The organism is Pseudomonas sp. MF08875, assembly GCF_059862525.1.
The window spans coordinates 1-52,870 of the sequence record NZ_JCBCUW010000036.1; the positions used below are offsets into that span (position 1 = coordinate 1).

Sequence of the window (52,870 nt, forward strand, 5' to 3'; positions counted from 1 at the left end):
TAAGCGCTTCGACTTCAAGTGTCCGATCGAGGTTATGGACGAGGTGATGCAGGAAGCTATGGCTATGCGGCATGATGCTCCAGCTTCAATTCAATAACCGTGTTGCACTCAGCTCCTGTAACCGCCCACTTTAATGTCAGGAAGCTTAAGCTCTGTTAGTGTTTTGGCTATTCTCTCTCCTCTTGGAAGACTGGTTGAAAGAGCCAGGAATATTTCCAATAACCCATTAAGTCAATCCCTCTACACTGGGCGCACCGATGAGTTTGGCCAAATAGAGTTTGCTTTACGAATGATGCAAGCTGAAACAGGCGCCATAGTAGGTCGCATAGGTGATGCATCAAATCGGCTTAGCGAACACACCCGAGGCCTACTAAAGGATATTGAGTCAAGCAATGTACTTACAGTTGAGCAGCAGGCAGAGACAGATCAAATAGCAACGGCAGTAAACCAAATGGCGGCAAGCATTCAAGAGGTTGCGAGCAATGCACAGCATGCTGCAGATGCGGCCGGAAGAGCAGACACTGAGACGGCATCTGGCCAGCGTCTGGTAGCCCACACAAGCCAGTCAATCACTGCCCTTGAAGGTGAAATTAGGCAAGCCGCTCAGGTTATTCATGAGCTTGAAGGTAAAAGTAACGAGATATCAAAAGTTCTTGACGTTATACGAGGGATCGCCGAGCAAACGAATTTGTTGGCACTCAACGCAGCAATTGAGGCCGCGCGTGCTGGTGAGCAGGGGCGTGGTTTTGCTGTTGTCGCCGATGAGGTTCGCAGTCTTGCTGCTCGCACACAGCAATCGACAACGGATATTCAAAGCATGATCAGCGCTCTACAAGAGCGAGCGCAATCCGCTGTTACAGTCATGGAGCAAAGTAGTCGGCAAGCGCACACGAGTGTAGCTCACGCAGAGGAAGCAGCTACAGCTCTTGATGGAATTGGCCAACGCGTTAACGAAATTACCGACATGAACGCGCAAATAGCGACTGCGGTCGAGCAGCAGGGAGCAGTAAGTGAAGACATAAACCGCAGTATTATCAATATACGCGATGCTGCTGATACCAATGTACAGACCGGGCAGAATAATTTGCAAAGTGCGAAATCTGTCGCTCAGTTAACTAGCGCTCTGAGCGAACTGGCAAAACAGTTTTGGGAAAAACGAGGATAACGCTTTTCAGTATCTCGACAGGGATAACTTACTTTACCATCGGTTATCCCTTTTAGCCGCACAAATTTTAGCCATGGCTTTTCAGGAAGTCAGGGCTATCAGAATGGCCTTAGAAAGCCTAGTCAAAGAGCTGTCACGAGAACACCGTTAGCTTAGCGTACGATTTTTTCCGAATTCTGCGGTTCCCCCGAGATGGGCCTGGACACGGGTGATAGATGCTGAATTAAGCCGTGTGACGGCAGGCTGTGCTGGGCTGCACGTCGGCATGGGCGTGCGTGGTCAGGACGCAAAAACACACTTGCCCGCAATGGCGGGCAAGTGTGTTTGCAGAGGGGGAGTGCGTTGTTGCTTATTGTTTGTTGCGACCGGCAATCACCACCAGGATCAGCGACGCCAGGATCAGGATCGAACTGATAGCGGCAATGGTCGGATCGATCTCGTCGCGCAGCGCCGTGAACATGCGCTTGGTCAGAGTCTGGTTGTCGCCGCCGGAGATGAACAGCGCCACCACAGTTTCATCCAGCGAGGTGATGAAGGCGAACAGTGTCGCCGAGACCACACTGGGCTTGATCTGCGGCAGGGTCACGGCCATGAAGGCGCGAAAGCGGTTCATGCCCAGGCTGCGCGCCACCATTTCCTGGGACATGTCGAAGTTACGCAGACCGGCCAGCAGCGCGATGATCACGTAGGGCAAGGCGAGCATGATGTGCGCCAGCACCAGGCCGGTCAGCGTGCTGATCAGGCCGACCCGGGCGTAAACGAAGAACACGCCGGCGGCGATCAGGATGATGGGCACCATCATCGGCAGCAGCAGGATGATCTGCAGCGTACGCACCACCTTCAGGCTGGAGTTGTTGATGGCGTAGGCGGCCGCCATACCAATCGGCAGGCTGATGGCCATGGTGAAAAATGCCGTGATCAGACTGACCCGCGCCGCCGACATCCACTCCACGCTGTTGAAGAACGCCTCGTACCAGTGGAAGGACCATTGCTTGGGAGGGAATTGCAGGAAGCGCGCCTCGGAGAACGACATGGGTACCACGATCAGCACCGGGATGATCAGGTACAGCAGGATCGCCGCGACCAGCACCGTGAACAGCACGTGGGACAGGCGAAGGTGACGCAGGTTGGCAAGCAGGTTCATTTAGCGCGCTCCCAGGATGCGTTCGATGGGGATGAAGCGATTGATGCCCCAGAAGATCAGGAACACCACAAACAGCAGCACCAGGCCGACTGCGCTGGCTGCGCCCCAGGCGTGATAGAGCTCGACGTTGCGTTGCACCAGCATCGACACCAGGATCGTGCGGCCACCGCCGAGCAGTTCCGGGGTGATGAAGAAGCCTAGGCAGATGACGAACACCAGGATGGAACCGGCCATGACCCCCGGCGCTGCCATCGGCAGGAAGACCCGGCGGAAGGTGTAGAAGGGTTTGGCGCCAAGGCTCTCGGACGCTTGCATGAGGTCCTGGGGGATTTTTTTCATCACCGAATACAGCGGCAGGACCATAAAGGGCAGCATGACGTGCAGGGTGCCGATTACCGTGCCAGTGGTGTTGTGCATCAGCGTCAGGGGTTGGTCGATGATGCCAAGGTCCATCAGCGTCTGATTGACCAGTCCGCGGCGTTGCAGGAGCACCAGCCAGGCATAGGCCCGCACCAGCACGCTGGTCCAGAACGGCAGGATCACGCAGATCAGAATCAGGTTGGCCCAGAAACCCTGCAGGCGCGAAGCGGCGTAGGCAATGGGGAAGCCCATGACGATCGACAGGATCGTCACCAGGAAACTGATCTTGAAGGTCAGGGCGAAGGTGTCCCAGTAAATGCTTTCCTGGAAAATCCGGATGTAGTTGGCCAGGGAAAACCCTTCCTCGGTCTGGACCGACTGAAAGGCCAGCCAGCACAGCGGCATGATCAACAGCACCACGACCATGACCAGCGCCGGGGTGAGCAGCAACAGCATGGAGGTGTGCTCCTTGCGTTCTTCACGGGCCAGGGCGTCTTCGCTGGTCATGGGCGGCTGGTGCTGCTGGTCGCTGGAGTCGGGCATGGATTTGGCGAGATAGGCGTTGGACATGATGACCTCTCGTCACTGCGCAGTGCTGGAGGGTATCCAGCACTGACGGGTAGCGCTGGCGGTGGCAGTCGTCCTGGCGGACAGCAGGGTGCGGTGCTCGGGTAATGTCATGTGAAGAACTCCCAATGGTGGGCAGGTACTTGAGGCGAGCGCGAGTTGTCTGCACAGGTCACTCTGCGGGACCCTCAGGCCTAATGTACCGGGATGCCAACGAATGAAGTGGACGCAATTGACCGGTGCGCAAGCGCTTTATGTCGAAATCGCGGGGGCAGACGGCATGTCCTGCGCCGAGGCCTCTGGCCTGCGGCGCAGCAACGGCCGATGGCTATTTTTTCTGGACGAAGGACAACCAGCGTTCTTCGGCCTTGACCCCGGCTTCGGAGGCCCACCATTGCGCCGAGAGCAGGGCCTGGCGCGAGATGTTGCCGGGTGCGGAAGGCAGCTTGGCCTCGCGCTCGGCCGGGATTACCCCGGTCTTGAAGGCTTCGGGGTTGAGCGGGCCGTAGTCGATGATCATCGGCAACGCCGCTTGCAGTTTGGCATCGATGGCCTCGTTGACGAATTTCATGGCGGCCACCTTGTGCGGCGAGCCTTTGAGGACGCACAACGAGTTGGTTTCCAGCACACCCTGGTTGTAGTCGAATGCCACGGGTGCGCCGGCGGCCTGTACGGCGGTGATACGGCCGTTCCAGGCCTGGATCATGTCCACTTCGCCGTCGCTGATCAGCTGCGCCGACTGCCCGCCGGACGTCCACCAGGTGGCGATGTCGGGCTTGATCTGCTCAAGCTTGCGGAAGGCGCGATCGACGTCCAGCGGATAGAGCTTGTCCATCGGCACGCCATCGGCCAGCAGCGCGATTTCCAGGGTTGGACGTGGCAGGTTACGTAGGGAGCGCTGGCCCGGGTATTTTTTGGTGTCCCAGAAGTCGGCCCAGGTCTTGGGTACGTCCGCGCCTTTGAACGCGTCCGTGCGATACGCCAGCACCGTGGAGTAGCTGATGTAGCCGACGCTGTATTCGTCCTTGAGGCTGTCGGGTATTTGCGCGGCATTGGGAATCAGCGCAAGGTCGAGCTTCTCGAACAGCCCTTCGGCTTCGCCACGGATGCAGTCGCCAGTGGGCAGGTCCACCACGTCCCAGGTGACCTTGCCGCTCTCGACCTGGGTCTTGATGATCGGGTAGGCCTTGGGCGAGCTGTCCTGTTTGAGCGTCAGACCGAGCTTTTTCGCCGCAGGCTCCAGGATCGCCTTGCTCTGGGCTTCCTGATAAGCACCGCCCTGGGATACGAACGTGATGTCCTCGGCCATGGCCTGGGTGGCGCTACCGATGAACAGGGCCAGACTCGCGAGTTGGAAAGCTGTAGTGCGCAATGTGCTCATGGAAAGACTCCGAATGGTTGGCAGATTTTCTTGGGCGAGCTGTAGGTTTTGTTGTCGGTCGCTCTGCGGGACCATGGAGGTCTAATGTACCGGCTTGTCCGTGAACGAAGCGGCTACAAATGCGCGGATGAAAAGTGGTTTATTGCGAAAATGCGAACGGGCACAGTATTTCGTGCGTCGGGTGCGGGCTTGCGCGCCTGTCGCGAGCAGCCCCGAAGCCCCCGGTAGGAGCGAGCATGCTCGCGATGGCGGTGTGTTGGGTGAGTCATAGCCAAGTCATTCAGCCCACCGTCATCCGCCTCACCACGCGCCGAATCATCGGCGCCGCCAGCACCACCACCGGCAACATCGATACCCACGACAGCGCCCACGCGTTCAACCAGCGGCCGGCAAAGGCCAGGTCGAGCGCATGGGGTGTGGTGGCGATGGCGGCCGCGACCGCGCAGGTCAGGCCGGATTGAACGACGCCGAAAACGAAATGCTCATAACGGGCGGGGATTTTCATCGGGGGTTCTCGAGAAAGAGCGGGGGGGCGCGATGCCCGGCCGCTCGGGCACGATCAAGCCGGTTGCAGTTGCGCGATAGTCTCTTCGGTGGTCCACAGCCCGTGGGCGAGGAAGCGGTAATTGATGATGGCCGCCAGGTAGCCGTCGCCATCCGGCAGGCGCGGGCCGGCGGTGGCGTCGCGTACCACGACTATTTCAAAGCCCTGTTCGAGCAGTTCGCGCAGGTGTGATTCCACGCAAAGGTTGGCCGCCATGCCGGCGAGGATGATCTGCGACACGCCTTTCTTGCGCAATTGCAGCGCCAGGTCGTTGGTTTCCGGGCCGTAGACCTTGTGCGGCGAGGCGATGATGGTCTCGCCGTCGAGAATGTACGGCTTGTAGATCTCGAGGAAATCGGCGCCGGAGCCTTCGAAGTTTTCCAGGGTGTTCGGTCCCTTGCGATCGAACATGCAGATGCTGTGCATGACCTTTTCCAGCGGACCGCCAAAATGCCAGTCGTGGTCGTGCGGGTAGTAATAGTGTGGCGACACGGCCACGGGCAGGTCGTGAGCCTTGAAGGCCTTGAACAGTTTTTCCAGGTTTTCGACGGTGTTGTTCTCGACGATGCTCTCACCGAACACCGCCCAACTGGCGCCGGCAGGGCTGAGGAAGTCGTTCTGTGGGTCGATGACCACCAGGGCGGCTTTGCTCAGGTCGAGCTTGAAACCAGTGGCAGGCAGTGCGGGTTCGGCGGGGTCGGCGTACAGATGGCTCATGACGATTTACCTCTTGGGTGCTTGCGTGGATGAGACGTGAATGTTGCTTTATATAAATGACCAGTCGTCTTATTAATGAGGAAAAAAAACTCACTCCAATAGCCGAGGCAAGACCATCGATACGAAACGCTGCAGAGGTGCACCGTCGCGCAGGACCTTGCCGCGCATGACCGCACCTTCCCAGCCTTCGACGATGACACTGGCCAGCGCTTCGGCGTCGTGAGTTTCAGAGAGTTCGCGGCGCTGCTGCGCTTCACGCAGGCAGCTCGCGAGCAAACCTTCCCAGCGCGCCAGCACATCGGCCAGACGCTTGCGGGTTTGTTCGCTGCCATTGGACATTTCCAGGGACAGGTTGCCAATCAGGCAACCCAGGCTGTATTCATGCTCGCCGTGCTCGAGCACCAGGGCCTGGAAGAACTGGCCGATGCGCTCCAGCGGCTTGACCCGGGCGTCGTAGAAGATCGGCCCGTGGCGGGTTTCGATCGAGGTCCAGTATTCCTCGAGGATCTCTGCCGCGAAGTCTTCCTTGCTGGCGAAGTAGTTGTAGAAAGAGCCCTTGGGAATCTCGGCAGCGGCGGTGATGTCCTGGACGCCGCAGCCGTTGAAGCCACGGTTGTGAACCACCTGGCGGCCAATCGACAGCAAACGGGATCTGACTTCGAGGTTGACCGGGCGAGCCATGACAGAGACATCCAGTGATGAGAAAGTTTTAATAAACTAACTGGTCATCTATGTTTCGTCAACAGTCGAATTGACTGCCAATCAGTCCGCCTGCGCCATCTCGATGTACTCGCGCATCTTCTCGTTGCCATCGAGAATGTCACGGCAGATGGCCGCCCGTGCCGCCGCGCCATCGCGGCGCTTGAGTGCGTCGAGCACTTCCCAGTGATGGTCGATGGCCATGCGCTCGTTGAAGTTGCCATAGGCACGGGCGATCAGTGGGCCGGTGCGCATCCACAGGCTATCGAGCAAACCCGCCAGCACCGGCATGCGCGCGATGGTGGTCAGCGCGTAGTGAAATTGCTGATTGCACTTGAGAGCGGCTTGCAAGTCCTGGGCGTTGATCGCGGCGATGTTGTTTTCGATGCAGGCTTGCAGGTCTGCGAGTTCGCTGTCGGTCACCAGCGCGGCGGCCGTCTCCGCAGCCAGGCCTTCAAGCGCCAGGCGGATGCTGCGGATCTCGCCGTATTGCGCGGCGGTGAGGATGGGTACGCGGATGTCACGCGGGGTCTTGAGGATCAGCGCCTGTTCCTTGGCCAGTTGCAGGATCGCGTCGCGCACCGGTGTGACGCTGGTGCCCAGTTGTTCGGCCAGGTCGCGGATGCGCAGGCGGTCATCGGGCTGGAAACGCCCGGTGATCAGTGCCTCGCGCAGCAACTCGTAGATGCCACTGCCCAGGTAAGAGTGATTGAGGGTTTGAATAGGGTAGGGGTTGCTCATTGATCGCTCATCTGCGGCGGATGCCCGGCCCGAATGATGGAAGTTTCCGGCCGGGATTTCCAGATTATTTCAGACGTGCTGACCACCGTTGACATGAATCTCCGAACCGTTGATGTACGACGCGCCTCGGGTGCAGAGGAAATGCACCAGGGATGCGACTTCTTCCGGCTTGCCCAAGCGGTGCATGGGGATCTGCTGATCGACGATCAGTTCGGTCCCGGCAGACAGGATCGACGTCTCGATCTCACCCGGTGCAATCGCATTGACCCGCACACCGTGTGGCCCGAAATCATGGGCCATTTCCCGCGTCAGTGCGGCCAGTGCAGCTTTCGAGCAGGCGTAGGCGACCCCGGCAAACGGGTGCACCCTGGAACCTGCAATCGAGGTGACGTTGATCACCGAGCCTTGCGCCGCCTTGAGCTCATCGAACAGCCCTTGGGCCAGTAACGCCGTGGAAAACAGGTTGACGTTGAACACGCTGAGCCAGGTGGCGTAATCGGATTCCAGCACGCCCAATCGTGCGCCGGCTTCGCCTTTGGGTGAAATGCCGGCGTTGTTCACCAGGGCATCGAGGCGTCCGCCGAGTTTCTCCCGGATCAATGGCAGGCTGCGGCGCACTTCGTCGATGTCTTCCAGGTCCAGGTGGATGTGGTTCAACTCGCCTTCAGCCCAGGGGCAGCCTTCGGTCCAGTTCTGTCGCGAGGCCGTAAACACGCGCCAGCCCGCAGCGTTGAAGTGCTTCACCGTGGCATGGCCGATGCCACGGCTCGCACCGGTGAGGAGGAGGGTTCGTTGCTCGGTCATGCAGGCGCTCCTGAGGAAGGGGTGGAGTGGTGAGACTATACCAGTAAAAATTATGATGCATCATATTCTAAATATGTTACTAATGAGCTGCGCCTCGGAATCATCGCCGTGCGCCGGCCACCAGGTGCAAGACACCCGGCGCTGACCGAAATATTGCTGCCAAAAACAAAAAAACCACCTGCCATCCCTTAGCTGCCGCTCACGCACGTAGCGAATTCGGAGAGACGCATGAACAGCAAAATCGCAACTGTACTGATGCTTGGAATGCTTGCCGGCCCTTTGAGCGCCGCTGAAAAACTGACCGTGGTGTCCTTCGGCGGCAACAACCGCCAGGCCCAGGAAAAAGCCTTCTACAAACCCTTCACCTCGGAAAAGAAAGTGGCGATCACGGCCGATGACTACAACGGCGAAATGGCCAAGATCCGGGTCATGGCCGACACCGGGAAAACCAGCTGGGACGTGGTCGAGGTCGAATCCCCCGAGCTGTTGCGCGGTTGTAGCGAAGGCCTGTTCGAGCCATTGGACTGGTCGCGCATCGGCAAGAAAGAAGATTTCATCCCGGCCGCCGTCAGCGATTGCGGGGTGGGTATCTTCATCTGGTCTACCGTTCTGACATACGACCCGAAAAAACTCGCCAGCGCGCCACAGGGCTGGGCGGATTTCTGGGACGTGAAGAAATACCCCGGCAAGCGCGGCCTGCGCCGTGGCGCCAAGTTCACCCTGGAGTTCGCCCTGTTGGCCGATGGCGTGGCCAAGGAAGATGTCTACACCTTGCTCGGCACCGAGGAGGGCGTGCAGCGGGCCTTCCGCAAACTGGATCAGATCAAGCCCGACATCCAGTGGTGGGAATCCGGCGCGCAGCCGTTGCAATGGCTGGCGGCAGGCGACGTGGTGATGACTTCGGCCTATAACGGGCGTGTCACCTCGGCGCAGGCGGAGGGACAATCGTTTGAAATGCAGTGGAATGGCAGCCTGTACGACCTGGATCACTGGGCCATCGTCAAAGGCTCGCCGAAGAAGGCCCTGGCGGAAAACTTCATCGCGTTTGCCAGTGCACCGGTTCAGCAGAAGCACTTTGTCGAGGCCATTCCTTATGGGCCAAGCAACACCAAAACCGTGGCACTGGTCGATGAGGCGGTGGGCAGCAAACTGCCGACTTCACCGGATAACCTGAAGAACGCCCGGGCCACGGATGCCGAGTTCTGGATCGACCACGGCGAAGACCTGGAAGAGCGTTTCATCGCTTGGGCCAACAAGTAATGCAAGGGGCCTGCGCGAGCAGGCCACATCACCGAAGCGAGGAGTCATGAACAATGCCGCTTGAGAAAGTATCGGCGCAACCCTGTCTGCTGGAGGCGGCCCCTGCCCGTGTCAGTGACGGGCAGGTCCTTGGGGTCCTTGCGCAGCACTACGCGATCAGCGGAAAACTCGAGCAACTGGGCGGCGAGCGCGACCTCAATTTCCGGGTCATGCTCGCGGACGGTACGTCGCGTCTGTTCAAGTTGTCGCATCCATTGGAAAACCCGCAGGTCGTGGACTTCCATAACCAGGCCATGCTCCAGATCGAGCGTAACGATCCGGCGTTGCCGGTGCAGCGTGTCTTTGCATCACTCGGCGGGCGATTCGTGGAGCCGGTCGAAATCGAAGGCCAGCGCATGTTGGTCCGTCTCCTGTCCTTCGTTGACGGCTTGCCGCTGCACCGCGTCGCCCACACATCGGTGAATTTCAGGCAGAACCTGGGCCAAGCGCTCGCCCGGTTCGACCTGGCCCTGGACGGCTTCAGCCATCCCGCTGCCGGGCACGTCCTGCTGTGGGACATGCAACACGCCCAGCGCCTCAGGCCCCGGCTGAAACACATCGAGCCGGGCGTTCGTCGCGACCGGATCGAACACAGCCTGGACCGCTTCGAATCCCAGGTACTGGGCAAGTGCGCCACGCTGCGCCACCAGGTGATCCATAACGACATGAACCCGCACAACATCATCGTCGATCCGGATCAGCCCGATGTGTTGCGCAACATCCTGGATTTTGGCGACATGGTCCACGCGCCGTTGGTCAACGAGGTCGCGGTCGCGGCATCGTACCAATTGGGGGTGGCGGGCGACGTCCTGGCCCCGGCGCTGGACATGATCCGCGCCTATCACCAGGTCAATCCCCTCACCGGCGAAGAATTGCAACTGCTGCCGGTGCTGATCTCCACACGCCTGGCGTTGTCGTTGTGCATCAATTATTGGCGGGCCGACCTGCACCCGGACAATCGCGAGTACATCCTGCGCAACTCATACCGCGCCCAGGATGCCCTGGCGGGATTGTCCGCAATGGCACCCGCCGAGATCCACGACAGAATCCTTGCCGCTTGCACCCAGGAGGTTGGCGCATGAGCATGATCAACGGTTTCACTTCTGAAGATGCCGATCGCCTGTCAGACAAGGAAAAACGCCTTGTCGAACGCCGGGCACGGTTGCTCGGCCCGGCCTATCGACTGTTCTACGAACACCCCTTGCACACGGTGCGCGGCGAGGGCGTGTGGCTGTACGACGAACAAGGCCGGCGGTATCTGGATGCCTACAATAACGTGGCGTCGGTGGGGCATTGTCATCCCCGGGTGGTCGAGGCGATCAGCCGGCAGGCCGGGCAACTCAACACCCACACTCGCTACTTGCAGGAGGGCATGCTCGATTACGCCGAGCAACTGCTGGGCACCTTTCCCGAGTACCTCGAGCGGGTCATGTTTACGTGCACCGGCAGCGAGGCCAACGATCTGGCGTTGCGCATCGCCAAACAGTTTACCGGCGGCACCGGCGTGATCATCACCCGCTTCGCGTATCATGGCGTCACGGGTGATATCGCCGAGCTTTCTCCGTCGCTCGGCCCGAGCATGGTTCTGCCACCCCACGTGCGCACCGTTCGCGCCCCCGATGCTTATCGGCTGGGTGCGGATCAAGTGGCCTCGACCTTCGTGGCTGACGTCCGTGCGGCCATCGATGACCTGCGCAAACACGGCATTCGTCCGGCGGCGATCCTGCTCGACGGCATTTTCGCCAGCGATGGCGTCTTTGCGGGCCCAACCGGCTGCATCGCCGAAGGGATCGCATTGGCCCAGGCCGAAGGCCTGTTGTACATCGCCGATGAAGTCCAGTCCGGCTTCGCCCGCACTGGCCTGAACATGTGGGGTTTCCAGCGGCACGACGTGCGCCCCGACCTCCTGACCCTGGGCAAGCCGATGGGCAACGGCCACCCCATCGCCGGCCTGGTCGGTCGAGCGCAAGTGGTCGATCACTTTGGCCAGAACATGCGCTACTTCAACACCTTTGGCGGCAACCCGGTGTCCTGCGCAGCGGGGCAGGCCGTGCTGGACGTCATCCGTGACGAACAGTTGCAGCAGCGCTCGCACACCCTGGGTGAATGTCTGTTGACGGGGTTGCGGGAGCTGGCCGAGCGTTACCCGATCATCGGCGATGTGCGCGGTGCCGGGATGTTCCTGGGGGTCGAGCTGGTGACCGATCGCGCCACAAAAGCGCCTGCCGCCACGCAGACCCGTCAGGTGGTCAACGCGATGCGCGAGCAGGGCGTATTGATCAGTGCTGCCGGGCCGCTGGAAAACGTGCTGAAGATTCGCCCGCTGCTGGCCTTCGAACAGGAGCATGCGCACTTGCTACTGGAAGCGGTCGGCACGGCGCTGGAAGGGCTGCAGCCGTAGCGGTTCAGACGATATCGTCGATCAGGATATGGTGCTGCCCACGGCTGCAGCGTTCGATGCGCGCCTCGACCTTGTACACCGCGCGCAGCATCTGCTCGTTGATCACTTCATGGCTCGGGCCGCTGCCCTGAGCGGTGCCATCGGCGATGACCAGCACCTGATCGGCGAAGCGCAAGGCCTGGTTCAGGTCATGGATGGCGATGAACACGATGACTTCGCGCTTTCGCGCCAGGTCGCGCATGAAGTTCAGCACCTGGACCTGGCGGTGCATGTCGAGGGCGCTGGTGGGCTCGTCCATCAGCAGGATCTGCGGTTCGCGCACCAGCGTCTGGGCGATTGAGACCAGTTGTTGCTGGCCGCCGCTGAGTTCACCCAGGTTGCGGAATGACAGCGGCGTAATGCCCAGGGCGTCGAGGATCTCATCGACCAGTTTCAGTTCGTCATCGTGGACCACCCAACCCGGTGTCAGTTGCTTGCGCGCCAGCAGCACCGATTCGTACACGGTCAAACGGGCGCTGGCGTTGAGGCCCTGGGGCATGTAGCTGATGCCTTTCATGCCTTTTTCCGCGCCTTGCAGCTTTACCTCGCCGGGCCCGTCGATCAGCCCTGCCATGCGTTTGAACAGGGTCGATTTACCTGCGGCATTGGGCCCGACCACGGCGACCACCTGGCCGCCGACAAACTCGGTGGTGGTCACACCGCTGATGATCGTGCGCTGGCCATAGCTGGCGCCGAGGTCTTGCAGCTGGATCGTTACCATGAGTTTTTCTTTGCGCCGAGAATCAGAGAGATAAAGAACGGTACGCCGATCAGGGACGTGACCACGCCGATGGGGAAAATCGCGCCGGGGATCAGGGTTTTGCTGACCACCGAACTCGCCGACAGGATCAGTGCGCCGGTGAGCAACGAGGCCGGCAGGAAGAAACGTTGGTCTTCGCCAATCAGCATCCGCGCGATGTGCGGGCCGACCAGCCCGATAAAGCCGATGGTGCCGACGAAGGCCACGGGAAACGCAGCGAGCAGGCTGACCATGATCAGCGTCTGGAAACGCAGGCTGCGCACGTTGATACCGAAGCTGGCCGCCTTGTCATCCCCCAGCCGCAGGGCGGTGAGCGCCCAGGTGCGCCTGGCGAAAATCGGCAGGGTGATCAGGATCACCACACAGATCACGCCCAGCTTGGGCCAGGTCGCCTTGGTCAGGCTGCCCATGGTCCAGAACACGACGGCGGCCACGGCTTGCTCGGTGGCAAAAAACTGCACGAGTGCGAGCAACGCGTTGAACGTGAACACCAGGGCAATGCCGAGCAGCACGATGGTTTCGGCGGTGACGCCACGGCGCAGGCTCAAGAAGTGGATCAGCAGGGCGCAGAGCATGGCCATGATGAACGCGTTGGCCGGCACCATGTACTGCGCTGCCAGCGGAAACAGCGCCACACCGAACGCCAGCCCCATGGCGGCGCCGAAACTGGCTGCCGCGGAAATGCCCAGGGTGAACGGGCTGGCCAACGGGTTGTTGAGGATGGTCTGCATCTGCGCCCCGGCCAGCGATAACGCCGCGCCCACGGCGACCGCCATCAGTGCCACGGGCAGGCGAATATCCCACATCACCACCCGCACCTGCGGCGCGGCGCTGTCCGGTGAAAGCAGCGCACCGAGCACTTCGCCCAGGCTGTAGCTGGCCGGGCCCAGGGCCAGGTCAAGCAACACACTGCCCAACAACAGCAGCGTCAGGGCGCCGAGGATCAGGCGTTTGCGCACCACCAGGCGGCGGTAGGTGTCGCGCTGGACCATCGTATCGTTGATCGCATTCATGGCTTGATCTCGGGTTCGCCCAGGCTGACGAAATAGCCAGGCTCGTAGGGCACCGGCAGGAAGCGCTCATGCAACTCGCGAAACGCGGCTTGCGGATCGAGGTCTGCAAACAGCGTCGGATGAAACCATTTGGCCAGTTGCTGGATGGCCACGAACTGATAGGGGCTGTTGTAGAACTGGTGCCAGATGGCGTGGAAGGCCTGGCTGTCCTGCGCCTTGATTCCGGCATAGGCCGGGCGACCGGTGTACCAGGCCAGTTTGCGTCGGGCCTCGGCCATGTCCGCGCCCGGACCCACACCCACCCAATGCCCGCCCGGGGCGAAGGCTTCCCAGTTGGCGCTGGTCACGACAATCTGGTCAGGGTTGGCGACGATCACCTGCTCGGCGTTCAACTGGCCGAAGGTCGTGGGGATGATGTCCCTGGCGATGTTGTCGCCGCCGGCCATTTCGACGAAGCGGCCAAAGTTCTCGTTGCCAAAGCTCAGGCAGCAATCGTCGGTGTAGCCGCCGATGCGCTCGATGAACACCTTGGGGCGCGCAGGTTGGTGCGCGGCAATCACGTCGGTGACCCGGCGAATCTGCTGGTTGCGGAACGCGATGAACGCTTCGGCGCGTTGCTCCTTGCCGAACAATTGGCCGAACAGGCGCATGGTCGGCTCGGTGTTCTGCATCGGGTAGTTGCGAAAGTCGACGTACACCACGGGAATGCCCAGGGCGTCGAGCTTCTCGATGTAGCGCGCATCTTCGGTCGCGTGCTGGGCCTCGATATTGAGGACAATCACATCGGGGCGCTGCGAGATCGCTTGCTCGATGTCGAAGGTGCCGTCTTCAAACCCGCCGAAGGTGGGGATGTCGGCAATGCCCGGAAACTTGCGCAGGTAGGCGTTGTAGGTGTCGGGATCGGACTGGATGAGGTCCTTGCGCCAGCCGACGATACGCTCGATGGGGTTTTGCGTGTCCAGCGCCGCCACCAGGTACAACTGGCGGCCTTCGCCGAGAATCACCCGTTTGACTGGCAGGTTTACCTTGACCTTGCGCCCGAGCAAATCGGTCACGGTGCTGCGTGTGTCAACCGCTTCGTTGGCCAATGACGCCAGTGAAACCCCCAGCAATCCAGCAAACAGCAGCGCGGCCAGGGCGTGGCTGCGTCGAACAATGGTGAGCATGGGGTCGTCTCAGAAAACGGAAAATAAAGCACGCTAAGCGTGCGTGGAGGCTGGCACCCAGCGGTACAGCGTCGGAATGGACACGCCGAGGTTCTTGGCCACGTCCTTGGGCGGCACCCCGCTGGCCAGCAGCTTCTTGGCCGACTCGATCTTGCTGTCGGTCATCTTCGGCTTGCGGCCGCCTTTGCGGCCGAGCTGCTTGGCGACTTCCAGCCCGGCGCGGGTGCGCTCGACGGTCAGCTCGCGCTCCATTTCGGCAAGGCTCGCCATGACGTGGAAGAAGAACCGCCCGGATGGTGTGCCGGTGTCGATGGAGTCGGTGAGGCTCCTGAACTGGACACCGTGCTTGTGCAGATCGCCGACCAGATCGACCAGTTGCTTGACCGACCGGCCCAGCCGGTCGAGCTTCCAGACGACCAAAGTATCGCCTTCGCGCAGCATTTCGAGCGTCTTGGCCAAGCCAGGCCGGTCTGCCCGCGTGCCACTCACCTTGTCCTCGAAGACCTTTTTACATCCGGCCTTGCTCAAGGCTTCGCGTTGCAGCTCCAGGTTCTGATCCTGCGTCGAGACGCGCGCATAGCCAATCAACATGGCTTGTCTCGCGCCCGGTCGATGCGTTCCTGCATCGCCTGCATCACTTCTTCGTGGGTGTACGATCTGGCGTTGGCGTCGGTGGCTTGCCGCAGGGCTTCCTCAACCTCGCGCGTCATCCGCTCGTAATCCTCCGGCCACAGCGCTTGCTCCATGCGCAGCGACGCCTGACCCAGCAGGTGCAGCAGGCTGAACAGCCGCATGTCGTTGGTGGCGACGATGCGCTCCCGAATCTGCTCCTGAATAGCTTCGCTAGCCCGATGCGCTTGTGGTGTGGCAGTCCCCTCGTAGTCAGCGGGGAATTCCGCTTCCTCGGCAATCCTTGCCCAGGCGCTGGCCAGCGCCTCGATGGTTGACGTGCTCATTTCCGCCGCTCCTGTGCTCTTTGGCGAATCAACCGGCCAAGGGGCCTCGACGCGAAAACCAGCAGCATCACGCCTATCGGATACCAGGTCGAGAAGACCACCAAGGCATCGAAGGCTGGCCGTCCGGTGTTGGTAGGCAGTACGGCGGTCACAGCCATCAACCCGCCGACCGTCCAGATGATGCGCCACACGTAGGGCATCACGCGGGGCACGTAGCCGTCATCGAAAGCGGTCTGGTAGTAGCGGCGCAGGCCGCGCTCGGCAAGCGCCTGGCGCTGCCGCTCCGACAGCGCATCCGTCCGGCCATACCAGCGCCGGAATGGTGGACAGCGCAGCAGCAAAGGGGTGAAGAGGATCATCACCGCCACGATCGCGACACCCCACGCCATGACGGCGCCGGCATCGGGCCGCTTGGCGTTCTCGATCACGGGCGCGAAGACGCCCGGAGCACCGATCATCCAGAACAGCGCAATGTGCTGATGGAAGGAGAGCTTCATTTGCTCATCCACTTGCGCAGCAGGCGCTTTTTCAGGGAGGCGCGTTCTTGCGGGTTGCGTCCCTTGTGATTGGCGATGCGATCCGCCGTGGCGGCCTGGCGCTTGACGGGCCAGTAGGAGCGGCCATCCTTGCCCATCGACCAGACGCTGCTGGCCTGGTTTTCCAGCAGGGGCAGATGGGCGCTCAGGGCTTCGGGCGACGCGCTGGTCAGCGCCGTGCGCTCACGGGTGCGCCAGCGCTGATGCCAGAGCTTCTTGTCCTCGCGCTCGCTGCCGCAGGTCGTGTGCCCGACGATGGGTGTTTTGCGGCGGCTGCGGCTCATAACGTAGTGGTCTCCAAGAACATTCAGGACTGATCCCAGGCGTCGATGGTCAAGACCTGATCGGCAGGACAGGCGGCTACGCGGTCGGGAACTGGATGGTGTTCAGTCTCATGCCGACCCCATTCGATTGATCGCGTCGCTTGCGGCACGCTGCGACGCAAGGAGGTTTGCGACCTGGTTTAGCAGCCGTGTCCGCTGCATGTCTGTTACCTATCTCCCCGACCGCTCATTGGACCAACTCCAGAGATTGGGCTCTATCGCTCAGCCAATACGAAACCGGCATTGGCTGATGCCACAACCGAGACGAACACAAATGGCTCGGTACCTGTATTTCGCGCCCCGTGCACTTGGCCCGGTCTTGCCACGGCTATCTCACCTTCCCTGAGGGCACGAACAATCCCATTGCCCTGAAAGTAATCAGCCATTCCCGACAAAACAGTCCACGTGTCTTGGCCGTGAGGATGAATGTGAGCCGCAATTTCCTGCCCGGGATGGACATGCCAAACCACGATAATTGAGTCTCGGGTTTCAAGCACAACGGAACGAATAGGCTCGCCTTCGGACGGCTGAACATACTCGGCTACAGAAAATATTCTCGATTCAACAGTCATCGGAGATCCCTCTTTCACAGTGCCCCCAGACAGGCTGGATATGAGTTCTAACTCGAATTTGAACGGGAGGCTGGTCGTGCGGTCGTGCAGTTGCCGATGAGCGTGTCGGCTGCTGCCTCCTTGCCCACCAGCGAACTCACGTCCGTTGCGGCCATCCAGAAGGTCTTGCCCGAGCGCGGCTCATAGGTCGCGGGATCGAACACGCCAGAGGGGCCGAACATCGGCGGCTTGATTGGTCATGGCTCCATGCCTTTGTCGTTACGGTCTTCATCGTCGGCATCCTGACGCACGGCGGGCAATTGCTGGAGCAACGCCGGCAGCCATTCCTGTACCGTCTCCCACACCACATCGAGGTTGATGTCGAAATAGCCGTGAGCCATGCGATTACGCATATTGCGCATGCTGCGCCACGGCACGTCGGCATGCGCCTGGGTGAACTCGACGTAGCCATCCATCACCTTTGTGGCCGCCTCGCCGATGACGATCAGGCTCATGATGACGGCCTGCTGGGTGCGCTTGTCGGCCAAGAAGTCGTCCTTGGCCATCCCTTCCACGAAGCTGCGCGCATCGGTTGCGGCCTGCTGAATGTGGTCGAGGTAATCGGGCAGGCGGTTCTCGCTCATATCGGTTGCGCCTCCGCGAGCACCTTGGCCCGGAACTTCGGCGGCAGGTCGCCGGGAGTCAGCAGATCGACGTCAACGCCGAGCAGCGATTTCAGTTCTTCTTCCAAATCGCCCAAGTCCAACAACGTGGCACCGGGCAGCGCATCGACCAACAGGTCGAGGTCGCTGCCATCCCGGTCGGTGCCATGCAGCACCGAGCCGAAGACGCGCGGGTTCGCGGCGCGAAAGCGGCCTACCGCTTCACGCACTGCGCTTCGCTTCATGTCAAGCACAACAGACGGTCGCATGGGCATCCTTTCTTATCGAAACTCGTTGAGATGATATGCAATCAAGAATAGAATTTCAAGAACTATTTTCGAGAATCGCAATGCCTTGATTCCCGTGCCGCTGTCACTTTCAGAAGGCGACAGCACGAAATATCAAAAGTCGACCGCACGGTCTTTTCTGACGTTGGAGTCGCCTCAGAAAACGGAAAATAAAGCACGCTAAGGCGTAGTTCCCTCGGGCTACACCGCGTCCGCACTGCGCGGTTCTTTCTTCCCTTGCAGTGACGCAATCAGCGGGCAGGAAACGTTCCCCTTCCGCGCATGGCAGGCGCACACCAAATCAGACAGCACGGCCTCCATGCGCGCCAGGTCAGCCATCCTCTCGCGCACGTCCTTGAGCTTGTGCTCGGCCAGGCTGCTGGCTTCCTCGCAATGGGTGCCATCCTCCAGCCGCAGCAGCTCGGCGATCTCATCCAGGCTGAAGCCCAACCGCTGGGCTGATTTCACGAAGCGCACCCGCGTTACATCCGTCTCGCCATAGCGGCGAATGCTGCCGTAAGGCTTGTCCGGTTCCGGGAGCAAGCCCTTGCGCTGATAGAACCGGATGGTCTCCACATTGACCCCGGCCGTCCTGGCGAAAACGCCAATGGTCAGGTTCTCCAAATTGTTTTCCATATCGCTTGACTCCGTACATAACTACGGAAGTAAGCTTAAGCTATCCAATTCAGATTCGAAAGGACAAACGTATGTCTGAACCTCAAAACGGGCGCGGCGCGCTCTTCACTGGCGGGCTGGCCGCCATCCTGGGGTTTGGGGAGCAATGGAACAGAAAGTGCACTTAAGCCCTACCAGCGCCGTTCAGAGCCTTCTTCCCAGGCATCGGCTTCGATAAAGCAGTTGCGCATGTCGGCTTCCTGGCTGATCTCGGTCAGCAAGTCATGCACGGTCTTGTCCAGCTCATCGTCGCTCCGATACGGAATGGCCAGTTCGTAGTTGCCCGACTCCAGCCGTTTCATACTGTAGGGCTCCAAGCAGTAGCGCTCGATATTTTCCTTGGCCCGTTTCCGGCCGCGAACGAACTTGCTGTTGTTCACCACCGCCAGGCGCAGCGTGACGGTGGCCACCTGCTCGGCGGCGGGCTCTGCCGGCGACGCGACATTGCGTTGCTGACCTCGCGGCTGGGCGCTCTTCTGGTGTGCGCCGATCTCAACACCACGATGGCGCAGGTAGCTGTACAGCGTGCTCTTGGAGATGTGTAACTTCTCGCCGATGGCGCTGACGCTCAGGCGGCCCTCGCGGTACAGCGTCTCGGCCGCCATGGAGGTGGCCTCGGCCTTGGCTGGGAGGCCCTTGGGACGGCCACCGATCCGGCCCCGCGCCCGCGCGGCCGACAAACCCGCCTGAGTCCGCTCGCGGATCAGCTCGCGCTCGAACTCGGCCAGCGAGGCAAACAGGTTGAACACCAAGCGACCTTGGGCGTGGGTGGTGTCGATTGGGTCATTCAGGCTCTGCAAGCCGACCTTGCGCTCTGCCAGCTCGCCGACCAGCTCGACCAGGTGTTTGAGGGAGCGCCCGAGGCGATCCAGCTTCCAGATCACCACGGTGTCGCCCGCTCGAACATGGGCTAGCAACTTGTCCAACTCCGGCCGGGCGCTTTTCGCGCCGCTGGCGATGTCTTGATAGATGCGTTCGCACCCGGCCTGTTTCAGGGCATCGACCTGGAGGTCGGCGTTCTGATCCCGAGTGCTCACCCGCGCATAACCGATCTTCATCAAAAGTACCGTTTACTCGACTACGTTAGTAATAGTTGAACTTTGATTAAGCGTACCAGTTATTTGAACCGTAGCGCAGGTAGGTTAACCAGCCGATTCCTGTCCACTTAAAGTTCGGCAAAACGAAGGTTTTTTTGAACCATTGCATAGCCCTTTGTGATTGGCGTATAAACACACAAACACCTACTAGCGGGGAACGCCATGAATACGATTCGCTGGAATGTCGCCGTCTCGGCCGACACCGACCAGTCGCTTCGGATGTTTCTGGCCAGCCAGGGCGGTGGCCGGAAAGGCGACCTGTCGCGCTTCATTGAAGAGGCGGTGCGGGCCCACATCCTGGAACTGACGGCCGAACAGGCCAAGGCCGCTAATGCCCATCTGAGCGAGGCAGAGCTGACCGAAGCGGTTGACGAAGCGCTCGACTGGGCACGTAAGCGCTGATGCGGGTCGTGTTGGATACCAACATCCTGTTCAGCGCACTGATCTCGCCGCATGGCGCGCCCGATGCGATCTACCGTGCCTGGCGGGCGGCGCGTTTCGAGGTAGTGACCTCGCGGATGCAGCTCGATGAAATCCGCCGAGCCAGCCGCTACCCCAAGCTCCAGGCCATCCTTCAGCCCGCCAAAGTGGGAGCCATGATCAATAACCTGCAACGGGCTGTGGTACTGGAGCGTCTGACCATCGAGGTCGAAGCCGATGATCCGGATGACTCGTTTCTGCTGGCCATGGCCCTGGCAGGCGATGCGGACTACCTGGTGACCGGTGATCGCCGCGCCGGCCTGCTGCAACGCGGGCACATCGAACGCACGCGGATTGTCACGCCCGCCGTGTTCTGCGCCGAGGTGCTGTGATCGATGCCGGTCGGTTTTCTGACCCAGGAGCAACGCGACGGTTTTGGCCGCTATGTCGATGCCCCCAGTCGTGAGGAGCTGGAACGCTACTTCCACCTGAGCGACGACGACCACAAAATCCTCCTACCGCTGCGCGGCGAGCACAACCGCCTTGGCTACGCCACCCAACTGACCAGCATCCGCTACCTGGGCACTTTTCCCGACGACTTTTCAGCCGTCCCCCAAGAGGTGCTGCAAGCGCTCAGTCGCCAGTTAGGCATTACCGATCCAACTTGTATCCTGGCCTATGCCGAAACCCGCCAACGTCAACGTCATGCCGCCGAGATTCAGGAGCGTTACGGCTATCGGGTGTTTGCTGATTCCAGCGTCGGCTTTCGACTTGCCCGCTGGCTGTATGCGCTCTGTTGGACAGGGACAGATCGTCCTGGCGAGTTGTTCAATCGGGCGACGACCTGGTTGCTGACGCACAAGGTTTTACTGCCCGGCGTCACCGTTCTGGAACGGTTCATCGCCCAACTGCGCAGCCGGGTCGAAGAACGCCTCTGGCTAACCCTTGGCCGCAGTGTGAGCGAGGCGCAACGGCAGCAGCTACAGGACTTGCTGCTGGTCGCCGAAGGCAACCGCAGTTCCCGGCTGGATCAACTGCGCTCCGGCCCGGTGATGGTCAGTGGCCCCGCACTGATTCGGGCGCTGCGCCGGCTTGATGACGTGCGCGGCATCGGCATCGCCTTGCCAGCGGCGGCGCACATCCCGCCCAGCCGTATCGCGGCCCTGGCTCGCTTCGCCAACACCGCCAAGGTCACGGCGATCAACCGGCTGCCGGCGTCGCGGCGGATGGCGACACTGGTGGCGTTCGCCCTGTGCCTGGAGGCCACCGCGCACGACGACGCCCTGGAGGTCCTGGAAGCGCTGTTACGCGACCTGTTCAGCAACGCGGAGAAGGCCGACAAGAAAGCCCGCATGCGCAGCCTGAAAGACCTGGATCGCTCGGCGGCGACGCTCGCCGCCGCGTGCAAGGTCGTGCTGGACAGCTCAATCAGCGATGACAACGTGCGCGCCCGGCTGTTCAACGACCTGCCGAGGGCCTCGCTGGAGAAAGCCCTGGAAGATGTCAATGCGCTGATCCGCCCGGTTGACGATGTGTATTTTCTCGCCCTGGAGGCGCGCTACCGCAGTGTGCGCCGTTTCCTGCCCGACCTGCTCAAGCACATCCGCTTCGGCTTCAGCCCGGCCGGCAAAGGCGTGGTCGCCGGCCTGGATTGGTTGCAGCTGAACCTGCCCCGCCGGAAACCGGAGGATGACGCGCCGCAGGAGATCGTGGCCAAGGCTTGGCAGAAGCACATTACCCGCGAGGATGGCTCCCTCGACATGGGCGCCTATGTGTTCTGCACGCTCGATGCGCTGCGCACGGCCCTGCGCCGGCGCGACGTGTTCGTCTCGCCCAGTTGGCGCTATGCCGACCCGCGTCTCGGCCTGCTCGACGGTGCCGAATGGCTGGCGGCGCGGCCGATCATCTGCCGCTCGCTGGGCCTGACCATTGACGCCGGCACCACCTTGGATGCGCTGAGCGCCGAGTTGGATGCGACCTGGCAGGCGGTCGCGGCCCGCCTACCCGACAACCCCGCGATCCAGCTGAGCGAGAACGCCGAGGGCAAGACCGAGCTCTCGCTCGGCACACTGGACAAGCTGGAGGAGCCGAACTCGCTGCTGCAACTGCGAGCAGCCGTGGCTGATCTGATGCCGCGTGTCGATCTGCCGGAAATCCTCTTGGAAATCGCCGCTCGCACCGGCTTCGCCGAGGCCTTCACCCATGTGTCCGAGCGCAATGCGCGGGCCGACAACCTGGTCACCAGCCTCTGCGCGGTGCTGCTGGGTGGGGCCTGCAACACCGGCCTGGAGCCGCTGATCCGCACCGACAATCAGGCGCTACGCCGCGACCGGCTGTCCTGGGTCAGCCAGAACTATATCCGTGACGACACGCTGTCAGTGGCAAACGCCATTCTGGTGGGGGCGCAGAGCCAACTGGAGCTGGCCCAGGTCTGGGGCGGCGGCGAGGTCGCCTCCGCCGATGGCATGCGCTTCGTGGTACCGGTGCGCACCGTGCATGCTGGCCCCAACCCGAAGTATTTCGGCACCGGCCGGGGCGTCACCTGGTACAACTTGATTTCCGATCAGTTCTCCGGCCTCAACGCCATCACCGTGCCCGGCACCCTGCGCGACAGCCTGGTGCTGCTGGCCGTGGTGCTGGAACAGCAGACCGAGTTGCAGCCGACGCAGATCATGACCGACACCGGGGCCTACAGCGATGTGGTGTTTGGGCTGTTCCGCCTGCTCGGCTACCACTTCAGCCCGCGCCTGGCCGACGTTGGCGGTACCCGTTTCTGGCGCACGCGCCCGGAGGCGGATTACGGCAAACTCAACGGCCTGGCCCGGCAGTCGGTCAAGCTCGATCTGATCGCCGAGCACTGGGACGACCTGCTACGCCTGGCCGGCTCGCTCAAGCTCGGCCGAGTGCCGGCCACCGGCATCATGCGCACCCTGCAAACAGGGGATCGTCCCACCCGCCTGGCCCAGGCGCTGGCTGAGTTCGGTCGCATCGAGAAGACCTTGCACACCCTGACCTACATCGACGACGAGTCCAAGCGCCGCGCCACCCTGACCCAGCTGAACCGGGGCGAAGGCCGCCACAGCCTGGCCCGCGCCGTGTTCCACGGCAAACGCGGCGAGCTGCGCCAGCGCTACCGCGAAGGCCAGGAGGACCAGCTCGGCGCCCTCGGCCTGGTGGTGAACATCATCGTGCTGTGGAACACCCTCTACATGACGGCGGCCGTAGAACGGCTCAGGCAGCACGGCTACCCGGTGCTGGAGGAGGATGTCGCGCGGCTCTCGCCACTGATCCACGAGCACATCAACATGCTGGGCCGTTACTCCTTCGCGGTGCCGGAAGAGGTTACCCGCGGCGAACTGCGGCCGCTGCGCAATCCGGACGACGACCAGTAGGTGTAACGGCCTGGGTTCGAAATCGGCCGGGCACCGCACTCGATGCCACTTCCAGCTCAGACGGATTGCGACTGACGGAGTCCTCGGGCTCACGCTTTCTGCGACCAGCAAGAGCCACTTTTCCGGTGCAGCGCGAATTAGCCGTCCTGACGGGTACTGACCTTTTGTGTGCAGGGGTGATCAGGCTCGGATGCCGCCCTCTTATCTGCTCGCGACATGAAACGCTGATAGCACTCCAGGCCACAGAAGTGCACGACATACTCGGAACCTTCCGGCGTCAGTGCGGCGTCAAGGGGAATGTCCTTGCAGCATTCGCAGCAGCTGATGGTGGAGGTGTTGTTTGTGTTCATGATGGGGGTTCCTCCATCGTCCAAGAAAACCTAGCAACGCTTTCCCCCCGTGACTGAGCGCCGATCGACCTGCAGCCTCCCTGCCCAACTCGGCAGTGGTGGTCGCGCCGTGCTCCGAGCGGGTCACGGTCGCTTCCGAAAGGCCTGCAATGCCGCTCGCAGGAAGAGGATGAAGAAAACCGCCAGCACGAGCGTCGCGAGGCTCCACTGCTCGCTGACGAACGCGCCGGCCGCTGTCCCCGAAAGCAGCAATGCCAGCACCGGCAGATGGCAAGGGCAGGTGAGCGCGGCGAGCACGCCCCAGGTGTAAGCACGCCAGCGGAAGACCTTGCTTGACTCAACGTGATCGGCGTTACGCATAGGCAGAACCTTCGCCGGCGCAATGAGTCAGCCCGGCCAGCTGGGTTGCCACTGCGGCTAAGGCCGCCTGCCGTGCCGTGACTAGCCGGAGCAGGCACTCGACGCAGCCGATCAAGTCGGCGCCATCGTCCGCATCGAGCGCCCGGCAGAGCCGTGCCAATTCGTCGAGCCCGATACCAGACTCGAAGGCGGCGCGCACGAAGCGCAGACGCGCCAGGGACCGCTCATCGAAAATGCCGTAACCGCTCTCCGTGCGCCGCGCGGGGTGCAGCAAGCCACGCAGCACATAGTCGCGCACCACATGCACGCTGACGCCCGCGTCCTCGGCCAGTCTGGATATGGTGTAGGCATTCATCACCGACACTCCCGGTCTTCCCCGCAAACTAGGGCGCTCAGATATTTCCTTCCGGCTAGGCGTTCAGGTAGCCAGATGAGCAATGGCGTAACCCCTAGTGCCAGGAGCAACCACAGCCGGGAGAGATACTCGCCGTTTGGGGCAAACCCATAAGCCAGCAGCGCACCCAGCGCGAGCATCAGGAAATACGGCCCGTGATGTAGCAGTGCAGGCGGCGACAGCGCGCGGCGTTGACCAGGCAGGCGCCGCCCATCACGACCAGCGCGGCGTTTGCTGCCAGGAACAACGCAGGGCGTCGATCCGCCAGAACAATTGCTATCGTCGCCACGACGGCAGGCAGCCCCCAGAAGCTGACCACCTGCCATGTCTTGCGTAGGCTGTCGCACCTACCGAGTTCGCCTGCCGTGTTGCTCATGCTTCAACCTCGCTCTCTCATTACCCTGCGCAGCAGGACAATTGTTTGACGTCCTTGTTAAAGGTCTGTGCGGCGAGTTTCAGGCCCTCGACCATCGTCAGGTAGGGGAACAACTGGTCAGCCAGTTCCTGCACGGTCATACGGTTGCGAATGGCAAGAGCCGCCGTCTGGATCAGTTCACCCGCTTCCGCAGTCACCGCCTGCACGCCGAGCAATCGGCCGGAACCCGCTTCGGCGACCAGTTTGATAAAACCCTGCGTGTCGAAGTTGGCCAACGCGCGCGGCACGTTGTCCAAGGTCAAGGTGCGGCTGTCGGTTTCGATCCCCGCGTGGTGCGCTTCGGCTTCGCTGTAGCCGACGGTGGCCACTTGCGGATCGGTAAACACCACGGCCGGCATGACGTCGAGATTGAGCGTTGCCTCGCCGCCGGTCATGTTGATTGCCGCGCGGGTGCCAGCAGCAGCCGCCACATAGACGAACTGCGGCTGGTCGGTGCAGTCGCCGGCCGCATAGATATCCGCTGCGCTGGTGCGCATGCCCTGGTCGATCTGGATGCCACCGCGCTTGTCCAGCTTCACGCCGGCGCCGTCCAGATTCATGCCCTGGGTGTTCGGCAAGCGCCCGGTGGCAATGAGCAGTTGGTCGGCACGTAACTCACCATGGTTGGTGGTCAGTACGAACTCCCCGTTGGCGTGGGACACCTGGCTGGCTTGCGTTTGCTCCAGCACTTCGATGCCCTCCATACGGAAGGCCTCTGTCACCGCCGCGCCGATGGCCGGGTCTTCGCGGAAGAACATCGCACTGCGTGCCAGGATCGTGACCTCGCTACCCAACCGGGCGAAGGCCTGCGCCAGTTCCACCGCCACTACGGAGGCGCCGATCACGGCGAGCCGCTTAGGGATTGTGTCGCTCGCCAGCGCCTCGTCTGAGGTCCAGTACGGCGTGTCTTTCAGCCCTGGAATCGGTGGAACGGCCGCGCTTGCGCCGGTGGCAACCAGGCAGCGGTCGAAGGCTACGATGCGCTCGCCACCCTCGGCCAGTTCCACGCGGAGCGTGTGGCCGTCCTGGAAACGGGCGGTGCCACGCAGCACGCTGATGGCCGGGGTGCTCTCCAGAATGCCTTCGTACTTGGCGTGGCGCAGTTCGTCGACACGACCCTGTTGCTGGGCGAGCAACCGCTCGCGCAGGACGGTCAGGCTCGTGGTGGACAGTCCGGCGTCGAACGGGCTCTCGCGGCGCAGATGGGCCACATGCGCGGCGCGAATCATGATCTTGGAGGGCACGCAGCCAACGTTGACGCAGGTGCCGCCGATGATGCCGCGCTCGATCAGGGTGACGCGCGCACCGCCTTCCACCGCCTTGAGCGCGGCCGCCATGGCGGCGCCACCGCTGCCGATGACCGCCACGTGGAGCCTGTCGCCATCTTTCCCGGCGCCAATGCTGCCGCTCAACCAGCCCCGCGCCTTGTCGAGCAGGCCTGAGCGGGTAGGTGCCGTGGCGTCTTCGAACGCCGCTCGATACCCCAGGGCCTCGACGGCGGCCTGCATCTGTTCACGGCTTACGCCCTCGTCGACCTTCAGTTCGGCCTTCCCGCTGGCGTAGGAAACATCCGCCCGATGCACGCCGGGGATCTTCTCCAAGGCCTCTTTCACATGCTCGACACAGGAGGCGCAGGTCATGCCGACGATTTGTAGTTTGGTCATAGTGTTATTCCTTCATTTTGGCGGAGTCGGACAGGACGTCGGGGAGCAACGGCGGTGGGCGGGCGACACGAGATCCCAGATGGACACCCCAAACATGAGGGCCAGGCCGATATAGAGCAGCCAGCCGCTCCGCCAGCCGTGAGCCAGCATCAAATACACCGCTATCAGCACCAGGGCCGGGCCGATCAGGCCAGGCGCAGCGCGTCGCCACTGCCGGTGACTGAACCCGCCGAGGGCATTGACGAGCAGGGCCAGCCCGGCAAATAACGGCAGCAGCGTGGTGATGAACAGGCCTTCCCACTGGCTCAGAAAGCCCAGACCGATCGCGGTCCCCAGACCGGCAAGGGCGGGGAAACACGAGGCACAGCCTATGGCAGAAATCAGCACGCCAACGGACCCGGCTTTGTCACCGATCCGCGTGAACAAATTGAAAGGGTTTGCCATCGGAATGCCCGCCTACTGCTTGACGCTGGACGGGTAGCCGGCGTCCTCGGTCGCCTTGGTCAGCGCCTGGACATTGGTCTTGGCATCATCGAAGGTGACGATGGCCTCGCGGTTCTCATAGCTCACCTCGGCCTTGGTCACGCCCTCGACCTTGGTCAGCGCCTTCTTCACCGTGATCGGGCAAGCGGCGCAGGTCATGCCCGGCACCGACAGGGTGACGGTCTGTGTGGCCGCCCAGGCAGGTGCGGCGACTAGGGTGGCGAGGGCGAAGGATGCAAGCAGTTTTTTCATGGCGGACTCCTGATCAGTAGAACAAGGGAAGGATGTAGGGGAAGCCGAGCGCGACCAGCACCAAGGCCGTTACCAGCCCGAACAGCAGCTTGTAGGTGGTGCGTACCTGGGGCACGGCGCAGACCTCACCCGGTTTGCAGACTTGAGCCGGGCGGAAAATGCGTCGCCAGGCGAAGAACAGCGCGACTAACGCCGCACCGATGAAGAGCGGGCGGTAAGGTTCCAGCACGGTCAGGTTGCCGATCCAGGCCCCGCTGAATCCCAGTGCGATCAGAACCAGCGGCCCAAGACAGCAAGTCGAGGCGAGAATCGCCGCAAGCCCCCCGGCGACAAGAGGGGCGCGCCCGTTTGATGGTTCAGACATGCATTTCTCCTTTCGAGCATGTGAGCGATGGTTTAAGGTTACTTCCGTAGTCAAGTACGGAGTCAAGCAGTATGGAAAACACTGTGGAAAGCCTGACCATCGGCGCCTTCGCCAAGGCGGCCGGGGTCAACGTGGAAACCATCCGGTTCTATCAACGCAAGGGGCTGTTGCCCGAACCGGACAAGCCCTACGGCAGCATTCGCCGCTACGGCGAGGCGGACGTGGCCCGGGTGAAATTCGTCAAATCCGCGCAACGACTGGGCTTCAGCCTCGATGAGGTGGCCGGGCTGTTGCGATTGGATGACGGCGCTCACTGCGACGAAGCGCGCGTGCTCGCCGAGCAGAAGCTCGAGGATGTGCGGGGGAAACTCGCGGATCTGCGGCGGATCGAGTCGGTGTTGGCGCGGCTGGTTCACGATTGTTGTGCGAGCCACGGGACGGTTTCCTGTCCGCTGATCGTTTCGCTGCAGGGGGAAAAGGAACTGCGCTGACTCCGCGCGTTAACCGAGGATTTCCCGATGCGTGAGGCACCTCCGGGGTCGGCTTGCGCTTGGCAAAACAGCGGCGCTCATTGAGCGCCGCTGAATGGCCAAAGGAGCACTTGCATAGGCCACAGGTTAGTACTGCATCAGCAGCTCATGTTCTACTTTGCAGGCGGACAGCCGGGCTGCGCCTCGACCCGGCCAGCCGCCGTGGCCCCCAGTTGCTCAATCTTCTTGGCGGTTTCCGCCACCAAGGCCGCCTCAGCCTTGTCGCGCATAGCGGCGATTCGCTCGATTGAACGGTCGCTCCCGCTCTCGGCCCATACGGTGGATGACAGCAGAGTCGCACCAACTATCAGCAGTAGTCTTAGGTATTTCATAACAGCCTCCTCTCGGGTTTTCTACCCACGAGCCGACTCTATCTCCGTAGTTAAGTACGGAATCAAGGAGAGATGGAGATGAAGGTCCTGGATTATGGCGCTGAGAGGAAATGGCAGGGCTTAAGTGCACTTTCTGTTCCGTTGCTCCCCAAACCCCGTTTTGTAGCCTTCAGGGCCAGGTTAACCCTTCCTGAGCCTCCAGGGCGCTGTGCGGTCGTTACAGCCCGTGCTGACGGGAAGCGTGAGGTGAGGGAGCGAGTTTTGCGTGCCTGGCCGGGTGTATCGTGAAGATCTCCCGGCCGGCCTCGATGATCAATCAACGGTCTGATGCTGTTTCGTTTTTGCAGTGTGCTGGGCCGGTACCGGACCAGAATGGGCTGGCGTAGTGGCCAAGGTGTGAGTAATCACCGAGCCGCTTTTGTTCGCCAGGTTCTTTGCCAGAGACTCGCGGACAACTTCCATCGTGAGTATTCGCGAGGTGGCAATCGCAGCTTTGAGGGGCTGGCCAGCTGCAACCAGTACCTCAACCATGTCCAGGGCCGTATTCACGCCGGCTTCAATTCGTTTCTCAACGCCATCAATCATCATCTTCTCGATCTCCATTTCAGGCAGCTGGCGGAATGCAAGCGGCCTCAGCAGAGCGTACGTGGTTCACCAGCTATTTGGGTAGAGCATCAAAGCGCGAGGCTAAAGGACGCATCCTAATTATTAGGCTGCTACCGAATTTAACATAACAAAGATTATAAGAAGTCTAAGCTGTTGTTTATAAAGGGTAAGTCTACTGATCAACGACGCCTTTTACTGACTCTCGGTACGTCGATAGCACCTCAGGTGTCTCTGGCGCGCCGGGCTCCTGAGCAACTGGGTCCGCAGTGGATGAGGCTACGAAAAAGCGCCCCCCAGGGAGTGCCGGCAACCGTTGCTTTACGTCTGGTCGTTTTGCTGATCGCGAGTCTCTATCGAAGTTCTTGAGGCCAACGATCCTTGCAGCGGGTTGCCCATCGAGTACGAAGAATGGAAGGTTGGCATGCAGCATTGCGTCATACCGGCTGCGCTCGGAAAACCACAGCATGGCCCGCGGATGCGGAGCGATGGGCTTTGGCACATCCAGCATATCGGTTTCAGCCATATTCGCAATGCTGCGCAGATCGATCCACTGGGGGCTATTCACCACCGGCTCGCCGGTGGCCATAGATTTTTCATGGGCCTCGGCGAGCAGCACCTCACGGACGTGGCCAACAGTGACACGCTCTTTTCCTGAGGTGTGACCGGCCCAGGTGAATGTGATCTGTCTTGGGGCAGCATCAAAAACCTGGATTGCGCGCTTCAGCTGGTTGAGGGAGAAATTTTTCCCCAGGGCCTGGCGCATGATGTGGGAACGGCGGCTGACGGCAACGTTGCGAAACACTCGCTCAGCCTCGATCGCATCCACCAGCTCGCTCTTGCAGCGGTTCACCGCCCTGCCCTCATCGAGTATCGATCCGGAGAGGATAAAGTACCCCGGCAAACGCAGCACGGTACCTGGAGCCTGGCCGAGATCGCGCTCAAACTCGCGTAACGCCTCTACAGCGGCCTTGATCGCGTCAGTTCCTGTCAGTACCTGGACGTTAATTCGAGATGGCGTCCTCTGTTCAGTGAGGAGCGGGATGCGCCATATCATCCCGCCGACAACCAATGCGGGCCACTTCTCATTGAAAGCCTCAACGGTTTCGACCAAGCGCTCGTAAGCGGAGACAATTGCGTCAGTCATCTAGGATTCCTCATAATACCACCCCTTCACTACGGCTATACCGTATGCCCTCCTCCCCCTCCGCTCCATGTTAACCAGGAGCGACGCCGAGGGTGCGAAAACGATCTCGCGATTGAAGGGGTGGTATTATCGAGTATCCCAAAATCCGCTCATAAAAAAACCCGTTCGAAACGGGCTTTTTTTGCTACGTGTCAGCTCAACGAATTTGGACTGCCTCAAGGGACAACAGATCCTCAATGTGATCCGCTGCATCGGCCCGCAAACGGCTCTCCAACCTTTCTCGATTGATGTGTTCAGTTTCGCTCGGCTCAACGAGCAAGACTACATAGCCTTGATTCCGCAGCTGCTGAAGCAAAGCTGCCTGGTCGCTGGAAATGGGCATGAAAATATCTCCTGTGATCAGTGGGTGATTTTCAAAAGTCGAAGCATGCTCGAGGAGCACTACGCGGCAGCCACCTGTTTCTTCCTGAAAACCATCGGGGTATTTGGCTTGCGGCCGTCACGCCGGTCGACGAATTCTTTCATGATCTCCAACATCGTCGAGTTGACCGCAAGAACTCGCATCGCGCGGGTACACGCGACGTAGAGGAGGTTCATCTCATCAATCCATGGTTCCTTTTCGTTCTCTGGATTGAATGGATCGAAGGTGAAATCCTCAGCCAGTTGCACCGCATCCCACTCCAAGCCCTTCGAACGATGCGCGGTGCTGAGGGTGATGGTGGCTTCAAGCTCATCAGTGACCGCATTGCGCCGCAGCTTGGCAAACAACTCCGGGAGATCCGCACTGTACTGCTCGATGATCTTGATCGAGCGGTTCATCTCAGGGTCTTGGCTTTCATCGGCAATCTGCTTGTAGAGATCGTAATCAGGATATTCCTGGAGGAGTTTTTTTCCCTTCACTCGGTCACGCCACCCCTTCGATAGCGCATGTAGGTCTTCAAGATCCTGAAGGTTGTAACCCTCGATCCCCCCAACCCAGTAGATCTTTGCACCAGTCTCTACATTGGCCAGCGCCGTCTCGATCACTCCAACCACCGTCCGGCAGAGTACGGTGCGATGTTCAAGGTCAGCAGGTAGTGCCTTGGAAACACGAGTCTCGCCGCCAAGCCCAGCCAGTTGGCGGGATTCACCCTTGAACGCGAGAACCATGTTGGCGACGTGCGCAACGGCAGACCCGAACCGAAACGACTGAGTGAGGTAGTGGACTTCCGCTTTGTCGAGCCAGGTTGCATTGAGAGCATCTACGGCCCCCCTGAAGCGGTACAGCATCTGATGGCCATCACCACAAACGACTACGCCCATTCCGTATGCCGCCTGCTGCGCAAGCACACCAGCAATCACTGGATTGATGTCCTGCGCCTCGTCTCCAAGCGCAATATCGTAACGATCCCGCAGATTGGGGATGTAAGCCGGAACCCCAGAAATTTCCGTCACCCTAGTTGGGTGGGCTCAACACTCGTGTCACCAGCTACCTTCTGGAGAATCGAGCTCGGCCATCCCTCCCTGGACGGGCATCGCTCGACGATGTTCAACGGCTCCCTCACGGGGCCGTCGTTTTGTGGGGGCTATTCCATCCACAAGTCGTCGAGGTTCTTGAAGTTCCAGAGCGTCGGGTCTTCGGGGCCAGTGATACTGTCCTTGCAACTCGTGGCCGCCAGGTCGATGGTCTGCATCGGGATCGGCTCTCTCGAGCGTAGCGAGAAGAACACGCGAACCTTGGGAGTCAGCAGTGATTCCATTCCCGGCTCAACGACAACGGCCAGACGCTGAGAGGACAGGCGAACCAAGGAGCCGACGGGGTAGATGCCCACGGCCTTGACGAAGGCGTGGAAGATGCGTTTGTCGAAATGGCCCTCCCACTTGGCCATCTGCCGCATCGCCGCGGACGGGTCCCACGGCTTTTTGTAGGCTCGCTCCGACGTCACGGCATCATAGACGTCGCAGATTGCGCCCATGCGGGCCAGGAGTGAAATGGCGTCACCGGCCAAGCGATCCGGGTAGCCGGTTCCGTCGATCTTCTCGTGATGGTGCAGGGCAATGTCCACCACCCCGGGCTCGGCCCCGCCTGCGCGCAGCATCTTTGCGCCCTCCACAGGGTGGCGCTTCATGATGGCGAACTCGGCATCGGTGAGCTTGCCTGGTTTGTTAAGCACTTCCAGCGGCATCGCGGCCTTGCCTAGGTCGTGCATCAGTCCGCCGATGCCAGCCAGGCGCGTTTGCTCCTCGTCTAGATCGAGATGCCGGGCCAGCGATAGCATCAGGGCGCAGACGGCAACCGAGTGCAGGTAGGTGTAATCGTCGTGCGTTTTGATGCGTGCGACGCTGATGAGGGCATGAGGTTGGCGCAGCACCGAGGCAGCGATTTCTCCGACCAGCGGCAACGTCGTGCTTGGGTCGACGGCCTTGCCAAGCCGGGCTTCCTGGAACATGTCCATGACTTGGGACTTGGCCGCAAGACAGAGTTTCCGTGCATAACACATTTCGCTCTCCATTGAGGTTGCGCCGTCACTTTTCTTGCTTAGTGGACTAGACGGCAGAGATTGCTCCTCCGACAATTCTCTGGGCTCTGGGCTCTGGGCTCTGGGCTCTCTGGGCTCTCTGGGCTCTCTGGGCTCTCTGGGCTCTCTGGGCTCTCTGGGCTCTCTGGGCTCTCTGGGCTCTCTGGGCTCTCTGGGCTCTCTGGGTCGACTTGGCTTTTGGCCAAGTCGACCCAGACCTCCCCGACGCCACATTCTCGAATGGCAGAGAGATCCTGAGGCTCGGTCAGCAGGAAGCTGCCGCGCCAGAATGGGTGTCGAACCCAAGAGCCGGCGAGCTTGTGGATGTACATGCCGAGACGAAGCTCGGATACGGGAATGCGTTTTACCAACTTATTTTCCTTTCTGAGTTGGGTGGTTAGGCGTGCGCCGAGGCTGGCACCCAGCGGTAGAGCGGAGGTAAGGTCACGCCAAGATTCTTGGATCAGCCGGAACCGCCGAAATTTCCGTCAGCCGATCAACATGGCTTTGTCTCGCGCTCGGTCGATGCGTTCCTGCATCGCCTGCATGACTTCTTCGTGGGTGTACGACTTGGCGTTGGGGTCGTCGGCCTCTCGGAGAGCTTCCTCGACCTCGCGGGTCATCCGCGCATATTCTTCCGGCCACAGCGCTTGCTCCATGCGCAGCGACGCCTGCCCAAGCAGGTGCAGCAGGCCGAACAGCCGCATGTCATTGGTGGCGACGACGTGCTCTCGAATCCGCTCCTGGATCACCTCGCAGGCCCGATGCGCCTCTGGCGTCGCCGTGCCCTCGTAGCCGGCTGGGAGTTCTGCTTCTTCAGCGATTCGCGCCCAAGCGATAGCCAGCGCCTCGATGGTGGACAGGTTCATTTGCTCATCCACTTGCGCAGCAGACGCTTTTTCAGGGAGGCGCGCTCTTGCGGATTGCGTCCCTTGTGGTTGGCAATGCGATCCGCCGTGGCGGCCTGGCGCTTGATGGGCCAGTAGGAGCGGCCATCCTTACCCATCGACCAGACGTTGCTGACCTGGTTTTCCAGTAGAGGCAGATGGGCGCATAGAGCTTCCGGCGACGCGCTGGCCAGCGCGGTGCGCTCGTGAGTTCGCCAGCGCTGATGCCAGAGTTTCTTGTCCTCGCGCTCGCTACGGCAGGTCGTGTGCCCAACGATGGGCGTTTTGCGGCGGCTGCGGCTCATGATGTGGTTGTCTCCAAGAACATTCAGGACAGGCTTTCTGGGTAGAGCGCCGTCAACCGGGACAGGGTTTCTTGCACTTGTTCCAGCGAGGTCATCAGATGATCAACCTGATCCTGAAGATCCACGGCGAGATCAAATAGCTCAGCCACTCGGCTGCGTGATCCCTCGTTGAACGCGGCCATTGCCAGTTGATGCAGCTTCAACAGGTCGGTGCGCAGTTGCGGAGGTGCGCCGTCTGCGCTGTCATTCAAATCGCCGCGCAGCACGTCCACGGCATCGACTGCACGCAGCAGTGCCGTGGTATCGAAATTCTCGGGAGTCAGTTCGTCCCATTCGTCGTCGGTGATGCGGGCTGCCATCAGGAGAGCTCCGATTAAGCGGTTGCGAGCGTTAGATGCCCGATCGGCTCGGCTGCTGGCCGTACCTTGATTTCGATGTCGTAGCCGAGGCGATTCAGACAATCCATCAGCTTGCGTTCGGATAGATTGGTGAAGTCGCCGCGCATCATGCCCGACACCTTCGGTTGCGGGATGCCCATGCGTTTGGCCGCCGCTTGTTGAGTCAGCCCAAGGGCGCGCATGGCCCTCCTGATCTCGACCACCAGGCCGGTCTTGATCTTGAGCTTTTCAGCGTCAGGCAGTCCAAGGTCGGCAAAGACGTTGCCCGAGCTGCGCTGAACCTCGACGCCTTCAATAATTCGTTTTTGCATTTCGTAGCTCCTGTGCCAATACCTCGGCCACCTTCAGCCGAGCGCGGATGATGTCCATGTCGGCCTTTGGCGTGGCGATTCCGCTCTTGCTCTTCTTCTGGAAGCAGTGCAGGACGAACACCGCTTCCGCAAACTTGACCGTGTATACCGCTCGATAGGTGCCGCCGGCATCGTCTTCGACGACCTCCAGCACGCCGGCACCACCGAACCCCTTGAGCACCTTTGCTGCGTCATCCTGATCGCCTATCTGCGCCAACGAGAGCGCGTAACCGAAACGGCGACGCACGTCGGACGGCAACGCCATCAAATCCTTGTGGCTGCTCGCGATCCATTCGAGCGGTTTTTCTTTGTTTGTCATGACGGAATTTTATACCTGTTCAGGTAATGATGTAAACGCGGCAACCTCAAGGAGGTGTCGTAAAACATTTGTTTTGCGACAGGCTGTCAGCCGCCGCTGTGCTACCTGTGCAACACCCCCTCAAAAATGTACGGAAAACTCTATCGCTATTCACTATTATGCGGAAACCTGTTTTTGATGGTTATCCGCCTATGTTGGTTGGCTACATGCGCGTGTCGTCGGACTCCGACCGCCAGAGCACGGACTTGCAGCGCGACGCGCTGCTCGCCGCCGGCGTCGATCCGCGTCACCTGTTTGAGGATCGTGCCTCTGGCGCGAAGGATGACCGTGCCGGCTTGGCGCGGGCGCTTGAGTTCGTTCGAGCCGGCGATGTGCTGGTGGTGTGGAAACTCGACCGGCTCGGTCGCTCGCTGTCGCACCTGCTCGCCATTGTGACTTCGCTCAAGGACAAGCGGGTGGCGTTCCGCTCGCTGACAGAGAACCTGGACACTACGACGCCCTCGGGCGAATTCCTGTTCCAGGTGTTCGGTGCGCTCGCGCAGTACGAGCGCGCCTTGATTCAGGAGCGCGTCGTCGCGGGCTTGGCCGCCGCACGCAAACGCGGCCGGATCGGCGGCCGGCCGCAGGCGATCACTGGTGAGAAGCTGGACGCCATCGTCGCCGCGCTCGATGGCGGCATGTCTAAGGCGGCGGTGTGCCGCAACTTCAATGTCAAGCGCACTACGTTGATCGAAACATTGACGCGAGCAGGTTGGCGTGGTGCGGGAAGGACGGTCGATGAGCAACAAGAATAAGCTACTCACCGTCTTTTCTGACGCAGAGCAGGAAGCCTTGTACGGCCTACCGGACTTCGACGATGCTCAGCGGCTGGAATACCTGGCGTTGGCCGAATCTGAACTGGCGTTCGCCAGCAGCCGGCCTAGCCTGCAGGCCCAAGTCTATTGCGTCTTGCAGATCGGCTACTTCAAGGCCAAGCATGCTTTCTTCCGCTTCGATTGGCATGAGGTCGAGGACGATTGCGCCTTCGTGCTGAGTCGCTATTTCCACGGCGAAGCGTTCGAACGCAAGGCGATCACCAAGCATGAGCACTACAGCCAGAGGGGTCAGATCGCCGAACTGTTCGGCTACCGGTCGTGGGCGGCTAGCTTCCTGCCGCAACTGGCACAGCAGGCTGAACAGATCGTGCGGCGCGACGTAATGCCAGGATTCGTGGCCGCCGAACTGATCGTTTGGCTCAGCGAGCACAAAATCATCCGGCCCGGCCACACCACCTTACAAGAGCTGGTCAGTGAAGCCCTGTCCACCGAACGCAGGCGCTTGGGCGGCTTGCTGGCAGAAGTGTTGGACGAATCGGCCAAAGCTGCGCTGGGCCAGCTCCTGGTGCGTGACGACACCCTGTCTCAACTGGCAGCGCTCAAGCAGGACGCTAAAGATTTCGGCTGGCGTCAGATGGCAGGGGAGCGCGAGAAGCGCGCCACGCTGAAGTCCTTGCACGGGATCGCCAAGGCGCTGCTGCCCAAGCTCGGCATCTCGCAGCAGAACCTGCTGTACTACGCGAGCCTGGCGAACTTCTATACCGTCCATGACCTGCGCCACCTGAAGGCGGAGCAGACCCGGCTCTACCTGCTGTGCTATGCCTGGGTACGTTACCGGCAGCTCACCGACAACCTGGTCGACGCGATGGCCTTCCACATGAAAAAACTTGAGGACGAGAGCCGCACGGGTGCGAAACAGTCCTTTGTCGCCGAACAGCTGCGACGCCATCAGGAAACGCCGCAGGTTGGCCGCCTGCTGTCGCTGTACGTGGACGACAGCGTGGCCGATCCGACGCCGTTCGGCGAGGTGCGCCAACGCGCCTACAAAATCATGTCCAGGGAATTGCTGCAAAACACGGCGCAGCGCATGAGCGTCAAGCCACTGAACAAACTGGCGCTGCACTGGCAGGCGGTGGACGGCCTGGCCGAACGCATTCGACGCCATCTACGGCCGCTGTACGTCGCGCTCGACTTCGCCGGCACGGCCCCCGATAACCCATGGCTCGCGGCGCTGACTTGGGCCAAGAGCGTGTTCGCCAAGCAGCAGCGCCTATCACAACGGCCACTCGACGAATGTCCGGCGGCAACGCTGCCGAAACGCTTGCGTCCGTACCTGCTAATGTTCGATGCCGAAGGCACGCCGACAGGCCTGCATGCCGATCGTTACGAATTCTGGCTTTACCGTCAGGTCAGGAAACGCTTCCAGGCGGGCGAGCTCTACATTGACGATAGCTTGCAGCACCGGCATTTGTCCGACGAGTTGGTTTCGATGGACGAGAAAGCCGCCGTGCTCGCGCAGATGGACATCCCCTTCCTGCGGCAGCCGGTCAGTGCCCAGCTCGATGCACTGGCGACCGAGTTGCGTGCGCAATGGGTGGCGTTCAATCGCGAGCTGAAACAGGGCAAGCTGACGCACCTGGAATACGACAAGGACACGCAGAGACTGACCTGGCGCAAGCCCAAGGGGGAGAACCAGAAGGCGCGCGAGCAAGCTCTCTACGAGCAACTGCCATACTGCGATGTCGCCGACGTGTTTCGCTTCGTCAACGGCCAGTGCCAGTTCCTGTCGGCGCTGACACCATTGCAGCCACGCTATGCGAAGAAGGTAGCCGACGCCGACAGTCTGATGGCGGTGATCATTGCCCAAGCCATGAACCACGGCAACCAGGTTATGGCACGTACCAGCGACATCCCGTACCACGTCCTGGAGAGTACCTACCAGCAGTACCTGCGCCAGGCGACGCTACATGTGGCCAACGATTGCATCAGCAACGCCATCGCCGCACTGCCGATCTTCCCGCATTACTCGTTCGACCTCGATTCGTTGTACGGTGCCGTTGATGGGCAGAAATTCGGCGTCGAGCGACCAACTGTGAAGGCGCGCTACTCGCGCAAATATTTCGGCCGCGGCAAGGGCGTCGTCGCCTACACGCTGCTGTGCAATCACGTGCCGTTGAACGGCTACCTGATAGGCGCACACGAGTACGAGGCTCACCACGTGTTCGACATCTGGTACCGCAACACGTCGGACATCGTGCCGAGCGCGATCACCGGCGACATGCACAGCATCAACAAGGCCAACTTCGCCATCCTGCACTGGTTCGGACTTCGTTTCGAGCCGCGCTTCACCGACCTCGACGACCAGTTGCAGGAGCTGTATTGCGCCGATGATCTGGCATTGTACGAGAAATGCCTGATCCGGCCGGCTGGCCAGATCGACCGGCAACTCATCGTCGGTGAGAAGGCGAACATCGACCGAATCGTCGCCACACTGGGCCTGAAGGAAATGACGCAGGGCACGCTGATCCGCAAGCTGTGCACCTATACGGCGCCGAACCCGACGCGGCGCGCAATCTTCGAGTTCGACAAGCTCATCCGCAGTATCTACACACTGCGCTACCTGCGCGACCCGCAACTGGAGCGTAATGTTCACCGCTCGCAGAACCGCATTGAGTCCTATCACCAGCTACGCTCGACCATCGCCCAAGTCGGTGGGAAGAAGGAATTGACCGGCCGCACCGACATCGAAATCGAGATCAGCAACCAGTGCGCCAGGCTGATCGGCAACGCGATCATCTTCTACAACTCGGCGATCCTGTCCCTGCTGCTGACGAAGTACGAGGCAGCTGGCAATGCCAAGGCGCTGGCGTTGATCACGCAGATGTCGCCAGCGGCCTGGCGGCACATCCTGCTGAACGGGCATTACACCTTCCAGACTGACGGCAAGTTCATCGACCTGGATGCGCTCGTGGCGGGACTGGAGCTGGGCTGACGGAAATTTCTGGGATTCCGGCGTACAACCCCGTAAAATAGAAGAGTGAGCACTTGATTTGCTGGTGCTTTCAAACAACGGTGTTGTTTTTTTAACAGCCGAACTGGAAAGGGAGGCTGAGCTGCTCAGTGATCACTTTATCCGTTGGCTGATTTACGCCGGCATGTTCGCTACAGGCACTGAACGACAACGCAGATGGTATGGTCTGTGCGTTCTGACTCGTCAAGGATCGGCCAATGGATCGTTTGTCTAATTTGCTCTCGCGGTTCGGCGTGCGGGCCAATCTGTTCTATGACGGCGACCTATGCGGCTCTGCATCTTACGATGGCGCCGAGCGGCGAGGTTATATCCATCTGCTTCAGGCCGGCAGCGTGACGTTGCTTGGTCCCGATCGCAAGGATTTGCAGCTCACTCGCCCTAGCTTGATTTTTATGCCACGCCCCGCCAAGCATCAATTGTTTGCGGGTGAGTCCGATGGCGCAAAGTTGTTGTGTGCTTCCATGGAGTTTGAGGGCGGAATTGATAATCCTTTGTCGGCTTCATTACCGGACTGTTTGGTGCTCGCACTCGATGATCTGCCCATGCTGGCAGACACGTTGGAGTGGATGTTTGCCGAGGCGGCAAATGTGCATTGTGGAAGGGAAGCCGCGCTTGAGCGCTTATTTGAGCTCCTAATCATTCTGTTGCTCCGTTACCTGCTCGATCATCACCAGTTGCGCACCGGAATGATGGCTGGACTGGCCGACATGCGGCTTGCCCGATCGCTTTTACAGATGCACAACTCCCCGGAACATGCCTGGTCAATAGCAGAGCTGGCCAGTGAGTCAAATATGTCACGCGCTGCGTATGCCGTGCATTTCAAGAGTGTCATCGGACAGACGCCTGCTGATTATTTGTTGAGTTGGCGAGTTAGCCTGGCTCAGAAGCTGATGCGAGAAGGGCGCTCGATTACGCTGATTGCAGCTCAAGTCGGCTACGAAAGTCCTTCGGCGCTGTCTCGCGCATTTAGACGCAAGACGGGGTTGAGCCCTCGTGACTGGTTGAAAGATCTGGCGGGGGAAAATGATGGCAAAAAGGCCTAAGGCATTACTGCCTTAAGCCATTGAAAAAATTATGCATTAATTTTACGTTTTTCCAGTTCAACCAGCGAATGGCCTGCCACAAATATCGAAACAGCAAGCAACCCTAAGTCTTTAAGCAGAAACTGACCTGGCGCAACGGAAATCGCCGGAAACCCTAAACTAGGCTCAATGACGCCCGGAGTGGAAAACATAAAGCTAAGGGTTGTGAAGAACAGGCCTGCAGACAGAGCGCCTCCTACCACGGATAGTTTGGGCGACAGCATGCGGCCTGCGATCAGAGTGCCGATCGAAATCTCTAGTATGCCGAGCAGGCTGGAGAACATGTCGACCGAAAAAATGCTATACACCCATCCCAAAAGCGGGCTGTTGCTCACCAGTGGAACCAGGCCCTCGGCCTCGTAGTGGGTAAATTTCATGCCGCCGAACCAGAAGTAAATAATAGCGAGAGCCAAGTACGCGCCATAGATACCTAGCCCCATAGTTTTGGTTCCAAGCGTTAAGTGGGCCTGTACGCTGGACTTCGAGTTTTCAATGCCTATGGTTTTCATGTCTGAGCTTCCAGTAGTGAGTGAGAGTGTGTTGGCTGCCGAACGCCGTATGCGTTGGCGATGAGATGATTATGGCTGGCATCTCTAATCAAGAGGCATCAGAAAGTATTGATTTCAGTGCAGATCGTCTTGGGCGGTGCAATTCGCGATGAAGGGATCGCCGTGGAGAGCGATGAGTGCACTATTTCGATAAAGGAGTCGTTTTACATAGGTCGATGAAGCGCGTTGCGGCATCGCCTACTGTCATTTCTCAAATCTGACTATGGGGCTTGGGGCGAAGGGCGGCACTGACTAGGCTTAGAACAGCTACCAACTAGCCGCGCGGCCGCGATGCACAAAGAATGGTAACTGAGCCGTGAGTGCGGTGGGCGCCCGCATTTATTTCCAAACCCTACAGATACATCGATCTTCGACTTCAACCGGGCAGATAGCTGTTGCAGCAAGCCTATCAATCGACTTTGACGTGTTAAAGAGGATAGGTTTTCCAGGGTTGGGGAACAGCATGCCCTGCAGAACGACACACGTCACTTTTGTTAAATTAATAAGCTAGCTACCTATTGGGCATAACCTTGCAATTTGCTTCAATTTACGCACATGCACTTGCGACCTCAAAATGCAACGTAAGCCCCGAATATCTCCATTATTGTCGCCGCCAGCCTTAGTTACAGCTGCTATGATGAATGAGATCGAAAACTGAAATCCCCCACTAGAATTGTTGACTGGAGTCAAAATGAATAAAAAGCGGCCGGTTAATCTTGATATTCGAACCATTCAGCTTCCTCTCACGGCGCTTACATCGATTCTGCACCGGATTTCAGGAATTATGCTCTTTATTTTTCTGGGACTGATACTGTATATGCTGAGCAAATCGTTGGAGTCAGAAAAGGGTTTTAATGAAGTCAAGGAGATTTTTTCTTCACCTTTCGGCAAAGTTAGTTTCTGGTTGGTATACTCTTCATTTATTTATCATCTCGTAGCCGGAATTCGACACCTAGTTATGGATGTGGGTGTTGGTCATACTTTGAAAGGCAGCAATCGCGCCTCTACTATTGTTTTAGTAGTGTCGGGTGTTTTAATGGTTGCTGGCGCCGTATGGATTTGGTAGCTGTGGAGTCGTAATGCGTATTTACAAGGACTAAAAGCGTCCTTTAAAGCTAACTTACGAAAGTATTTATAATCGACGGTTCACGCTTAAACGGTTGAATCCTTTCGGGCTTCCGAATAGCTGTTAGCTGAAAGCTATCATGAGCTAAGTTTTCTGTGCATCATCAAATGTGTTAATGGGAGCGCCATAGTACTAGGTACAAATATGGCTCTAGGACAATGTTAGATGTTTTGGATTTTGAGGCGGATCGCTCTTATCGAAGATCGTCTAATTCGCTCTGAAGCGCAGGTTTTTTGAAACTATCACCTGGTTGGCACACTGTGCGAATCAACATCAGATATGAGAAAGCCAATCAGGTGAACACTACCCTCGAGGGCTCATCTGTCCAGTTAAAGCCTCGAGTCTTTCTGGGTGCGCAAAAGACAAGAAGGTTATATGGGAAAATTATGAGGCCTGGATACCATGCGTCATGGGCGTGCCGATGCTGTGAGTGACAGAGCGAGAAGCAAGTGAAAGTCCCTGAAGTAGGGGCGGGATGCGCCCGAGTGGCATTTTTTGTCTTAAGGTAGATCGCGTAGCTGTTCTTCAGAATAATCTTCAGAGCGTTGACGACAGCCATCGCTGTGCATTCCTCAAGAATAGAATGTGTCGGAAGGGTGGCGTCATTGGTGTTAGTCATCGCTTAGGATTTCTCAATCTGGCTTACACGGGCGCCTGTACCGATATCCCCGCGGATGGCGACGTATCGATGTTGAATTCCTCGCCAGACGAAGTGCAATGAGCTGCGGCTATAGGCTTGCGCAGCCTTAGATAGCCGGCCGTCGCAGGCGCGCCGGTTGGCCGGGATCTTCTTCTGCCCGTCAGGTGTCCGGTCGGAACTCCAGCACGAACGCTACGACCTTTTCGGCGGACATTTCGCACGGCTTCAACAATGTCCTATCTGATGTAACGCGGAAGAGGTTGAAGCTGACAATGTCAGTCCCGTCCAACTCCCTGGCGAACAGACTGTTGCGACGTCCGTCCCCAGATCGCCGGACGATCAAGCTGAAACGCCGGCCTTCATAAGTCCCTTCTCTGTATCCCTCCGCAAGCTTCGCGAAAGCGGCATCGAACTCGGAATGCTCCATGTCATCCATCCTTATTGATAGAACAGAGGCGCGGCGGGTGCGAGACCGCCAGTGCCGGGTCGCGCTAAGGTGCCGGGCAGATTCCTGCAGCCGACGAGGCCCGGGGTGGGCAGGATAATTGAGATGTCGGCGCCCGCATGGCTATCAGCGAAGTCGTCCGTCCAGTCTGCTAGGCAACGTCCACGCCTTTCCAGAAAGCGATGTAATCCCGGATACCCTCGGCATCCGGAGTGGGGGCGGGATAGGTCCAAGCGGCGTTCACGTTGAGCGCGTCACCCGCGCGAACATGAAAGAAGCGCGCGGCGCCTTTGATCGGACAGACAGATGTGTGCGGGCTCATCTCAAGCAGGCTCAGGTCGACTCCTGACGGTGGGAAGTAGTGATTTCCCTCGACGATGACTGTTTCGTCGCTTGTGGCGATAGTAGTGTCTTTCCAGATGGCTGAGACCAACGGACTCTCCTTTTGTATTCATCAACCGGCGAAGGCTCGCGGGCTGGCTGCCCCAAGCCGCACCTCCTCAGGTGGCAGGCGGGTTGCGCCCGAGAAGTTTGTCGAGCTCGCCTCTGACATCGAGCGCGAATAGCTCATCGGAGCCACCGATAAGGGTGCCATTGATGAAGATCTGCGGCACGGAGCTTCGCCCCGACGCTTCCGCCATGGCCTGCCGGTGAGCCGGATCCGCCTCAATATCGAGCTCCTTCCATCGCACGCCCTTTTCCTTGAGGAGCGCCTTCGCTCGGCGGCAGAACGGGCACCAATTCGTGGTGTACAGCAATACATCAGTTGTCATATTGCATCTCCGGCAGTTGCACGCGGATCGCTGTCATGGCGTTGATCTCCAATTCGCGGCGTTCAAAGATGGCGACTGCACCTTGGCCGACATCGGAGCAGATGCTGACGATTGGCCGCTATCCAGGCGACATGGCCCAAAGTGCTTTCACCGCCAGGCAGAGGCCGCACGCGCCTCCTGTAGCGCCGAGCCGATGCTCTAAGGTAACCGAGCCTCGATTGGGACGGAAGCGGTCCCGCTCGAATCGCCCATCATGCTGGTCGAGCATATCAGGACGACGGATAGTGCAGGAACTTTCAAATTGAGCTTGATGTCGAGCCAGGTATCGCGAGCGAAGGCGTTCTAGAGGCCGGGGGGTACGAAGACTGTGTTCGGCAAAACGGTTCACGTTGATCGCCAAAGCTTCCCAGGGCGCACGTCTACGATCGGCGCGACGTGAGATAGCTCGCGCCGCTAGCCCCCGTAGCGCTCCGTCTTGATGATGGAGGCGTCCAAGCCCGCCAGCAGCGCGCTATCGGTTGCGATGTTGACGAATCCGTTAGACCCGCAGACGAACACTTGCGTCGGCTTTCCCTGAAGCCTGGTTAGAATTTCTTGGACCATCATGCCGTCGATCCGTCGCGCAAAGTCCGATGCGCGAACCGGTTTCTCGCGCGTAATCGCGAGCGCCAGGACGAACGCCGGATCGCTGATTTCGATGCAATGAAGTTCTTCTGAGAAGAGAACGTCCTCGGCGGTTCGTGCGGACAGGAGCAACGCTGTCGGAACGGCTTGGGCCAATGCGCGGCGCTGCCGGATCATTGCCATCAACGGCACGAGGCCGGAGCCTCCCCCGATCAACAGAACCGGATCTATGGCAGGCTCAGGCCAAAGGAAATGGCCACCGAGCGGACCGCGAACTTCGATTTCGTCACCAATCGCCGCGATGTCGTGAAAAAACGGCGAAACTTCGGCATCCGGCATGCGCTCGATAGCTATCTCGACGATCGGGGTCGAAACTGCCGATGACGCGATCGAGTAGCTGCGCATTGCACTGTAGCCGTCGGGCGCGGTCAGCCGGATATCGACGTGCTGACCTGCGGTGTGCGCGAACGGCTTGCTCAACCGAAGGAAGAAGCTCTTGATACTCGGTGTTTGCTGGATGATGTCGTCGATCACGCATGATTGCCACGAACGGACTTGCGCTTCGTTTTCAGTCATGGGTGTATCGTTGTTCGCGCCACGGATCGCCGTAGATGTGATAGCCGTGCAGCTCCCAAAAGCCGGCCTCGTCACGCGTCGTGAATTGCAGCGCATTCACCCATTTGGCGGATTTCCAGAAGTAAAGGTGCGGCACTAGAAGACGCGCCGGCCCCCCATGATCGCGGGAAAGTGGCTTGCCCGCATAACTGAGGGCGACCATCGCTTTCCCGGAAAGCAGATCCGTCAGAGGGACGTTTGTCGAATAATTATCGTAGCAGTGCGCCAAGACGAAATCGGTAGGCCGATCAAGCTCTGCATCTGCAAGGATGTCTTCAATGAGTACACCCTCCCAAACGGTATCCAGTTTGGACCAAGAGGTGACGCAGTGAATATCCTTTGTCACCTGGGTCTTTGGTAGAGTGTTGAATTCGCCCCAATTCCACGTTTTGACGGGCTTCGGACCAATTTTGACTGTGAATTTCCAGTCGGAGGGCTCTACCCTCGGCGTAGGGCCGGCCGACAGAACAGGGAAATCCTCCACCAGATGCTGACCTGGCGGAATCCGATCGGACTGGTCGCCTGAACCGCGACCGGTGAAACCTCTGGTGACCATAGTGACCCCTCTTGCTCGATACGGCAGACCGAAGCCGGCCTTCATTTCAGTACTCTGCGTAAAGCATTTGCCCGCACATCCGCCGAATAAGCCAATCGACTAAAAATCAGATACAGATGCTCTATCATCGTAAAAAATCGCGTATCGAACATAGCGTCAGGCCAGCATGATTCCCAATACCCAATGGCTATAGGGTAGATAACCCCAAGGCTGCGTACGCTGATCTGCGGTATGCGGAGCGGAAGTTGCAGGTTCGCTCTCAAACGGATGGGCAGCGTGCAAAGCTCAAGGCTCACCAGCGCATGGTTGCCCAGTTCGCGCTCGCCGGCAGCTTGAGTATATTAAGGACGAAATGTCGATCTGATCTATTCTGGCTTCAGGAAATAGGGAAAATAAGGTCGGACGTTCGCGCACCGTCGCGACGCGCGATCATCCACTAAGCTTCTGTATCGGGGTTGGAGGATCAGATGAACGAGATCGAACGACAAGCGCCTGAGCTGCGGGTGCAAAAATGGATTGGCAAAGATGGGGAAAGTATCGCGCCGTTCAAACTGTCAGATATCGGGCCCGGCCCGAAAATCTTGTTTGCCTTCCAGCATTGGTGCCAAGGTTGCCATTTGCATGGGTTTCCGACGCTACAAAAGTTGCATGCAGCGTTGAGCTCAAAAGACGTGGGGTTCGCAGTGATCCAGACCGTCTTCGAAGGAACGCATGAGAATACCTTCGAGAAGTTGCGCGTGAACCAGCTCAAGTATGAGCTTCCTATCGTTTTCGGTCACGACGAGCAACCGACCGGCTCGCCGTTTCCAACCTTCATGGAAGACTACCGCACACGAGGAACTCCGTGGTTTACGGTTATCGACGCTGGCGGTAGCATTGTTTTCTCGGACTTCCATCTCGACGCGGAGCGACTAGTGAAGCAACTTGAGCAAGGTTAATCGTTGGAAGGTGGGCAATCATCCTGATTGCCACCCATCCCCTGATGCCCACTACAGGCGTTGCGCGCTGTAACTCTGTTGATCAGCGTGCGAAAACCCGGATCCGGATAGGAGGAGCGTCAACGATTGAATCAATCCGTTGGGAGAGGGCGGCTCCGCTCCGTCAGCTCGGCAATAGATAACCCATTCTCGCCGAGCAACTCTCTGATCCGATCGACGATATGAGCCCCTAGCGCCGCTGTCTTGGTCCCCCCCACAGATTCCCAAGATGCGAGTTCACACGCCGATACCTCGTGGTCAGCGCCGAAGTGCTTCTGTCGGTATGTCACCGCCGCCCTTCAATGATAAAGGCGCGGTAACGGGAACCGGCAAAGCGTTGAGCAGCGATGGTTTGGTAGGCGGGACTGTCATACCAGTCGCGAGCGGCCTGCATCGTCGGGAAACGCAAGATTACGGCCCCTTCGATGGGCGGCCCCTCCAAATGCTGGATCGCGCCATAAGCGGCGAGAAAGGTAACGTCGTGACCATCGAACGATGGTCCGACGCCTGCAGAATAGGTTGCGAGTGCATGTGGGTCGCTGGTTTCTTCCCGCGTAAAGACGACGAACGCTTCCATCATTAGGCCTCTCAAAGGTTGGATCTGTTGGCCATTACCACCGGTGATGGCCTCACAGTCGTCAGGCTGGCAACTGGAACCCGATTTTCATGAGTGCCTCGACGCACGCATCCTGATCCTGCTGATAGTTGCCTCCGGAGATGCCTATGCCGCCGATCAACTTCCCATCCTCCAGAATCGGATAACCGCCGCCGACAGCGACCATCCGAGGGCGATAGGCTAGCGGCGCCACTTTTGGATCGTTGGTCACATAGTCGTTCCAGACATGGGTCGGGAACCCAAACGAGGCGGAACTCCAGGCCTTGTCGATGGCAACATCGACGGTAAGGAACGGCGCATCGTCGGTGCGCTCGAACGCGCGCAGGTTACCGGTGGCGTCGACGACGGCGACGGCAGCCGGGATGCCGATGGCACGGGCCGCAGCGAGCGCCGCGTCGATGAGGGCGACTGCGGTTTCGCGGTTGATCGAGGCGGTGGCAATAGATTTGGTCATGGGATTCTCATCGCTGGGGCATAACCCGTTCGGCTTTTTGAGGTTGGACAAGATGTTTGGCGATCGCGGTCGTTAGAAGCCTTCGAGGACGATCTTGCCTTTAGCCGCGCCACTTTCGATCAGTGCATGCACCGTCTTCAGATTGGCGGCATTGATCGGCGACAGTCGCCGGGTCAGCGTCGTGCGGATTTTGCCGTCGTCAACCAGCGCTGCCATCGCATCCAGAATCTCGCCCTGCTCATTCATGTCGGGCGTGCCGTAGATCGACCGCGTGAACATCAGCTCGTGGTGGATCGACACCGCCTTGCGCTTGAAAACCATGATATCGAATGCCTTGGGATCGTCGATCAGTCCGAACCGTCCTTGTGGGGCGATCAGTTCGGCGATGTCGGCGACATGTTGCTCGGTATGTGTGGTCGAAAAGACGAAAGCGGGAGCACCGATGCCGAGTTCGGCGATCTGTGGCGCGAGCGGACGAGAATGGTCGATGACGTGGTGAGCTCCAAGCCCTCTTACCCACTCTTGGGTTTCCGGTCGAGAGGCTGTGGCGATGACGGTGAGGTCCGTGCGCTGTCGCGCGATCTGGACGGCGATCGACCCAACCCCGCCCGCGCCACCGATGATGAGGATCGCCTCCGCCGCACCGGGTACGGGCTTCGCCACGTCCAGGCGGTCGAACATCGCCTCCCAGGCCGTCAACGTCGTCAGCGGCAGCGCCGCCGCTTCCGCCCAGGAGAGCGACGCAGGTTTGTGACCGACAATCCGGGCGTCGACGAGATGGAACTCCGCATTGGTACCGGGCCGTGTGATCGATCCGGCATAATAGACCTCGTCGCCTAACTCGAACTGCGTGACGTCGGGGCCGACCTCGCGCACAATCCCGGCGGCATCCCATCCCAGCACCTTCCAATCGCCATCTGCCGGCGGCGTGCTGTTGCGGACCTTGTAGTCGACCGGGTTGACCGAGACGGCCTTCACCTCAACCAGGATATCGTATCCTGCAGCGACAGGCCGAGGCAGATTGATGTCGACCAGCGCGGCATCCGCGGCGATGGGTCCCGGAACCTTGTAACCAATGGCTTTCATAAATGTCTCCAGCTTGCTTGATCGGATGACGCGAATGCTCGTTAGTCAACTTCTTCTACATTGAGGTCCCGACTCTTGAACTGGGTCGCGGTAGCAGATTTCATCGAACGCGTCGATCAACAGGCCCTTATGCTCGGTCGCCGGATCGGTGATCGCGTAGAGGGTGGAGGCGTTATCGCCATCATCACCGCTTCCGAGGCGAAACGCCGCGTCGACGCAGATGCCGCACGGACCGATGGTTGATCCTGGCTCGAGATCGACGAGATTGCTGTCCTTGACGCGCTATTCGCGGTCTTAGCCCTTGGCGATGAAGGACTGAACTGCTTGTAGAGCGTCGGTCAGCTGCTATGTCATGGACGCACCTTCATCTTGAGTTGGATTGGACAAGCTTCCGTATAAGGCCCGCTGTAACCGTCAGATGACGGCGAAGAAAACGATGGGCAGTATTCACAGCCACTTAGCCTTCTTGAAGCGCACAAATAGGAAAACGCACGATATCGCTATCACTCCGAGCACGACAAAGTATCCGTAGGCCGTGTCCAGCTCCGGCATGTGCTTAAAGTTCATGCCGTATATTCCAGCGATCGCCGTCGGGACTGCCAGTATTGCCGCCCAAGCCGCCAGCTGGCGGGTGATCACCCCCGTCCTTTGCGCTTCAAGAAGGCTGCTGGCCTCAAAGACCGTGGACAGGACAAGCAGGAGGCCGTCGACCATGGACTGCACGCGGTGGACATGGTCCGCGACGTCGTGGAAATATGGTGTCATTTCGGCGCTGATGCAGGGAAAGTGGCCGCGAACGAGCTTTCGCACCAGCTCGGCCATAGCCCCGAGCGTGCGCTGGAACCGCGTGAGTTCGGACCTTAGTTCGAAGATTCGCGCCACCTCTTCTGGCCCGAGGAAATCGTGCAGCGACCGTCGCTCCATCGCCAGGACGTCGTCCTCGATCATTTCGAAGATGGGCAGATACTGGTCGACCACGCGATGCAAGATCGCGTGCAGCACATAGTCGACACCCTTGCCGAACTGCGTCGGCGATGCCTCGAGTTGCTCCCGAAGTTTGCCCAGCGCTCCGGCATTGCCGTGCCGCACGGTGATAAGGTGATTGTGACCGGTGAAGATCGCCATCTTGCCGTAGCTGATCCGGTCGCCGACCAGCTCGGCGGTCTGCGCGACGACGTACAACTCATCGTTGTAGACCTCGAGCTTGGGCGGGCACAGCGGGTGCATCGCGTTGTCGATCGCCAACGGATGAAGATTATATGTCCTTTGGATCGCGAGTAGTTCCTCGGGGGTGGGTTCGCTAAGCGCGATCCAGCAGAAGCCCGAGCGACTCTCGCCCAACTTGACGTGCTCATCGAGCGCGATTTCGCGAACTCGCTTGCCTTCGTTGTAATAATAGGCGGCGATGATGCTCATGCTGGCCTCGCGGGAATGTGGAGGCCACGCTGGACGGCCGGTCGAGCCAGCCCGCGTCCAAGCCATGCGCGGACGTTCGAAAAGCTGCTGAGGCCAAGGATGTCACCCGCAGCGTAGAATTCCACCAGCGCATTCACCCAGCCGAGCGTCGCGATGTCCGCGATCGAATAGTCGTCGACGATCCAGTCGCGGCCTTCCAGCCGGCGATCCAGAATCCCCAGCAGACGCGTGGATTCGTCGATAAAGCGCTGTTGCGGCCGCTTGTCCTCATAGTCCTTGCCGCCAAATCGCAGGAAGAAGCCGAGCTGACCGAACATCGGCCCGATGGCCGACATCTGAAAGAACACCCACGCTAGGGTCTCGTAACGCTGGCCTGGTTCGGTGGAGATGAACTGACCCGTCTTGTCGGCCAGATAGAGGAGGATCGCACCGGATTCCCATAAGGCGATGGGTCTACCGTCAGGGCCAGCCGGATCGATGATCGCCGGTATGCGTCCGTTCGGGTTCAGCGACACGAACGCCGGATCCTTCGACTCGTTGTTCGAGATGTCGATCAGGTGGGGCTCGTACGCCAGGCCAGTCTCCTCAAGCATGATCGAGACCTTGACGCCATTGGGCGTAGGGGCTGCGTAGAGTTGCAGGCGATCGGGATGAGATGCCGGCCAGCGCTGCGTGATCGGAAAGGACGAGAGGTCTGGCATAAATCTGCGATCCTGGTGTTGCGATGGCGACTGACTGGAACGAGCCGTCACTCTGAAGTAGGGTTCGATGACCGCGTCGCTGAACGACGCGGTCACGAAGATTGCGGACCGGATCGGCGCAGTGGCAACGGCAGTGAAGCCTATTCCGCCGCGGTCCCGGCCGCTGGCTGTACGTCGTCAACCTTTTGGCGCTTCGGAAGCACCCAGCCGGGACGGACGAAGTGGCAGGTGTAGCCGCCCGGGCGCTTCTCCAGATAATCCTGGTGATCGGGCTCGGCCTCCCAGAACTCGCCGACCGGCTGGACCTCGGTCACCACTTTGCCATCCCACAGCCCCGAGGCATCCACATCGGCGATCGTATCCTCGGCGACGCGCTTCTGCTCCTCGTCGACATAATAGATGCCCGACCGGTAGGAGAGCCCACGATCATTGCCCTGGCGGTTCAGCGTCGTCGGATCGTGGATCTGGAAGAAGAATTCCAGGATGTTCCGGTAGCTCGTCACTGTCGGGTCGAAGACAATCTCGATCCCCTCGGCATGCGTGCCGTGATTACGATACGTGGCGTTCGGAATATCGCCGCCCGTGTAACCCACACGGGTCGAGATGATGCCGGGCCGCTTGCGGATCAGATCCTGCATGCCCCAGAAACATCCTCCTGCGAGAACAGCGCGCTGATGCATGTTAAGCCTCCTCTACTTGATCGAGATATTCACCGTATCCCTCGGACTCCATCTCGTCGCGCGGGATGAAGCGAAGGGACGCTGAGTTGATGCAGTACCGCAGACCGCCGCGGTCGGAAGGACCATCGGGGAACACATGGCCGAGATGACTGTCTGCGTGTACTGACCTGACCTCCGTCCGGACCATGCCGTGTGCGCTGTCCCGCACCTCGTTCACGTTTGCCGAAACGATCGGCTTGGTGAAGCTGGGCCAGCCAGTACCCGAATCGAACTTGTCCGTCGAAGCGAACAGTGGCTCTCCCGACACTATGTCGACGTAGATGCCAGGCTCCTTGTTGTCGTTGTACTCGCCCGTGAAGGGCCTTTCGGTGCCCGCCTCCTGGGTAATTCGGTGTTGCTCGGGAGTCAGGTGGTCGATTGCTGTCTGTGACTTTTCAAACTTCATTACAGTCTCCAATACTTATCTAGAGGGCCAGGCACGCTACCGCTAATTTTTTATGTCTCCTGATTTGCTCCTACAATGGTAGTGGGATGGCAAACGAGGTTTTACTAAGTGTTGGAAAATTAGAGATTTAAATTTCGCGTCTATTAGTTCTAGCGCAACTGAGTGGTTAAGCAAGTACGTAATCAGTAAATATTAAAAAAATAACACAAAAGCACGATTATATAATACAGTGTCAGTGTTTTATGATAATCAACAACGCCTGTCAAGGCAATCGCATGAAGCTCACCTGAGACCTAATAGTTCAGCCCGATAATCATCAGAGGTTGCAGCAATCAGCCTTCGTGCCTTGATGCCACCCTTGCGCTTGACCGGATCCAACCGGATCAAATTCAATGTAAGTTGCTTGAGAACGGCCATGTTGTGGGCAGCATGCCCGGTTCGGATCCGCATCTGATCGTCACCAAAAATGACATCCATGCACCAGTGGACGCGGTTCTCCACGCCCCAGTGCGCCCTGATGGCATGTGCGATGCGCTCTGCATCCGGAGCAAGACTGCTGATGTAGTAACGGCGCTCCAGGCTGGTCTGGTTGCCCACAGTCCGCTCGGACTCCAGCATCACGAAAGTGCGCAGTCCTGGCCAGCGTTCTGGCTGTGGCAGGCACTGGAGTTGGTCGAAAACATGGCAGCGACGAACCTCCAGCCGGCCATGGTCCTTCTCGACATGCTCGAAGTGCGCATGGGGTACCCGGGCAGGATCGCCGTCCAAAAAGGTGTCAGCGAAGTCATCGATCGCTTCGGCCAGCTTCGGCTGGTTTCCCTTGATGGCCAGCAGATAGTGCGCCCCGCGATCGAGAATGGCCTGTGCAATGTCCGGCTGGGTACCCATGG

68 protein-coding genes (1 of these 68 cut by a window edge) are annotated in these 52,870 nt (G+C 59.7%); 14 read left to right on the top strand and 54 right to left on the bottom strand.

Annotation, left to right across the window (positions count from 1 at the left end):
* The first annotated feature begins 133 nt into the window (after positions 1-133).
* Positions 134-1,165, top strand: coding sequence for a methyl-accepting chemotaxis protein (locus AC19YT_RS19625; protein ID WP_081095687.1), 1,032 nt, complete (start codon positions 134-136; stop codon positions 1,163-1,165).
* A gap of 349 nt (positions 1,166-1,514) precedes the next feature.
* Here the strand turns inward: AC19YT_RS19625 and AC19YT_RS19630 are convergent, their stop codons facing one another.
* The 8 genes from AC19YT_RS19630 to AC19YT_RS19665 form a co-directional block, all read right to left on the bottom strand.
* A complete protein-coding gene (locus AC19YT_RS19630) occupies positions 1,515-2,309 on the bottom strand; it encodes an ABC transporter permease (protein WP_003465028.1) in 795 nt (264 codons plus the stop codon).
* Positions 2,310-3,239, bottom strand: coding sequence for an ABC transporter permease (locus AC19YT_RS19635; protein WP_003465031.1), 930 nt, complete (start codon positions 3,237-3,239; stop codon positions 2,310-2,312).
* A gap of 325 nt (positions 3,240-3,564) precedes the next feature.
* Positions 3,565-4,617, bottom strand: coding sequence for an ABC transporter substrate-binding protein (locus AC19YT_RS19640; RefSeq protein WP_003465034.1), 1,053 nt, complete (start codon positions 4,615-4,617; stop codon positions 3,565-3,567).
* Between the two features lie 280 nt (positions 4,618-4,897).
* Positions 4,898-5,122, bottom strand: coding sequence for a DUF2798 domain-containing protein (locus AC19YT_RS19645; RefSeq protein ID WP_003465037.1), 225 nt, complete (start codon positions 5,120-5,122; stop codon positions 4,898-4,900).
* A gap of 54 nt (positions 5,123-5,176) precedes the next feature.
* Positions 5,177-5,878, bottom strand: a complete 702-nt coding sequence (locus AC19YT_RS19650; protein ID WP_003465039.1) for a cysteine hydrolase family protein — start codon at positions 5,876-5,878, stop codon at positions 5,177-5,179.
* Between the two features lie 90 nt (positions 5,879-5,968).
* Positions 5,969-6,559 (bottom strand): TetR/AcrR family transcriptional regulator, encoded by a 591-nt coding sequence (locus AC19YT_RS19655; RefSeq protein ID WP_003465041.1) that lies wholly within the window; start codon positions 6,557-6,559, stop codon positions 5,969-5,971.
* A gap of 81 nt (positions 6,560-6,640) precedes the next feature.
* Positions 6,641-7,318: a GntR family transcriptional regulator gene (locus tag AC19YT_RS19660; protein ID WP_060763649.1), complete on the bottom strand. Its 678-nt coding sequence runs from the start codon at positions 7,316-7,318 to the stop codon at positions 6,641-6,643.
* A gap of 69 nt (positions 7,319-7,387) precedes the next feature.
* Entirely contained in the window at positions 7,388-8,122 is a 735-nt protein-coding gene (locus AC19YT_RS19665; RefSeq protein WP_016487047.1) for an SDR family NAD(P)-dependent oxidoreductase, read from the bottom strand.
* A 228-nt stretch (positions 8,123-8,350) separates the two neighbouring features.
* Here AC19YT_RS19665 and AC19YT_RS19670 point away from each other — a divergent pair, with 228 nt between their 5' ends.
* The 3 genes from AC19YT_RS19670 to AC19YT_RS19680 are packed head-to-tail and all read left to right on the top strand — an operon-like array spanning position 8,351 to position 11,822.
* Positions 8,351-9,382, top strand: a complete 1,032-nt coding sequence (locus AC19YT_RS19670; RefSeq protein ID WP_016487048.1) for an ABC transporter substrate-binding protein — start codon at positions 8,351-8,353, stop codon at positions 9,380-9,382.
* Positions 9,383-9,435: 53 nt separating this feature from the next.
* Complete coding sequence (locus AC19YT_RS19675; protein WP_016487049.1) at positions 9,436-10,503, top strand: phosphotransferase; 1,068 nt, start codon at positions 9,436-9,438, stop codon at positions 10,501-10,503.
* A complete protein-coding gene (locus tag AC19YT_RS19680) occupies positions 10,500-11,822 on the top strand; it encodes an aspartate aminotransferase family protein (protein WP_016487050.1) in 1,323 nt (440 codons plus the stop codon). The genes AC19YT_RS19675 and AC19YT_RS19680 overlap by 4 nt, the downstream gene beginning before the upstream one ends.
* A 4-nt stretch (positions 11,823-11,826) precedes the next feature.
* On the opposite strand, the gene AC19YT_RS19685 is transcribed toward AC19YT_RS19680, so the two are convergent.
* The 12 genes from AC19YT_RS19685 to AC19YT_RS19740 form a co-directional block, all read right to left on the bottom strand.
* On the bottom strand, positions 11,827-12,582 hold the full coding sequence (locus AC19YT_RS19685) for an ABC transporter ATP-binding protein (protein ID WP_016487051.1): 756 nt from the start codon (positions 12,580-12,582) through the stop codon (positions 11,827-11,829).
* On the bottom strand, positions 12,576-13,634 hold the full coding sequence (locus AC19YT_RS19690) for a FecCD family ABC transporter permease (protein ID WP_016487052.1): 1,059 nt from the start codon (positions 13,632-13,634) through the stop codon (positions 12,576-12,578). The genes AC19YT_RS19685 and AC19YT_RS19690 overlap by 7 nt, the downstream gene beginning before the upstream one ends.
* Positions 13,631-14,800: an ABC transporter substrate-binding protein gene (locus AC19YT_RS19695; RefSeq protein WP_016487053.1), complete on the bottom strand. Its 1,170-nt coding sequence runs from the start codon at positions 14,798-14,800 to the stop codon at positions 13,631-13,633. Before AC19YT_RS19695 ends, AC19YT_RS19690 begins: the two co-directional genes overlap by 4 nt.
* A gap of 33 nt (positions 14,801-14,833) precedes the next feature.
* Complete coding sequence (locus tag AC19YT_RS19700; protein ID WP_003100847.1) at positions 14,834-15,391, bottom strand: recombinase family protein; 558 nt, start codon at positions 15,389-15,391, stop codon at positions 14,834-14,836.
* Entirely contained in the window at positions 15,385-15,756 is a 372-nt protein-coding gene (locus tag AC19YT_RS19705) for a hypothetical protein (protein ID WP_003100853.1), read from the bottom strand. The genes AC19YT_RS19700 and AC19YT_RS19705 overlap by 7 nt, the downstream gene beginning before the upstream one ends.
* Positions 15,753-16,253 (bottom strand): hypothetical protein, encoded by a 501-nt coding sequence (locus AC19YT_RS19710; protein WP_003100856.1) that lies wholly within the window; start codon positions 16,251-16,253, stop codon positions 15,753-15,755. Before AC19YT_RS19710 ends, AC19YT_RS19705 begins: the two co-directional genes overlap by 4 nt.
* Positions 16,250-16,576, bottom strand: coding sequence for a hypothetical protein (locus tag AC19YT_RS19715; RefSeq protein WP_003100858.1), 327 nt, complete (start codon positions 16,574-16,576; stop codon positions 16,250-16,252). The genes AC19YT_RS19710 and AC19YT_RS19715 overlap by 4 nt, the downstream gene beginning before the upstream one ends.
* Positions 16,577-16,830: 254 nt before the next feature.
* On the bottom strand, positions 16,831-17,187 hold the full coding sequence (locus tag AC19YT_RS19720; protein ID WP_003465043.1) for a cupin domain-containing protein: 357 nt from the start codon (positions 17,185-17,187) through the stop codon (positions 16,831-16,833).
* Between the two features lie 236 nt (positions 17,188-17,423).
* Positions 17,424-17,810, bottom strand: coding sequence for a HepT-like ribonuclease domain-containing protein (locus AC19YT_RS19725; RefSeq protein ID WP_003100872.1), 387 nt, complete (start codon positions 17,808-17,810; stop codon positions 17,424-17,426).
* Complete coding sequence (locus AC19YT_RS19730) at positions 17,807-18,097, bottom strand: nucleotidyltransferase family protein (protein ID WP_001247892.1); 291 nt, start codon at positions 18,095-18,097, stop codon at positions 17,807-17,809. Before AC19YT_RS19730 ends, AC19YT_RS19725 begins: the two co-directional genes overlap by 4 nt.
* 219 nt (positions 18,098-18,316) lie before the next feature.
* Positions 18,317-18,751, bottom strand: a complete 435-nt coding sequence (gene merR / locus AC19YT_RS19735) for a mercury resistance transcriptional regulator MerR (protein WP_000429838.1) — start codon at positions 18,749-18,751, stop codon at positions 18,317-18,319.
* A gap of 170 nt (positions 18,752-18,921) precedes the next feature.
* Positions 18,922-19,848 carry a recombinase family protein gene (locus AC19YT_RS19740; RefSeq protein WP_004574516.1) on the bottom strand — a complete coding sequence of 309 codons (927 nt, stop codon included), beginning with the start codon at positions 19,846-19,848 and terminating at the stop codon, positions 18,922-18,924.
* Between the two features lie 201 nt (positions 19,849-20,049).
* On the opposite strand from AC19YT_RS19740, the gene AC19YT_RS19745 reads away from it, so the two are divergent.
* The 3 genes from AC19YT_RS19745 to AC19YT_RS19755 are packed head-to-tail and all read left to right on the top strand — an operon-like array spanning position 20,050 to position 23,699.
* A complete protein-coding gene (locus AC19YT_RS19745; protein WP_004574517.1) occupies positions 20,050-20,289 on the top strand; it encodes a ribbon-helix-helix domain-containing protein in 240 nt (79 codons plus the stop codon).
* Complete coding sequence (locus tag AC19YT_RS19750; protein WP_004574518.1) at positions 20,289-20,699, top strand: putative toxin-antitoxin system toxin component, PIN family; 411 nt, start codon at positions 20,289-20,291, stop codon at positions 20,697-20,699. The genes AC19YT_RS19745 and AC19YT_RS19750 overlap by 1 nt, the downstream gene beginning before the upstream one ends.
* Before the next feature lie 3 nt (positions 20,700-20,702).
* Positions 20,703-23,699, top strand: a complete 2,997-nt coding sequence (locus AC19YT_RS19755; RefSeq protein WP_004574519.1) for a Tn3 family transposase — start codon at positions 20,703-20,705, stop codon at positions 23,697-23,699.
* A 137-nt stretch (positions 23,700-23,836) separates the two neighbouring features.
* Here the strand turns inward: AC19YT_RS19755 and AC19YT_RS19760 are convergent, their stop codons facing one another.
* The 8 genes from AC19YT_RS19760 to merT form a co-directional block, all read right to left on the bottom strand.
* A complete protein-coding gene (locus AC19YT_RS19760; RefSeq protein ID WP_004574520.1) occupies positions 23,837-24,049 on the bottom strand; it encodes a DUF3330 domain-containing protein in 213 nt (70 codons plus the stop codon).
* 123 nt (positions 24,050-24,172) lie between these two features.
* Positions 24,173-24,409 (bottom strand): broad-spectrum mercury transporter MerE, encoded by a 237-nt coding sequence (merE, locus tag AC19YT_RS19765; RefSeq protein WP_004574521.1) that lies wholly within the window; start codon positions 24,407-24,409, stop codon positions 24,173-24,175.
* A complete protein-coding gene (gene merD / locus AC19YT_RS19770; protein WP_004574522.1) occupies positions 24,402-24,764 on the bottom strand; it encodes a mercuric resistance transcriptional repressor MerD in 363 nt (120 codons plus the stop codon). Before merD ends, merE begins: the two co-directional genes overlap by 8 nt.
* 178 nt (positions 24,765-24,942) lie before the next feature.
* Entirely contained in the window at positions 24,943-25,179 is a 237-nt protein-coding gene (locus AC19YT_RS19775) for a hypothetical protein (protein WP_230959949.1), read from the bottom strand.
* A gap of 20 nt (positions 25,180-25,199) precedes the next feature.
* The gene (merA, locus tag AC19YT_RS19780; protein WP_060763510.1) at positions 25,200-26,882 is read right to left on the bottom strand and encodes a mercury(II) reductase; all 1,683 of its coding nucleotides are present in this window, start codon (positions 26,880-26,882) and stop codon (positions 25,200-25,202) included.
* A 12-nt stretch (positions 26,883-26,894) separates the two neighbouring features.
* Positions 26,895-27,326 (bottom strand): organomercurial transporter MerC, encoded by a 432-nt coding sequence (gene merC, locus AC19YT_RS19785; protein WP_060763511.1) that lies wholly within the window; start codon positions 27,324-27,326, stop codon positions 26,895-26,897.
* 12 nt (positions 27,327-27,338) lie between these two features.
* Positions 27,339-27,617, bottom strand: coding sequence for a mercury resistance system periplasmic binding protein MerP (gene merP / locus AC19YT_RS19790; protein WP_060763512.1), 279 nt, complete (start codon positions 27,615-27,617; stop codon positions 27,339-27,341).
* Positions 27,618-27,630: 13 nt separating this feature from the next.
* Positions 27,631-27,981, bottom strand: a complete 351-nt coding sequence (gene merT / locus AC19YT_RS19795) for a mercuric ion transporter MerT (RefSeq protein WP_004574527.1) — start codon at positions 27,979-27,981, stop codon at positions 27,631-27,633.
* Positions 27,982-28,052: 71 nt separating this feature from the next.
* Here merT and merR (AC19YT_RS19800) point away from each other — a divergent pair, with 71 nt between their 5' ends.
* Positions 28,053-28,472, top strand: coding sequence for a mercury resistance transcriptional regulator MerR (gene merR, locus AC19YT_RS19800; RefSeq protein WP_004574528.1), 420 nt, complete (start codon positions 28,053-28,055; stop codon positions 28,470-28,472).
* Positions 28,473-28,624: 152 nt separating this feature from the next.
* Here merR (AC19YT_RS19800) and AC19YT_RS19805 read toward each other — a convergent pair whose 3' ends face one another.
* From AC19YT_RS19805 to AC19YT_RS19860, 12 genes are all read right to left on the bottom strand, one after another.
* Positions 28,625-28,843, bottom strand: coding sequence for a co-regulatory protein PtrA N-terminal domain-containing protein (locus tag AC19YT_RS19805; RefSeq protein ID WP_004574529.1), 219 nt, complete (start codon positions 28,841-28,843; stop codon positions 28,625-28,627).
* Positions 28,844-29,155: 312 nt separating this feature from the next.
* On the bottom strand, positions 29,156-29,446 hold the full coding sequence (locus tag AC19YT_RS19810) for a hypothetical protein (RefSeq protein ID WP_011077912.1): 291 nt from the start codon (positions 29,444-29,446) through the stop codon (positions 29,156-29,158).
* A 175-nt stretch (positions 29,447-29,621) separates the two neighbouring features.
* On the bottom strand, positions 29,622-30,593 hold the full coding sequence (locus AC19YT_RS19815) for a DNA replication terminus site-binding protein (protein ID WP_011077913.1): 972 nt from the start codon (positions 30,591-30,593) through the stop codon (positions 29,622-29,624).
* Between the two features lie 196 nt (positions 30,594-30,789).
* On the bottom strand, positions 30,790-30,975 hold the full coding sequence (locus AC19YT_RS19820) for a hypothetical protein (protein ID WP_016502325.1): 186 nt from the start codon (positions 30,973-30,975) through the stop codon (positions 30,790-30,792).
* Between the two features lie 59 nt (positions 30,976-31,034).
* Complete coding sequence (locus AC19YT_RS19825; protein WP_230960214.1) at positions 31,035-32,027, bottom strand: 3'-5' exonuclease; 993 nt, start codon at positions 32,025-32,027, stop codon at positions 31,035-31,037.
* Between the two features lie 131 nt (positions 32,028-32,158).
* Positions 32,159-33,028, bottom strand: coding sequence for an HD-GYP domain-containing protein (locus tag AC19YT_RS19830; RefSeq protein WP_223198360.1), 870 nt, complete (start codon positions 33,026-33,028; stop codon positions 32,159-32,161).
* Positions 33,029-33,111: 83 nt separating this feature from the next.
* Positions 33,112-33,423: a DUF3391 domain-containing protein gene (locus AC19YT_RS19835; protein ID WP_457926806.1), complete on the bottom strand. Its 312-nt coding sequence runs from the start codon at positions 33,421-33,423 to the stop codon at positions 33,112-33,114.
* A gap of 156 nt (positions 33,424-33,579) precedes the next feature.
* Complete coding sequence (locus AC19YT_RS19840) at positions 33,580-33,960, bottom strand: hypothetical protein (RefSeq protein ID WP_001054412.1); 381 nt, start codon at positions 33,958-33,960, stop codon at positions 33,580-33,582.
* Entirely contained in the window at positions 33,957-34,283 is a 327-nt protein-coding gene (locus tag AC19YT_RS19845; RefSeq protein ID WP_000091614.1) for a hypothetical protein, read from the bottom strand. The genes AC19YT_RS19840 and AC19YT_RS19845 overlap by 4 nt, the downstream gene beginning before the upstream one ends.
* Before the next feature lie 23 nt (positions 34,284-34,306).
* Complete coding sequence (locus tag AC19YT_RS19850) at positions 34,307-34,642, bottom strand: hypothetical protein (protein ID WP_000741275.1); 336 nt, start codon at positions 34,640-34,642, stop codon at positions 34,307-34,309.
* A 14-nt stretch (positions 34,643-34,656) separates the two neighbouring features.
* The gene (locus tag AC19YT_RS19855) at positions 34,657-34,992 is read right to left on the bottom strand and encodes a helix-turn-helix domain-containing protein (protein WP_001172026.1); all 336 of its coding nucleotides are present in this window, start codon (positions 34,990-34,992) and stop codon (positions 34,657-34,659) included.
* The gene (locus AC19YT_RS19860) at positions 34,973-35,350 is read right to left on the bottom strand and encodes a type II toxin-antitoxin system RelE/ParE family toxin (RefSeq protein WP_033955292.1); all 378 of its coding nucleotides are present in this window, start codon (positions 35,348-35,350) and stop codon (positions 34,973-34,975) included. Before AC19YT_RS19860 ends, AC19YT_RS19855 begins: the two co-directional genes overlap by 20 nt.
* Before the next feature lie 191 nt (positions 35,351-35,541).
* Here AC19YT_RS19860 and AC19YT_RS19865 point away from each other — a divergent pair, with 191 nt between their 5' ends.
* The 3 genes from AC19YT_RS19865 to AC19YT_RS19875 all read left to right on the top strand — a co-directional run bounded on the left by AC19YT_RS19865 (position 35,542) and on the right by AC19YT_RS19875 (position 40,239).
* The gene (locus AC19YT_RS19865) at positions 35,542-36,144 is read left to right on the top strand and encodes a recombinase family protein (RefSeq protein WP_010465829.1); all 603 of its coding nucleotides are present in this window, start codon (positions 35,542-35,544) and stop codon (positions 36,142-36,144) included.
* Positions 36,128-39,157 (top strand): Tn3 family transposase, encoded by a 3,030-nt coding sequence (locus AC19YT_RS19870; RefSeq protein ID WP_024015041.1) that lies wholly within the window; start codon positions 36,128-36,130, stop codon positions 39,155-39,157. Before AC19YT_RS19865 ends, AC19YT_RS19870 begins: the two co-directional genes overlap by 17 nt.
* Before the next feature lie 236 nt (positions 39,158-39,393).
* Complete coding sequence (locus AC19YT_RS19875) at positions 39,394-40,239, top strand: AraC family transcriptional regulator (protein ID WP_003464995.1); 846 nt, start codon at positions 39,394-39,396, stop codon at positions 40,237-40,239.
* Positions 40,240-40,268: 29 nt separating this feature from the next.
* Here AC19YT_RS19875 and AC19YT_RS19880 read toward each other — a convergent pair whose 3' ends face one another.
* The gene (locus tag AC19YT_RS19880; RefSeq protein WP_003464991.1) at positions 40,269-40,787 is read right to left on the bottom strand and encodes a YkgB family protein; all 519 of its coding nucleotides are present in this window, start codon (positions 40,785-40,787) and stop codon (positions 40,269-40,271) included.
* Between the two features lie 730 nt (positions 40,788-41,517).
* On the opposite strand from AC19YT_RS19880, the gene sdhC reads away from it, so the two are divergent.
* Positions 41,518-41,892, top strand: coding sequence for a succinate dehydrogenase, cytochrome b556 subunit (gene sdhC, locus AC19YT_RS19885; RefSeq protein ID WP_005005993.1), 375 nt, complete (start codon positions 41,518-41,520; stop codon positions 41,890-41,892).
* Between the two features lie 860 nt (positions 41,893-42,752).
* On the opposite strand, the gene AC19YT_RS19890 is transcribed toward sdhC, so the two are convergent.
* The 5 genes from AC19YT_RS19890 to AC19YT_RS19910 form a co-directional block, all read right to left on the bottom strand.
* Positions 42,753-43,019: a hypothetical protein gene (locus AC19YT_RS19890; RefSeq protein WP_003464988.1), complete on the bottom strand. Its 267-nt coding sequence runs from the start codon at positions 43,017-43,019 to the stop codon at positions 42,753-42,755.
* 169 nt (positions 43,020-43,188) lie between these two features.
* Positions 43,189-43,470: a DUF427 domain-containing protein gene (locus AC19YT_RS19895; RefSeq protein ID WP_003464986.1), complete on the bottom strand. Its 282-nt coding sequence runs from the start codon at positions 43,468-43,470 to the stop codon at positions 43,189-43,191.
* Positions 43,471-43,537: 67 nt separating this feature from the next.
* A complete protein-coding gene (gene grxC, locus AC19YT_RS19900) occupies positions 43,538-43,810 on the bottom strand; it encodes a glutaredoxin 3 (protein ID WP_005005995.1) in 273 nt (90 codons plus the stop codon).
* Between the two features lie 453 nt (positions 43,811-44,263).
* Positions 44,264-45,010: a ferredoxin reductase gene (locus AC19YT_RS19905; protein WP_002118292.1), complete on the bottom strand. Its 747-nt coding sequence runs from the start codon at positions 45,008-45,010 to the stop codon at positions 44,264-44,266.
* On the bottom strand, positions 45,003-45,650 hold the full coding sequence (locus AC19YT_RS19910) for a sulfite oxidase-like oxidoreductase (RefSeq protein WP_002118288.1): 648 nt from the start codon (positions 45,648-45,650) through the stop codon (positions 45,003-45,005). Before AC19YT_RS19910 ends, AC19YT_RS19905 begins: the two co-directional genes overlap by 8 nt.
* A 422-nt stretch (positions 45,651-46,072) precedes the next feature.
* Here AC19YT_RS19910 and AC19YT_RS19915 point away from each other — a divergent pair, with 422 nt between their 5' ends.
* A complete protein-coding gene (locus AC19YT_RS19915; protein WP_003464979.1) occupies positions 46,073-46,543 on the top strand; it encodes a TlpA family protein disulfide reductase in 471 nt (156 codons plus the stop codon).
* Between the two features lie 325 nt (positions 46,544-46,868).
* Here AC19YT_RS19915 and AC19YT_RS19920 read toward each other — a convergent pair whose 3' ends face one another.
* The 3 genes from AC19YT_RS19920 to AC19YT_RS19930 form a co-directional block, all read right to left on the bottom strand.
* Entirely contained in the window at positions 46,869-47,162 is a 294-nt protein-coding gene (locus tag AC19YT_RS19920; RefSeq protein WP_010591688.1) for a DUF1330 domain-containing protein, read from the bottom strand.
* 58 nt (positions 47,163-47,220) lie between these two features.
* Positions 47,221-47,652: a GlcG/HbpS family heme-binding protein gene (locus tag AC19YT_RS19925; RefSeq protein WP_005006001.1), complete on the bottom strand. Its 432-nt coding sequence runs from the start codon at positions 47,650-47,652 to the stop codon at positions 47,221-47,223.
* A 72-nt stretch (positions 47,653-47,724) separates the two neighbouring features.
* Positions 47,725-48,738: a zinc-binding alcohol dehydrogenase family protein gene (locus tag AC19YT_RS19930; RefSeq protein ID WP_002118279.1), complete on the bottom strand. Its 1,014-nt coding sequence runs from the start codon at positions 48,736-48,738 to the stop codon at positions 47,725-47,727.
* A gap of 75 nt (positions 48,739-48,813) precedes the next feature.
* Between AC19YT_RS19930 and AC19YT_RS19935 the strand changes: the two genes are divergently transcribed.
* Complete coding sequence (locus AC19YT_RS19935) at positions 48,814-48,981, top strand: hypothetical protein (RefSeq protein WP_192909206.1); 168 nt, start codon at positions 48,814-48,816, stop codon at positions 48,979-48,981.
* A gap of 204 nt (positions 48,982-49,185) precedes the next feature.
* Here AC19YT_RS19935 and AC19YT_RS19940 read toward each other — a convergent pair whose 3' ends face one another.
* The 5 genes from AC19YT_RS19940 to AC19YT_RS19960 all read right to left on the bottom strand — a co-directional run.
* Entirely contained in the window at positions 49,186-50,154 is a 969-nt protein-coding gene (locus AC19YT_RS19940; protein WP_003464971.1) for a magnesium and cobalt transport protein CorA, read from the bottom strand.
* Entirely contained in the window at positions 50,151-50,855 is a 705-nt protein-coding gene (locus AC19YT_RS19945) for a glutathione S-transferase N-terminal domain-containing protein (RefSeq protein ID WP_003464969.1), read from the bottom strand. Before AC19YT_RS19945 ends, AC19YT_RS19940 begins: the two co-directional genes overlap by 4 nt.
* Positions 50,856-50,995: 140 nt before the next feature.
* On the bottom strand, positions 50,996-51,535 hold the full coding sequence (gene msrA / locus AC19YT_RS19950) for a peptide-methionine (S)-S-oxide reductase MsrA (protein WP_003464967.1): 540 nt from the start codon (positions 51,533-51,535) through the stop codon (positions 50,996-50,998).
* 1 nt (position 51,536) lies between these two features.
* A complete protein-coding gene (gene msrB, locus AC19YT_RS19955) occupies positions 51,537-51,980 on the bottom strand; it encodes a peptide-methionine (R)-S-oxide reductase MsrB (protein ID WP_003464965.1) in 444 nt (147 codons plus the stop codon).
* Between the two features lie 282 nt (positions 51,981-52,262).
* Positions 52,263-52,870, bottom strand: the 3' portion of a protein-coding gene (locus AC19YT_RS19960; protein WP_010455375.1) for an ISAs1-like element ISPa60 family transposase. Its footprint extends 514 nt past the window's final position; the window shows 608 of its 1,122 coding nt (coding positions 515-1,122); its start codon lies beyond the right edge, outside the window; the stop codon is at positions 52,263-52,265.

Coding starts and splice junctions, on each gene's coding strand:
- AC19YT_RS19625 (WP_081095687.1), top strand. CDS start 134: ATGTCAGGAAGCTTAAGCTCTGTTAGTGTTTTGGCTATTCTCTCTCCT.
- AC19YT_RS19630 (WP_003465028.1), bottom strand. CDS start 2,309: ATGAACCTGCTTGCCAACCTGCGTCACCTTCGCCTGTCCCACGTGCTG.
- AC19YT_RS19635 (WP_003465031.1), bottom strand. CDS start 3,239: ATGTCCAACGCCTATCTCGCCAAATCCATGCCCGACTCCAGCGACCAG.
- AC19YT_RS19640 (WP_003465034.1), bottom strand. CDS start 4,617: ATGAGCACATTGCGCACTACAGCTTTCCAACTCGCGAGTCTGGCCCTG.
- AC19YT_RS19645 (WP_003465037.1), bottom strand. CDS start 5,122: ATGAAAATCCCCGCCCGTTATGAGCATTTCGTTTTCGGCGTCGTTCAA.
- AC19YT_RS19650 (WP_003465039.1), bottom strand. CDS start 5,878: ATGAGCCATCTGTACGCCGACCCCGCCGAACCCGCACTGCCTGCCACT.
- AC19YT_RS19655 (WP_003465041.1), bottom strand. CDS start 6,559: ATGGCTCGCCCGGTCAACCTCGAAGTCAGATCCCGTTTGCTGTCGATT.
- AC19YT_RS19660 (WP_060763649.1), bottom strand. CDS start 7,318: ATGAGCAACCCCTACCCTATTCAAACCCTCAATCACTCTTACCTGGGC.
- AC19YT_RS19665 (WP_016487047.1), bottom strand. CDS start 8,122: ATGACCGAGCAACGAACCCTCCTCCTCACCGGTGCGAGCCGTGGCATC.
- AC19YT_RS19670 (WP_016487048.1), top strand. CDS start 8,351: ATGAACAGCAAAATCGCAACTGTACTGATGCTTGGAATGCTTGCCGGC.
- AC19YT_RS19675 (WP_016487049.1), top strand. CDS start 9,436: ATGCCGCTTGAGAAAGTATCGGCGCAACCCTGTCTGCTGGAGGCGGCC.
- AC19YT_RS19680 (WP_016487050.1), top strand. CDS start 10,500: ATGAGCATGATCAACGGTTTCACTTCTGAAGATGCCGATCGCCTGTCA.
- AC19YT_RS19685 (WP_016487051.1), bottom strand. CDS start 12,582: ATGGTAACGATCCAGCTGCAAGACCTCGGCGCCAGCTATGGCCAGCGC.
- AC19YT_RS19690 (WP_016487052.1), bottom strand. CDS start 13,634: ATGAATGCGATCAACGATACGATGGTCCAGCGCGACACCTACCGCCGC.
- AC19YT_RS19695 (WP_016487053.1), bottom strand. CDS start 14,800: ATGCTCACCATTGTTCGACGCAGCCACGCCCTGGCCGCGCTGCTGTTT.
- AC19YT_RS19700 (WP_003100847.1), bottom strand. CDS start 15,391: ATGTTGATTGGCTATGCGCGCGTCTCGACGCAGGATCAGAACCTGGAG.
- AC19YT_RS19705 (WP_003100853.1), bottom strand. CDS start 15,756: ATGAGCACGTCAACCATCGAGGCGCTGGCCAGCGCCTGGGCAAGGATT.
- AC19YT_RS19710 (WP_003100856.1), bottom strand. CDS start 16,253: ATGAAGCTCTCCTTCCATCAGCACATTGCGCTGTTCTGGATGATCGGT.
- AC19YT_RS19715 (WP_003100858.1), bottom strand. CDS start 16,576: ATGAGCCGCAGCCGCCGCAAAACACCCATCGTCGGGCACACGACCTGC.
- AC19YT_RS19720 (WP_003465043.1), bottom strand. CDS start 17,187: ATGACTGTTGAATCGAGAATATTTTCTGTAGCCGAGTATGTTCAGCCG.
- AC19YT_RS19725 (WP_003100872.1), bottom strand. CDS start 17,810: ATGAGCGAGAACCGCCTGCCCGATTACCTCGACCACATTCAGCAGGCC.
- AC19YT_RS19730 (WP_001247892.1), bottom strand. CDS start 18,097: ATGCGACCGTCTGTTGTGCTTGACATGAAGCGAAGCGCAGTGCGTGAA.
- merR (WP_000429838.1), bottom strand. CDS start 18,751: ATGGAAAACAATTTGGAGAACCTGACCATTGGCGTTTTCGCCAGGACG.
- AC19YT_RS19740 (WP_004574516.1), bottom strand. CDS start 19,848: ATGAAGATCGGTTATGCGCGGGTGAGCACTCGGGATCAGAACGCCGAC.
- AC19YT_RS19745 (WP_004574517.1), top strand. CDS start 20,050: ATGAATACGATTCGCTGGAATGTCGCCGTCTCGGCCGACACCGACCAG.
- AC19YT_RS19750 (WP_004574518.1), top strand. CDS start 20,289: ATGCGGGTCGTGTTGGATACCAACATCCTGTTCAGCGCACTGATCTCG.
- AC19YT_RS19755 (WP_004574519.1), top strand. CDS start 20,703: ATGCCGGTCGGTTTTCTGACCCAGGAGCAACGCGACGGTTTTGGCCGC.
- AC19YT_RS19760 (WP_004574520.1), bottom strand. CDS start 24,049: ATGAACACAAACAACACCTCCACCATCAGCTGCTGCGAATGCTGCAAG.
- merE (WP_004574521.1), bottom strand. CDS start 24,409: ATGCGTAACGCCGATCACGTTGAGTCAAGCAAGGTCTTCCGCTGGCGT.
- merD (WP_004574522.1), bottom strand. CDS start 24,764: ATGAATGCCTACACCATATCCAGACTGGCCGAGGACGCGGGCGTCAGC.
- AC19YT_RS19775 (WP_230959949.1), bottom strand. CDS start 25,179: ATGAGCAACACGGCAGGCGAACTCGGTAGGTGCGACAGCCTACGCAAG.
- merA (WP_060763510.1), bottom strand. CDS start 26,882: ATGACCAAACTACAAATCGTCGGCATGACCTGCGCCTCCTGTGTCGAG.
- merC (WP_060763511.1), bottom strand. CDS start 27,326: ATGGCAAACCCTTTCAATTTGTTCACGCGGATCGGTGACAAAGCCGGG.
- merP (WP_060763512.1), bottom strand. CDS start 27,617: ATGAAAAAACTGCTTGCATCCTTCGCCCTCGCCACCCTAGTCGCCGCA.
- merT (WP_004574527.1), bottom strand. CDS start 27,981: ATGTCTGAACCATCAAACGGGCGCGCCCCTCTTGTCGCCGGGGGGCTT.
- merR (WP_004574528.1), top strand. CDS start 28,053: ATGGAAAACACTGTGGAAAGCCTGACCATCGGCGCCTTCGCCAAGGCG.
- AC19YT_RS19805 (WP_004574529.1), bottom strand. CDS start 28,843: ATGAAATACCTAAGACTACTGCTGATAGTTGGTGCGACTCTGCTGTCA.
- AC19YT_RS19810 (WP_011077912.1), bottom strand. CDS start 29,446: ATGGAGATCGAGAAGATGATGATTGATGGCGTTGAGAAACGAATTGAA.
- AC19YT_RS19815 (WP_011077913.1), bottom strand. CDS start 30,593: ATGACTGACGCAATTGTCTCCGCTTACGAGCGCTTGGTCGAAACCGTT.
- AC19YT_RS19820 (WP_016502325.1), bottom strand. CDS start 30,975: ATGCCCATTTCCAGCGACCAGGCAGCTTTGCTTCAGCAGCTGCGGAAT.
- AC19YT_RS19830 (WP_223198360.1), bottom strand. CDS start 33,028: ATGGACATGTTCCAGGAAGCCCGGCTTGGCAAGGCCGTCGACCCAAGC.
- AC19YT_RS19835 (WP_457926806.1), bottom strand. CDS start 33,423: ATGTACATCCACAAGCTCGCCGGCTCTTGGGTTCGACACCCATTCTGG.
- AC19YT_RS19840 (WP_001054412.1), bottom strand. CDS start 33,960: ATGAACCTGTCCACCATCGAGGCGCTGGCTATCGCTTGGGCGCGAATC.
- AC19YT_RS19845 (WP_000091614.1), bottom strand. CDS start 34,283: ATGAGCCGCAGCCGCCGCAAAACGCCCATCGTTGGGCACACGACCTGC.
- AC19YT_RS19850 (WP_000741275.1), bottom strand. CDS start 34,642: ATGGCAGCCCGCATCACCGACGACGAATGGGACGAACTGACTCCCGAG.
- AC19YT_RS19855 (WP_001172026.1), bottom strand. CDS start 34,992: ATGCAAAAACGAATTATTGAAGGCGTCGAGGTTCAGCGCAGCTCGGGC.
- AC19YT_RS19860 (WP_033955292.1), bottom strand. CDS start 35,350: ATGACAAACAAAGAAAAACCGCTCGAATGGATCGCGAGCAGCCACAAG.
- AC19YT_RS19865 (WP_010465829.1), top strand. CDS start 35,542: ATGTTGGTTGGCTACATGCGCGTGTCGTCGGACTCCGACCGCCAGAGC.
- AC19YT_RS19870 (WP_024015041.1), top strand. CDS start 36,128: ATGAGCAACAAGAATAAGCTACTCACCGTCTTTTCTGACGCAGAGCAG.
- AC19YT_RS19875 (WP_003464995.1), top strand. CDS start 39,394: ATGGATCGTTTGTCTAATTTGCTCTCGCGGTTCGGCGTGCGGGCCAAT.
- AC19YT_RS19880 (WP_003464991.1), bottom strand. CDS start 40,787: ATGAAAACCATAGGCATTGAAAACTCGAAGTCCAGCGTACAGGCCCAC.
- sdhC (WP_005005993.1), top strand. CDS start 41,518: ATGAATAAAAAGCGGCCGGTTAATCTTGATATTCGAACCATTCAGCTT.
- AC19YT_RS19890 (WP_003464988.1), bottom strand. CDS start 43,019: ATGGAGCATTCCGAGTTCGATGCCGCTTTCGCGAAGCTTGCGGAGGGA.
- grxC (WP_005005995.1), bottom strand. CDS start 43,810: ATGACAACTGATGTATTGCTGTACACCACGAATTGGTGCCCGTTCTGC.
- AC19YT_RS19905 (WP_002118292.1), bottom strand. CDS start 45,010: ATGACTGAAAACGAAGCGCAAGTCCGTTCGTGGCAATCATGCGTGATC.
- AC19YT_RS19910 (WP_002118288.1), bottom strand. CDS start 45,650: ATGAAGGCCGGCTTCGGTCTGCCGTATCGAGCAAGAGGGGTCACTATG.
- AC19YT_RS19915 (WP_003464979.1), top strand. CDS start 46,073: ATGAACGAGATCGAACGACAAGCGCCTGAGCTGCGGGTGCAAAAATGG.
- AC19YT_RS19920 (WP_010591688.1), bottom strand. CDS start 47,162: ATGATGGAAGCGTTCGTCGTCTTTACGCGGGAAGAAACCAGCGACCCA.
- AC19YT_RS19925 (WP_005006001.1), bottom strand. CDS start 47,652: ATGACCAAATCTATTGCCACCGCCTCGATCAACCGCGAAACCGCAGTC.
- AC19YT_RS19930 (WP_002118279.1), bottom strand. CDS start 48,738: ATGAAAGCCATTGGTTACAAGGTTCCGGGACCCATCGCCGCGGATGCC.
- AC19YT_RS19940 (WP_003464971.1), bottom strand. CDS start 50,154: ATGAGCATCATCGCCGCCTATTATTACAACGAAGGCAAGCGAGTTCGC.
- AC19YT_RS19945 (WP_003464969.1), bottom strand. CDS start 50,855: ATGCCAGACCTCTCGTCCTTTCCGATCACGCAGCGCTGGCCGGCATCT.
- msrA (WP_003464967.1), bottom strand. CDS start 51,535: ATGCATCAGCGCGCTGTTCTCGCAGGAGGATGTTTCTGGGGCATGCAG.
- msrB (WP_003464965.1), bottom strand. CDS start 51,980: ATGAAGTTTGAAAAGTCACAGACAGCAATCGACCACCTGACTCCCGAG.